This window comes from Paenarthrobacter nicotinovorans (genome assembly GCF_007670255.1).
GTDB lineage: Bacteria > Actinomycetota > Actinomycetes > Actinomycetales > Micrococcaceae > Arthrobacter > Arthrobacter nicotinovorans_B.
Window position 1 is genome coordinate 1 of record NZ_SZVS01000013.1, and the last position, 54365, is coordinate 54365.

General features: G+C 63.3%; 63 protein-coding genes and 1 pseudogene (1 of these 64 running past the window's edge). 23 read left to right on the top strand and 41 right to left on the bottom strand.

Going from position 1 to position 54365, the window contains the following annotated elements; all coding sequences use genetic code 11:
• Window positions 1–295: 295 nt before the first annotated feature.
• From FDP28_RS17360 to FDP28_RS17370, 3 genes are all read left to right on the top strand, one after another.
• A complete protein-coding gene (locus tag FDP28_RS17360; protein WP_144662863.1) occupies window positions 296–547 on the top strand; it encodes a helix-turn-helix transcriptional regulator in 252 nt (83 codons plus the stop codon).
• Window positions 548–616: 69 nt separating this feature from the next.
• Window positions 617–1225, top strand: a complete 609-nt coding sequence (locus FDP28_RS17365) for a hypothetical protein (RefSeq protein ID WP_144662864.1) — start codon at window positions 617–619, stop codon at window positions 1223–1225.
• A gap of 153 nt (window positions 1226–1378) precedes the next feature.
• Window positions 1379–1744 (top strand): hypothetical protein, encoded by a 366-nt coding sequence (locus tag FDP28_RS17370; RefSeq protein ID WP_260842520.1) that lies wholly within the window; start codon window positions 1379–1381, stop codon window positions 1742–1744.
• Between the two features lie 68 nt (window positions 1745–1812).
• On the opposite strand, the gene FDP28_RS17375 is transcribed toward FDP28_RS17370, so the two are convergent.
• The 8 genes from FDP28_RS17375 to FDP28_RS17410 form a co-directional block, all read right to left on the bottom strand.
• Complete coding sequence (locus FDP28_RS17375) at window positions 1813–2436, bottom strand: RES family NAD+ phosphorylase (protein ID WP_144662865.1); 624 nt, start codon at window positions 2434–2436, stop codon at window positions 1813–1815.
• Window positions 2430–3116 (bottom strand): hypothetical protein, encoded by a 687-nt coding sequence (locus tag FDP28_RS17380; RefSeq protein WP_144662866.1) that lies wholly within the window; start codon window positions 3114–3116, stop codon window positions 2430–2432. The genes FDP28_RS17375 and FDP28_RS17380 overlap by 7 nt, the downstream gene beginning before the upstream one ends.
• 105 nt (window positions 3117–3221) lie before the next feature.
• Window positions 3222–3782: a hypothetical protein gene (locus FDP28_RS17385; protein ID WP_144662867.1), complete on the bottom strand. Its 561-nt coding sequence runs from the start codon at window positions 3780–3782 to the stop codon at window positions 3222–3224.
• 9 nt (window positions 3783–3791) lie between these two features.
• A complete protein-coding gene (locus tag FDP28_RS17390; protein ID WP_144662868.1) occupies window positions 3792–8975 on the bottom strand; it encodes a CHC2 zinc finger domain-containing protein in 5184 nt (1727 codons plus the stop codon).
• Between the two features lie 1078 nt (window positions 8976–10053).
• Entirely contained in the window at window positions 10054–10881 is an 828-nt protein-coding gene (locus FDP28_RS17395; RefSeq protein WP_144662869.1) for a hypothetical protein, read from the bottom strand.
• The gene (locus FDP28_RS17400; protein WP_144662870.1) at window positions 10878–11147 is read right to left on the bottom strand and encodes a hypothetical protein; all 270 of its coding nucleotides are present in this window, start codon (window positions 11145–11147) and stop codon (window positions 10878–10880) included. Before FDP28_RS17400 ends, FDP28_RS17395 begins: the two co-directional genes overlap by 4 nt.
• Before the next feature lie 52 nt (window positions 11148–11199).
• Window positions 11200–12252, bottom strand: a complete 1053-nt coding sequence (locus FDP28_RS17405) for a hypothetical protein (RefSeq protein ID WP_144662871.1) — start codon at window positions 12250–12252, stop codon at window positions 11200–11202.
• A 2-nt stretch (window positions 12253–12254) separates the two neighbouring features.
• Complete coding sequence (locus tag FDP28_RS17410) at window positions 12255–12788, bottom strand: 3'-5' exonuclease (protein ID WP_186313684.1); 534 nt, start codon at window positions 12786–12788, stop codon at window positions 12255–12257.
• A 347-nt stretch (window positions 12789–13135) separates the two neighbouring features.
• On the opposite strand from FDP28_RS17410, the gene FDP28_RS17415 reads away from it, so the two are divergent.
• Together FDP28_RS17415 and FDP28_RS20595 are read left to right on the top strand one after the other, a co-directional pair.
• Entirely contained in the window at window positions 13136–13795 is a 660-nt protein-coding gene (locus FDP28_RS17415) for a helix-turn-helix domain-containing protein (protein ID WP_144662873.1), read from the top strand.
• The gene (locus tag FDP28_RS20595) at window positions 13792–14457 is read left to right on the top strand and encodes a DUF6036 family nucleotidyltransferase (protein ID WP_186313685.1); all 666 of its coding nucleotides are present in this window, start codon (window positions 13792–13794) and stop codon (window positions 14455–14457) included. Before FDP28_RS17415 ends, FDP28_RS20595 begins: the two co-directional genes overlap by 4 nt.
• 146 nt (window positions 14458–14603) lie before the next feature.
• Here the strand turns inward: FDP28_RS20595 and FDP28_RS17425 are convergent, their stop codons facing one another.
• The 22 genes from FDP28_RS17425 to FDP28_RS17530 all read right to left on the bottom strand — a co-directional run bounded on the left by FDP28_RS17425 (window position 14604) and on the right by FDP28_RS17530 (window position 33743).
• Window positions 14604–16076 carry a ThiF family adenylyltransferase gene (locus tag FDP28_RS17425; RefSeq protein ID WP_144662874.1) on the bottom strand — a complete coding sequence of 491 codons (1473 nt, stop codon included), beginning with the start codon at window positions 16074–16076 and terminating at the stop codon, window positions 14604–14606.
• Window positions 16073–16423: a hypothetical protein gene (locus tag FDP28_RS17430; protein WP_144662875.1), complete on the bottom strand. Its 351-nt coding sequence runs from the start codon at window positions 16421–16423 to the stop codon at window positions 16073–16075. Before FDP28_RS17430 ends, FDP28_RS17425 begins: the two co-directional genes overlap by 4 nt.
• An 11-nt stretch (window positions 16424–16434) precedes the next feature.
• Window positions 16435–16674 (bottom strand): hypothetical protein, encoded by a 240-nt coding sequence (locus FDP28_RS17435; protein ID WP_144662876.1) that lies wholly within the window; start codon window positions 16672–16674, stop codon window positions 16435–16437.
• An 83-nt stretch (window positions 16675–16757) separates the two neighbouring features.
• Window positions 16758–17786, bottom strand: a complete 1029-nt coding sequence (locus tag FDP28_RS17440) for an ImmA/IrrE family metallo-endopeptidase (protein ID WP_186313687.1) — start codon at window positions 17784–17786, stop codon at window positions 16758–16760.
• Window positions 17773–18441, bottom strand: coding sequence for a hypothetical protein (locus FDP28_RS17445; RefSeq protein WP_144662878.1), 669 nt, complete (start codon window positions 18439–18441; stop codon window positions 17773–17775). Before FDP28_RS17445 ends, FDP28_RS17440 begins: the two co-directional genes overlap by 14 nt.
• Window positions 18438–19034: an RNA polymerase sigma factor gene (locus FDP28_RS17450; protein ID WP_144662879.1), complete on the bottom strand. Its 597-nt coding sequence runs from the start codon at window positions 19032–19034 to the stop codon at window positions 18438–18440. The genes FDP28_RS17445 and FDP28_RS17450 overlap by 4 nt, the downstream gene beginning before the upstream one ends.
• A 288-nt stretch (window positions 19035–19322) precedes the next feature.
• Window positions 19323–19805: a prepilin peptidase gene (locus FDP28_RS17455; RefSeq protein ID WP_186313689.1), complete on the bottom strand. Its 483-nt coding sequence runs from the start codon at window positions 19803–19805 to the stop codon at window positions 19323–19325.
• Window positions 19806–19816: 11 nt separating this feature from the next.
• Entirely contained in the window at window positions 19817–20527 is a 711-nt protein-coding gene (locus tag FDP28_RS20870; RefSeq protein ID WP_186313691.1) for an ATP/GTP-binding protein, read from the bottom strand.
• 245 nt (window positions 20528–20772) lie between these two features.
• Entirely contained in the window at window positions 20773–21408 is a 636-nt protein-coding gene (locus tag FDP28_RS17465; RefSeq protein WP_144662881.1) for a hypothetical protein, read from the bottom strand.
• A 45-nt stretch (window positions 21409–21453) separates the two neighbouring features.
• A complete protein-coding gene (locus FDP28_RS17470) occupies window positions 21454–24456 on the bottom strand; it encodes a LysM peptidoglycan-binding domain-containing protein (RefSeq protein WP_144662882.1) in 3003 nt (1000 codons plus the stop codon).
• Window positions 24457–24464: 8 nt separating this feature from the next.
• Window positions 24465–24866 carry a pilus assembly protein TadG-related protein gene (locus tag FDP28_RS17475; protein ID WP_144662883.1) on the bottom strand — a complete coding sequence of 134 codons (402 nt, stop codon included), beginning with the start codon at window positions 24864–24866 and terminating at the stop codon, window positions 24465–24467.
• A gap of 3 nt (window positions 24867–24869) precedes the next feature.
• Window positions 24870–25313, bottom strand: coding sequence for a pilus assembly protein TadE (locus FDP28_RS17480; protein WP_144662884.1), 444 nt, complete (start codon window positions 25311–25313; stop codon window positions 24870–24872).
• Window positions 25310–25705 carry a TadE/TadG family type IV pilus assembly protein gene (locus FDP28_RS17485; RefSeq protein WP_186313693.1) on the bottom strand — a complete coding sequence of 132 codons (396 nt, stop codon included), beginning with the start codon at window positions 25703–25705 and terminating at the stop codon, window positions 25310–25312. Before FDP28_RS17485 ends, FDP28_RS17480 begins: the two co-directional genes overlap by 4 nt.
• A 26-nt stretch (window positions 25706–25731) precedes the next feature.
• Entirely contained in the window at window positions 25732–25959 is a 228-nt protein-coding gene (locus FDP28_RS17490; protein WP_144662886.1) for a hypothetical protein, read from the bottom strand.
• Window positions 25960–26047: 88 nt separating this feature from the next.
• The gene (locus tag FDP28_RS17495; RefSeq protein ID WP_144662887.1) at window positions 26048–26929 is read right to left on the bottom strand and encodes a TadC protein; all 882 of its coding nucleotides are present in this window, start codon (window positions 26927–26929) and stop codon (window positions 26048–26050) included.
• A complete protein-coding gene (locus FDP28_RS17500) occupies window positions 26926–27789 on the bottom strand; it encodes a type II secretion system F family protein (protein ID WP_144662888.1) in 864 nt (287 codons plus the stop codon). Before FDP28_RS17500 ends, FDP28_RS17495 begins: the two co-directional genes overlap by 4 nt.
• Window positions 27786–29408, bottom strand: a complete 1623-nt coding sequence (locus FDP28_RS17505; RefSeq protein ID WP_144662889.1) for a CpaF family protein — start codon at window positions 29406–29408, stop codon at window positions 27786–27788. Before FDP28_RS17505 ends, FDP28_RS17500 begins: the two co-directional genes overlap by 4 nt.
• The gene (locus FDP28_RS17510) at window positions 29405–30223 is read right to left on the bottom strand and encodes a hypothetical protein (protein ID WP_144662890.1); all 819 of its coding nucleotides are present in this window, start codon (window positions 30221–30223) and stop codon (window positions 29405–29407) included. Before FDP28_RS17510 ends, FDP28_RS17505 begins: the two co-directional genes overlap by 4 nt.
• Before the next feature lies 1 nt (window position 30224).
• Entirely contained in the window at window positions 30225–30914 is a 690-nt protein-coding gene (locus tag FDP28_RS17515) for an SAF domain-containing protein (RefSeq protein ID WP_144662891.1), read from the bottom strand.
• 26 nt (window positions 30915–30940) lie between these two features.
• Entirely contained in the window at window positions 30941–31522 is a 582-nt protein-coding gene (locus tag FDP28_RS17520) for a hypothetical protein (protein WP_144662892.1), read from the bottom strand.
• 2 nt (window positions 31523–31524) lie between these two features.
• Window positions 31525–32400, bottom strand: a complete 876-nt coding sequence (locus FDP28_RS17525; RefSeq protein ID WP_144662893.1) for a ParA family protein — start codon at window positions 32398–32400, stop codon at window positions 31525–31527.
• A 581-nt stretch (window positions 32401–32981) separates the two neighbouring features.
• Entirely contained in the window at window positions 32982–33743 is a 762-nt protein-coding gene (locus FDP28_RS17530; RefSeq protein ID WP_144662894.1) for a hypothetical protein, read from the bottom strand.
• Window positions 33744–34021: 278 nt separating this feature from the next.
• Here FDP28_RS17530 and FDP28_RS17535 point away from each other — a divergent pair, with 278 nt between their 5' ends.
• The 12 genes from FDP28_RS17535 to FDP28_RS20600 all read left to right on the top strand — a co-directional run bounded on the left by FDP28_RS17535 (window position 34022) and on the right by FDP28_RS20600 (window position 46825).
• Entirely contained in the window at window positions 34022–34255 is a 234-nt protein-coding gene (locus FDP28_RS17535; protein WP_144662895.1) for a hypothetical protein, read from the top strand.
• Window positions 34252–35214, top strand: a complete 963-nt coding sequence (locus FDP28_RS17540) for a conjugal transfer protein (protein WP_144662896.1) — start codon at window positions 34252–34254, stop codon at window positions 35212–35214. The genes FDP28_RS17535 and FDP28_RS17540 overlap by 4 nt, the downstream gene beginning before the upstream one ends.
• 9 nt (window positions 35215–35223) lie before the next feature.
• The gene (locus FDP28_RS17545; RefSeq protein WP_144662897.1) at window positions 35224–35580 is read left to right on the top strand and encodes a hypothetical protein; all 357 of its coding nucleotides are present in this window, start codon (window positions 35224–35226) and stop codon (window positions 35578–35580) included.
• A complete protein-coding gene (locus FDP28_RS17550) occupies window positions 35567–36100 on the top strand; it encodes a hypothetical protein (RefSeq protein ID WP_144662898.1) in 534 nt (177 codons plus the stop codon). Before FDP28_RS17545 ends, FDP28_RS17550 begins: the two co-directional genes overlap by 14 nt.
• 4 nt (window positions 36101–36104) lie before the next feature.
• Entirely contained in the window at window positions 36105–38651 is a 2547-nt protein-coding gene (locus FDP28_RS17555; RefSeq protein ID WP_186313695.1) for an ATP-binding protein, read from the top strand.
• 3 nt (window positions 38652–38654) lie between these two features.
• Window positions 38655–40559 carry a hypothetical protein gene (locus tag FDP28_RS17560; RefSeq protein WP_144662900.1) on the top strand — a complete coding sequence of 635 codons (1905 nt, stop codon included), beginning with the start codon at window positions 38655–38657 and terminating at the stop codon, window positions 40557–40559.
• A complete protein-coding gene (locus tag FDP28_RS17565; RefSeq protein ID WP_144662901.1) occupies window positions 40556–42121 on the top strand; it encodes a peptidoglycan DD-metalloendopeptidase family protein in 1566 nt (521 codons plus the stop codon). The genes FDP28_RS17560 and FDP28_RS17565 overlap by 4 nt, the downstream gene beginning before the upstream one ends.
• Window positions 42122–42133: 12 nt before the next feature.
• On the top strand, window positions 42134–42784 hold the full coding sequence (locus FDP28_RS17570) for a hypothetical protein (RefSeq protein WP_144662902.1): 651 nt from the start codon (window positions 42134–42136) through the stop codon (window positions 42782–42784).
• Window positions 42785–43627: 843 nt separating this feature from the next.
• Window positions 43628–45709 carry a type IV secretory system conjugative DNA transfer family protein gene (locus FDP28_RS17575; protein WP_144662903.1) on the top strand — a complete coding sequence of 694 codons (2082 nt, stop codon included), beginning with the start codon at window positions 43628–43630 and terminating at the stop codon, window positions 45707–45709.
• Window positions 45709–46044, top strand: coding sequence for a hypothetical protein (locus FDP28_RS17580; RefSeq protein ID WP_144662904.1), 336 nt, complete (start codon window positions 45709–45711; stop codon window positions 46042–46044). The genes FDP28_RS17575 and FDP28_RS17580 overlap by 1 nt, the downstream gene beginning before the upstream one ends.
• 141 nt (window positions 46045–46185) lie before the next feature.
• On the top strand, window positions 46186–46542 hold the full coding sequence (locus FDP28_RS17585; protein WP_144662905.1) for a helix-turn-helix transcriptional regulator: 357 nt from the start codon (window positions 46186–46188) through the stop codon (window positions 46540–46542).
• Between the two features lie 46 nt (window positions 46543–46588).
• Window positions 46589–46825, top strand: coding sequence for a hypothetical protein (locus tag FDP28_RS20600; RefSeq protein WP_186313697.1), 237 nt, complete (start codon window positions 46589–46591; stop codon window positions 46823–46825).
• Window positions 46826–46892: 67 nt separating this feature from the next.
• Here FDP28_RS20600 and FDP28_RS17595 read toward each other — a convergent pair whose 3' ends face one another.
• From FDP28_RS17595 to FDP28_RS17630, 10 genes are all read right to left on the bottom strand, one after another.
• Window positions 46893–47552 (bottom strand): hypothetical protein, encoded by a 660-nt coding sequence (locus FDP28_RS17595; RefSeq protein ID WP_144662907.1) that lies wholly within the window; start codon window positions 47550–47552, stop codon window positions 46893–46895.
• A gap of 64 nt (window positions 47553–47616) precedes the next feature.
• Window positions 47617–47913 carry a hypothetical protein gene (locus FDP28_RS17600; RefSeq protein ID WP_144662908.1) on the bottom strand — a complete coding sequence of 99 codons (297 nt, stop codon included), beginning with the start codon at window positions 47911–47913 and terminating at the stop codon, window positions 47617–47619.
• Between the two features lie 112 nt (window positions 47914–48025).
• A complete protein-coding gene (locus FDP28_RS17605; RefSeq protein ID WP_144662909.1) occupies window positions 48026–48241 on the bottom strand; it encodes a hypothetical protein in 216 nt (71 codons plus the stop codon).
• Window positions 48242–48247: 6 nt separating this feature from the next.
• Window positions 48248–48787, bottom strand: a complete 540-nt coding sequence (locus FDP28_RS17610) for a hypothetical protein (RefSeq protein WP_144662910.1) — start codon at window positions 48785–48787, stop codon at window positions 48248–48250.
• Window positions 48784–49008: a hypothetical protein gene (locus FDP28_RS17615; RefSeq protein WP_144662911.1), complete on the bottom strand. Its 225-nt coding sequence runs from the start codon at window positions 49006–49008 to the stop codon at window positions 48784–48786. The genes FDP28_RS17610 and FDP28_RS17615 overlap by 4 nt, the downstream gene beginning before the upstream one ends.
• The gene (locus FDP28_RS17620; protein WP_397321064.1) at window positions 48992–49390 is read right to left on the bottom strand and encodes an HNH endonuclease family protein; all 399 of its coding nucleotides are present in this window, start codon (window positions 49388–49390) and stop codon (window positions 48992–48994) included. Before FDP28_RS17620 ends, FDP28_RS17615 begins: the two co-directional genes overlap by 17 nt.
• Window positions 49391–49419: 29 nt before the next feature.
• Complete coding sequence (locus FDP28_RS21000) at window positions 49420–49704, bottom strand: hypothetical protein (protein ID WP_397321065.1); 285 nt, start codon at window positions 49702–49704, stop codon at window positions 49420–49422.
• Entirely contained in the window at window positions 49701–49859 is a 159-nt protein-coding gene (locus FDP28_RS20605) for a hypothetical protein (RefSeq protein ID WP_186313699.1), read from the bottom strand. Before FDP28_RS20605 ends, FDP28_RS21000 begins: the two co-directional genes overlap by 4 nt.
• Window positions 49856–50170, bottom strand: a complete 315-nt coding sequence (locus FDP28_RS17625) for an acetolactate decarboxylase (RefSeq protein WP_144662912.1) — start codon at window positions 50168–50170, stop codon at window positions 49856–49858. Before FDP28_RS17625 ends, FDP28_RS20605 begins: the two co-directional genes overlap by 4 nt.
• 466 nt (window positions 50171–50636) lie before the next feature.
• Window positions 50637–51026 (bottom strand): hypothetical protein, encoded by a 390-nt coding sequence (locus FDP28_RS17630; RefSeq protein WP_144662913.1) that lies wholly within the window; start codon window positions 51024–51026, stop codon window positions 50637–50639.
• A 99-nt stretch (window positions 51027–51125) separates the two neighbouring features.
• Here FDP28_RS17630 and FDP28_RS17635 point away from each other — a divergent pair, with 99 nt between their 5' ends.
• From FDP28_RS17635 to FDP28_RS21010, 6 genes and pseudogenes are all read left to right on the top strand, one after another.
• Window positions 51126–51467, top strand: a complete 342-nt coding sequence (locus FDP28_RS17635; RefSeq protein WP_144662914.1) for a hypothetical protein — start codon at window positions 51126–51128, stop codon at window positions 51465–51467.
• Window positions 51468–51493: 26 nt separating this feature from the next.
• Window positions 51494–51895, top strand: a complete 402-nt coding sequence (locus tag FDP28_RS17640; protein ID WP_144662915.1) for a DUF6573 family protein — start codon at window positions 51494–51496, stop codon at window positions 51893–51895.
• 38 nt (window positions 51896–51933) lie between these two features.
• On the top strand, window positions 51934–52245 hold the full coding sequence (locus FDP28_RS17645) for a hypothetical protein (protein ID WP_144662916.1): 312 nt from the start codon (window positions 51934–51936) through the stop codon (window positions 52243–52245).
• Between the two features lie 247 nt (window positions 52246–52492).
• Window positions 52493–53125 (top strand): RNA polymerase sigma factor sigma-70 region 4 domain-containing protein, encoded by a 633-nt coding sequence (locus FDP28_RS17650; protein WP_144662917.1) that lies wholly within the window; start codon window positions 52493–52495, stop codon window positions 53123–53125.
• Window positions 53126–53184: 59 nt separating this feature from the next.
• Window positions 53185–53451 (top strand): annotated as a pseudogene (locus tag FDP28_RS21005) (TY-Chap2 family putative peptide chaperone); the annotation flags it as partial.
• Window positions 53441–53881, top strand: coding sequence for a TY-Chap2 family putative peptide chaperone (locus tag FDP28_RS21010; RefSeq protein ID WP_397321066.1), 441 nt, complete (start codon window positions 53441–53443; stop codon window positions 53879–53881). The pseudogene FDP28_RS21005 and the gene FDP28_RS21010, both read left to right, overlap by 11 nt.
• Before the next feature lie 101 nt (window positions 53882–53982).
• Here the strand turns inward: FDP28_RS21010 and FDP28_RS17660 are convergent, their stop codons facing one another.
• Window positions 53983–54365: the 3' portion of an aminotransferase class V-fold PLP-dependent enzyme gene (locus FDP28_RS17660; protein WP_222120654.1), read on the bottom strand. 208 nt of this gene lie beyond the right edge of the window; only the last 383 of its 591 coding nucleotides appear in the window; its start codon lies off the right edge, out of view — the gene reads right to left on this strand; it ends in the stop codon at window positions 53983–53985.

Here is a 54365-nt window from a genome sequence, read left to right on the forward strand (position 1 = left end):
CATCCCACGCTGCCCCGGACGCGCCCGGGTCATCCGTCGCGGATGCCCCTGGCTCCGGGTTGGTGCCGGCGGTGCCGGGGTTGGCGCCGTGCGCCAACAGCTTGGCAGGACGGTAAACCGCCCTTAATCCGTGCGAACCTTGGGTTCTTCATGGTTTCCGGAACGCTCGTGCCGGATATTGCAACTGAGTAATTTTGGGGACTGTTGGCTGATTCGTGATCTGCCGGTTTGCGGCCGCGCCGGATATAATCAAGTTGGGGTTGATTGAAATTCGTCCTTGAGATGGGAGTTGGCTGTGGGGTCGGAACTGCGTGGCAAGGTCAGTGCGGCCGAGTTCGCGGAGCGTCTTGGGGTCAAGATTGCGTCCTTGTATGCCTACCGTTCCCAGGATCCCCAGTTCCCCGCCGGTCAGGTCATCGGGCGGATGAGCTACTGGACTCCCCGTGAGGTGGATAAGTACGTGGAGTACCGCAAGACCCGCAGGCGCGGCCGGCGCAAGGGATCTCTGAACAAGCCCAAGCCGCCCACGGACGGACAGGACAGCTAAGCGATGGGTGCGGGCCACTCCCCCGAGCCGCCGGCCTGGTCCCGGGATGAGCTTTTCGATGCTCTTGGGGTGAAATTCGGACGGACCAGGGCCGGCCGCCCCCATGCCGGAAGGATCGCGGCCGCGGTCGGAGTGAGTCCTCGGACCGTGCAGCGCTGGCTGCAGGGCAGCGGGGATCTGCATGTCCCAGACGCCCGTTTTGCGGAGCTCCTGGCAGCGTTCAGGCCCGAGCAGCGGATCCTTGAGGAAGAGCGGCGGGCGCGGGACTACGCAGCTGAGGCGCTGGCCAGGCTGAATGTGCCCCCTCAGCGCCGCAAAGTGGAGTATGTGTGGAGGCGGGACGGGTGGCTGGAGCCGCACTTTGTCTCCATCGTGCGGGTCAAGCGGTTCCCGTCGCTGGTCCGGCCGGTTGTTTCCATCGATACCGACAAGGCGCTGGCCAGGCTCCGTGCGGCCGGCCTTGTCCTGGACACCAGGCTGATGGCCAATAGGTTCGTGGCGCAGCTGCTGAAATTTGATGTGCTTGAGGCGATGGACGGGTGGAGGATTCGCTTGGACGGATCACAGCTGCCCAAGGGTGCCACAGAAACATGGCTGGAGCGGGCTCCAAGGCCTCCTCTGCATGAGTTTCCGGCCGCGGCGTACAAGTACAGCAAGATCGGTAATTCGGACTCCTAGGAGCCGTTCCCGGATTCGACCAGGTTGGCAGGAAAGGCAGGAACGGATGTCATCGCAGAGATATGCGCAGTCCACCACCGTTGACAGCGCTGCGTCGAGGGCGGAGATCGAACGGACGCTCACCAGGTACGGCGCGACCAGTTTCATGTACGGATGGATCGAGGACCGGGCCATGATCGGATTCGTGGCCAGAGGGCGCCAGGTGCGGTTCGTGCTGCCCATGCCGGGGACAAGGCCGATCGACGCTTCACGCACACGCCGGCTAAAGGCCAGCTGCGCGCCCCCGAGGCAGCGGCCAAGGAATACGAGCAGGCGGTACGGCAGAGCTGGCGGGCGCTTGCCCTGGTCGTAAAAGCCAAACTTGAGGCCGTGGAAGCGGGAATCGTGGGGTTCGAGGAAGAATTCTTCGCGCATCTGGTCCTGCCCAACGGCAAGACTGTCTTTGAAGAGGCAGGAGCCGCGGTGGCCAAAGCCTACGAGACCGGCCAGGTGAAGCCACTGCTGCAGCTGGGCCCCTGAACCAGCAGGGACATACCACCGAAAGGCATAAGTCCCCTGGTTGGCCCGTCATCCTGCCGGGCGGCTCCTTAGGTCATGAGGATCTCGAGTTTGATGCTGGCCAGATAGTCGGCGAGCCAGTCGTAGCCAGGGCCTGCGGCAAATGCGTGGGCCAACCCCGGCACCGGCACCAGATCCTTGGGCAGGACCCGGTCACCAAAGAACACGTAGGCACGATCAGTCTCACGCCTGTGACTCATCCAGACCACCCCGTCGTAGCCGGCACCATGTGCAGCCCGCGCCCAGCGGACCGTCCTCGGGTACTGCGAAGCCATAGTGGCCGTCACGTATTTCGGCTCGGTCCCCAAGGCCCGGAGACCGTCCCCCATGAAGGCGGCCAGTTTCAGGTCGCGGGTCGGGGCGAGCTTGGCGCATACACGCCCCTTGAAGCTGTCGTACAGGACCGTCCCTGGCCCCGGCGGTACGTCGTGGAGGATGGACTCGCACACGGCGGCCTCTTCTGTCTGAGCGGCATAGAGGACGGACACGGGCGGTGTCCCGAAAAAAGCGAAGCGGGTTGGTTTGCCGAAGCCGGGGTTGAAGGCTATCACCGACCGACCGGGACTATTCTCAAACACCCGGTAGAGACCGGTATTGGCTTCAAGGATCCAGTCATGCGGCTTGAAGGGTTTCGGCGGGGTCCGCCTCACCATTGGACGTTGAAGGACTGCCGGGCCGCTTCCACCACCGTTTCGGGCTCGTCAAGCAGGTCTACGGGGCGGGCACCGTCCAGGTAGCCCGTCGGGGAGATTATCCACAGTGCCAGTCCGGCCTCCGAACGGCCAGCTTCTGCGGCCAGCTCGAGCAGATCCTTTATCACCGGTCGAAGGGCATGTTCGGGGGGGTCGATCTGAAAACCCGGGTATTTGAAGCCCCCGGGGCGTTTGATGGCAAGGAGCTTTCCGGCTGCGCGCTGGTCCGAGGCGTAGCTCCTGTTTGGGAACTTTGAGCCAACTGCCTTGGATACCTCAATGCTGGTCAGCAAGCCGAACTCGGTCTCCATTTCGCGCCAGGCGTTTTCGGTGGCCTGCATGCTTCGAGCGAGTTGGGGAGAGGTTTCACCGTGGATATCCGCCAGGGCTGGGCCGAGTGCCTCGACGCTGCGCTCCATATTGAGCGCGGCCAGGATGAGCTTGCCTTCTGCTGTCAGAGGTTGATGCAGATGATGCTCCAAAACCGCGTTTAGGCGAGCCTTCGTTTGTTGAGGGCTTAACGCTGGTTCCCTGGAGCCGGGTTTCTTCTCCACGAGCGCCACAACATCCCCTATTTCAGCCACGGTGAGTGACTTGAAGAGGGAGGAAAGTAGGGTTTCAACCTTTTCTTCGTGGGGCATTTCAACTCCTGACGCCTGCTACATCAATGCTACTCGTCGGCAGCGTCGGGAGGCAGTGGGTTTTGGTACTAGCCGCACTTTGCGGGTTCGCTTCGGGCGGAAGTGTCAGAGTCGGGGGTCCTGGAAGCTGATGGAATCGATGGATTTGAAGCCCCATTCGTCCAGGTAGCCGGTGCTGAAAGCGTTCTGCAGCCAGTCGAGGGCAGCGTCTTCGCCGCCTTCGGCCCAGACGTCGATGAAGTCGTTGATGTCGTTCTGGGACAGGTTCTGCCAGAGGTTGGTGATGCGGTGGCGCAGGTACTCGTTCTGGGCGTTCCGGGGCCCTTGCAGGCCCATGACATAGATCTGGGGAGCCTTGTTCTTAGCGGCCGGCTGCTTGCGGGCGAAGTCGGCAAGCCGCTGGCGGCCGCGTTTTGTTGTGGCCGCTTGGCGGGACTTGGTCGCGATAGTTTTGCGGTGGTCCGTGTTCGGCTTGTATCTGCCCTGGAGCCAGTAGTTCACCGCGCGCTGTGAAACACCCAGGGACTTAGCGGCCTTGGCCGTGTCCACGCCGCCGCGCTTGTTGGTGCCGTAGGCGGCGACGAGCTGGGCTTTCAGATCGCCGTCGGCCCGGCCGGAGGTGTCGCCCTCGCGGCCGGTGAAGAACTTGAAGAAGGCATTACGCATGGTCCGTCCTTAGGCGCTTTCCCGGGAGTGGTCGAGGACGATCTCGATGCCGCTCTTGAGGTGTTCCAGGCCGCCGTTGTAGCCGTGGCCGGTGAGGAATTTGCTGTGTTCGCTCAGGAGGTGGGATCCGACGTGGTGGTACCGGCCAAGCTTGGTACCGAGCCACTCGGGCTGGCCGGGCCAGGCCTTGATCGGATCGGCCTCGTTGGAGACGTAGACGATCGAGTCGGTACCGATGGCCACCGGCCACTGGCCGGAGCGTTCACCGTTGGCGATGACCCGGCGGAGCAGGTTGGCCTTGGAGCGGCCGATGATCGTGTCGCGCCTCTCGGGCGCGTAGCCCTCGCCGTTGCGCTTGCGGAGGTGGTCCGAGACCATCATGCCGATGGATTCGGTGTAGACCCGCTTGACCTGCTTCAGCGGAAGCGCGGCCTCCGGATCCTCGGATTCGGCCAGCGAGGTCCTGGCACGGTTGAGCCGGTCCGCCCAGGAATCCAGGATCCGCCCGCCTTCCCAGGTGTAGGCCTGGTGAATCGTGGGGGACATACCGCGTTCGATGGCCAGGGCCAGGGTCGGGGTGGTCACCCAGATCGTTTCCGGGATCTGCCCTTGGACAGGAAAGACCGGGTTGGGCAGGCGCCAGTCTTCGGAGTCGACGACGTCGATCTGCCAGTATCCGGGGGTCTTGGCATCGAAATCGGTGCCCTCGGGGTGGTGGACGGGTTCCCCGATCGGCAGGATGGTGCTCTGCGTGCCGGCCAGGTAAGACCCGGAGCGGTCGTAGGCGTGGACGTAGAGCATCTTGGATTCGTCCGCGTTGGGTTTGCGGGACCAGTTGATTTCAATTTCCGGCATGCGGCCGGCGTAGACGTCCTCGAGCAGCTTGCTGGGCTGGAAGTACTTCTGGCGGTGCTCCTTGGTGGGCAGGGCGAACATCAGGTCCATCCCGGTGCTGGAGGATCCCATCAGCAGGGGGTGGCCCAGGGCGTTGGTGAAGATCTGCAGGCGGCGTGCCAAGACCCCGGCGGTGGGGGCATCGGAGAGGATCGGATAGTCGCGCATGTCCGGGCTCATGGCCGGGATCATGGCGATCACTGCACCTTCGTGGCCGCGGTAGATCCTGGTCCAGGAGGTGTAGGCGGTCTTCGATCCGCCCACGGTCCAGCCGTCGGCGATGGCATCGGTCAGGGTCGGGTGGTTCTCGGTGAGCTTGGTGATCTCACTGCGCCACAGGGCCGGCATATCGGAGCGTTCGTCCACGGGGAGACCCATCTTCAGCGCAGCGTCGTATGTCAGCCAGATGGATCCGCGGGCCGTGCGCCACTTCGTGGTCGACCCGGAACGGTACGAGGTGATCCGGGCTCCAAGGTTGAAATCGCCAGCGAGCTTGGCCACGTCGCCGGCGTGACGCGGGAACGGGTCAAGTTCGTGGAGGACGCCGTCAGGAGTCCAGAGCCCGTCAGCGTCTAGGACGGCCGCGGCAAAGGCGTAGTCACCGCGGGGTGCGGTGGTGGCCTGCGCGGGCATTTCGGCAGAGGGCATCACTGCGGTTCCGGGCTGCTGGGATCCAGGCTGCACCGGGGCCTCCGCAGTGCTGCCAGCTGCCAGGGCGAAGGCCCGGGTTTCGGCCGTAGAGCTCTTCCAATCCGGCCAGCAGACAGGGTCGCCGCAGATGGTCTGGTGTACCGGGCGGGCGCAGAAAATGCAGGCCCGGGGTGAATCCAGGGATGCGGTGATTCCCACGGCTCCCTCGGCGTCCTGCCGGCGGGTATCGACTGCTACGGCCGCGGGCAGCTCGGCCGGCGGTATGTCCCCTTCTGCAGGTCCCTGGGAGGGTGCCGGCTGCATCGGCCGGGTCGGGGACTCGGGGGCTGGCTGGAAGGGGTTGACCGGGTTCATCGGCAAGGGATCCTGGCCGTTGTCATCGCCCAGGAGGACTGAGAGCGGGATGTCCCAGACGCGCTGCTTGACGCCGTTGATGCGCCGGGAAACACACCTTGCCCCGGAGCCGTCGGGCGTGATCCAGCCGTGGGCGAGGAAGGAGGAACTGATCGTGGTGCTTGTCTCGGAGAACGAGATGTCGGCGCCCATGGCCAGCTGCCGGGCAATCCGGATGCAGACGTTGGGCAGCAGGTAGACGCGGTCTTCCTTGATGATGCCGATCTTCGCTCCCATCGGCAGGTGGATGGCCTCGGGGCCGCTGCCGCGCCTGGTCCAGCCGCAGCCGATGGGGTCCAGGGGCAAGCCGCCCTCGGTATCGGTGAGGTGGCCGGACTGCGAGCTCATCGCTTCGCGCAGGTAGAACAGCAGCTGCTCGCCGGCGTCGCCGGTGCTGGAGTCCTGGGACCGGATGGCCTCGAAGATGCCTTCGTTGGCCCAGGCGATGAACTGCTCGGCTTCCTCGGCCGTGGCTGCTCCGTAGTCGCGCAGCATGGACATCATCAGCCGGATCCCGGCGGAAGCGTCCGCTGCGGCCTCGACCATGCGGCCCTTGGCGCCTTCGGTGTGGGGAAGGGCCGCTGCGCGCTTGGTCCAGAACGCAAAGAGGTTCTCCGGGTGGTCCGGGTCCTCCAGGTGTGTCTCTTCGGCTTCGAGCATCTTGGTACGGCGCTCAGCCAACCAGGCCACGAGCGTGGAGCCGACGATGTTGCGTGCCTGGCGCCGGTTGGGCCGTTCGATCTGCTGGAACACCTGGCCGGTGTTTGGGATGTCTCCGGCGTTCAGGGCCAGGGTCAGGGTGCGTGTGCCGGCGGATCCGGAGGCGGTGAATTCCGCCGTGGTGATCAGGGTTGCCAGCGAGGGTCGGCTGGACTTCACGCCGCCTTCGCGGGTGGAGACCACGCGGCCGGAAGCGTTGTAGTGGGCCCGGGCGAGTTCGTCCAGCTTCTGCTGGGCTTTCTTCAGGTCGCCGTCGGGGGTGAAATCGTCAATGAGTACGGGCAGGTAGGACAAGGATTCCAGGGCGCGCATGAGGCCCAGGGCTGTACCGCCCTTGTTGGATCCGGAGAGGATGTCTCGGTCAGAGCCGAGGTAGGACAGGGTCGGAGCCGCGTAGTGCATGACGGCGCGGCCGAGGGCCGTCTTACCTGTGCCGGCGCCGCCGGCGAGGTGGGTGACGACGCGGACGCTCTTCATGAAGGAGCGCCAGACGGTGCCCAGGAGGGGGGCGACGATCCTGGCGGGCAGATCCAGCAAGGGGGCGGTGCCCTCCTCGAAGGCGTCCCGCAGCGCCATGGCTTCGGTGCAGGGTTCGGTGAAGCGGTAGACGCGGAACGGGGCGGGCAGTTCGGTCTGGACGGAGATGTTCCCGTGTTTGGCGAGGGCGCCGTCGGCGTGCACGAAGAAGTCCCCGGTATCGGCGGTACGCCAGCCGGTGGCGGTGTAGATCGGCGTGCGCTGGGTGGGTGCTGGCTTGGCGCGCAGGAGCGCTTGCACCGCGGTGTCTTTCCCCCGGGAGGTGGTGGATTCCAGCAGGCCTGGCCAGGGCAGGTTGTTGACCCAGTTGCCGTTCTTTAGTTCATCCGGGCCCCAGGCGAAGGGTTCGGATTCAATTTTCGGACGGCTGTTTTCATCGCGTTTGATCGTTCCGTCATCTTCGCGTGCCCAGCGGAAGAAGTTACCGATCCACTTGGTGTCTGCGGGGGTGGTGCCGTCTTCGTGGCCGTTGTCGGCGACGAGGATCTGGTCGATTTCGGCCCAGCCGTGGATGACGGTGTGGAAGCGGGGGACGTATTCTTCGCCGTCTTTGACGTATTTGACCTGGACGGTTTCGCCGTTGCGCACGATGTAGGTGCTGCCGATGTTCGGGCGGCCGTCGTCCCCGGCGATGATGGTGTGTCCCGGGATGGCCGGGGGATTGTCGGATTCCTGGTCGTCATCGGCAGCCGCGGGGGACATACCAACAACGATGGGCCGGGGCGCCGGCGCCGGGGTTTCCTCGAGCTCTTTGGGAAGTTTGATGTGCGCGGCCGCGTGGCACAGACGCGCCATGTCTCCGGCTTGGGCCAGGGAAGTAGTGACGATTTCTTCCGCGTCCCTGGCTGAGGGTGAGGCTACGGTGGAGGCCGTCATGAGGGTATCGCGGGCTGCTTCGGCGACCTTGATCCACCGGAGGTACGATTCCTCGGCCCAGCGCGCGGAGTCCTTGAGCTGCGCGACCGTGGGATTCTGGCCGGATTTGCCGGAGCGAAGGGTCGCCCCGATCTCCTTTTCGCATTCGATGACCTTGCCCGTCAGAGCCTTCACGGACTCTGTCATGGCCCAAACGCGCATTTCCTCGAACGTTGCCTGGACGAAGTCTGCGACCCCGAAGCCGGCTTCGAAGTGATCGGTCAGGTCCGACTTGGCTGCTGCGGTGGCCGGGACGTAGAGGGTGACGCTCCTGGCCGAGTGTTCACCGAGCAGCTGCGCGAGATCGTGACCGCGCTGGTAGCCGGCCTGGTCGCGGTCCACGACGACGACGACGTCGGCGCCGGTGAAGAGTGCCCCGAGCTCGGCCGGGAAATTCCCGCCGCCCTGGGCGTTGGTGGTGGCCACGAGGCCGTGCGCGACGGCGGTATCGGCGTCCTTTTCGCCCTCGACGATCCAGACCGGGCGGTCCTCCTGGATTGCCTCAGCAACTGCAGGCCAGTTGTAGACGACTGGCTGGAAACCTTCGGGCTTGCGCTTGACGAACTTGCCCGTGGAAGTGTTCATGAACCGCTGGGTGAAGCGCTTCTCCTTGCCGTCCGGGGTCTGGGCCTCTTCGCGGACAACCTGCTGGACGACGGCGCCGTCCAGGTCGCAGTAGCTGTAGACGGCCGTCTCGTCGAACTGCAGCGGAGTCCGGGACTTGGCCGGCAAGGTGTTGCGGGCCGGTAGGGGATCCAGTTTCGGCCGTCGCCTAGTCGATGACTTTCGGTTCACGATCCAGGACTTGTCAGGGCTGAATGGGCGGGGGTTGTCGAACAGATCCGAGAGCGTCAGGCCCAGTGCCTCGGCAAGATCCCGCTGGGATGCCTGGCAGCCGAAGCAGTGCAGGAGGGTGAAGCCCTCATCGTCGGGCTTCCAAGTCACGTGCAGGGAAGGAGTCCGGTCACCATGCAGGGGGCAAACGATATGAAAATCATTGGAACGTTTGGTCGGCTGCAGACCGAGACGGTCGGCGGCTTCCCATACCCGGTCCACCGAAGCGCGCGTCGAAAACTCAGTCATCTACACCGCCTCCCGCTCGGGAGACAGCAAGAGAGGCGCGATCGTCAGGAGGCACGCCGGTGTGCAACCTAGACGAAAAAAATCCCGATGCTGTAAAGTCATGACCAAACCTGAATTAGGGGATAGGAAACAAAACCCTGAACTGGAACTGCTGGCAAGGCAGATCTGAAAACTGAATCCAGAGATCGAAACTCGCGTCCAAACGAAAGATCTCTTGAACCAAATCGAATGAGCGCCCTCTGGTCGGCAAACCGGAGAGGCGCTTTTTCGTTGCTAGATAGCCACCGCTCCCCCTCCATGTGGTTGAGGTCGGGCCGAGTTGATGTCGATGACATCAGCGATGTAACCAGGGATCGGCAGACCCTCTGACTGAGCCATCCGGAGTGCGACATAGTCGGCCTGGGAGAGACCAAGTTCCTTACGTCGGGCTTCGTAGATCGCGCCATGCTCTTTCGGAACGCGTCCGAGAAGCTGGTCGCGTTCGCCCTTGCTGGGTTTACGCCCTCGTCGGGGCTGAGTAGAAGCTGCCATGAACCTTTTCTAGCATGGGCTCCCATTAATGAATCAGTAATTGCCGATCCCCGCGTGTCGTGTGTCGTGAGCCTCATGTCCTTTGTGAGTACTCGGGAATCGAGCCGAGTCTGGGATGTGCCCGAACTTTTTCCAATGTTTTCCGCTGGCCCGGGCCAAGCCCGCTGGGCGTTGGTGTTCTCTTTTGCGTTGCCCTCGATGCATGACATGTACGTATGCAGGGACCTTACACACACCTTATGTTCCGAAATCCTGTTCCGGAGGCTCCGTTTCGGATGCTGGGCTGGGCCGAATCCCTTGTGTTTGCAGGGATTATTGGCCGGAACAGGTGGAACAGGTGCCCGGAACAGGACCTGTTCCACCTGTTCCGGCATCTTTACGCGGGGCAGTCCAACGATGGGCTACTTCCCTGCGGTTGCAAGGGTCCTAGGGCCGGAACAAGTGGAACAGGTGCCCGGAACAGGATTAATCAGTACCCCTCATTTTTTGGTGAGTTGGGTGCATTTGTGTTGTTCCGCACGGAGGTGTGGCCGGCGTGGACCAGACCCTAGGTGCGGCTGTCGCCGGCAGCGATGGCGACTGCAGCTGCTTCAAGTACTGGTGCGCTCTCGCCGGCCAGGAGCAGTTCGCGGGGTATGTCTCTGAGGTTTGGACGTGCTCTCTGAAGTGCTGTGCTTGGTTGCCGCAGCCAGAAAAGAGGATTCGAATGTCCGGCCAGGAGGAATCCTGAGGTGATGGCATACATGGTGTCTGCAAGTTTGGTGATTCGATCTGGGACTGGGCGGCTCATGTAGATCCAGTACTCGATAGTGCTGAGTCCAACGTCAAAGAGTCTGGCTGTTTCCCGGACAGTAAAGACACGGCAGAGTGCCCGGAGAGTCTGGGCGGGGGTAGCCGGCGTGTGGGTAGGGATGGCTTTGGCGTGTGTATAGACGTAGGCGGGTATTTCCCAAGCGGTCCGCCTCTTGCGGCCCTCGACGATGCTGACAGTCGCCTCCATGCCTGGGTTGGGGCATCGCCAGCCGGCCGCAAGGAGAGAGTTTTCAACGCGTTGTGCCGATGCTGAGAGGAAGCCGTCGTTGCTTCTGGCGTTGGATTTTGCCGTGTGGAGGCTTTGCCTGGGGTAAAGGTAGATCCGGTTCCCCCGGACAAACCCGGTTCCCGTCTTACGCAGGTAAGTATCGGTCGCATCCAGGCCTTTCCCGGGTGTCCGGGGAGGCAAGGGAAGGAAGAGGGCGTGAAGGAATGCGGTCGCGGTATCGGCCGTTCTCAACGCATCAACGACGTCGGGCAGCGGCGATCGGTACTTGGTTGGTTGGCTCATGAATTCGGCCAGGGTGGGCAGTTCGCGGCCGGGGTCCTCGCGGCTGGTCATCGGGCCGTCGAGGTGTCCTGGATGATTTCGGGCACCACGTAGGGGGTGCGGAACGCGCGGCCGCACAGCTGGGCCCAGGCGTAGGGATCTTCGGCGAACTTGAGCTGGCCGCCGGGCCGGCCCGGGTCCAGGATGTGAACTTCGGTCAGTTCCTGGGCTTCGCTTCCTTCGAAGGTGTAGGTGCCGTCGTCAGCGACCTTCACGGTTGCGAAGACGTCGTAGTCCTTCAGGTCAGGGGTGGGTCGTTTGAAGCGAACTTCGATCATTGGGATGCACCTCCTCGTGATGAATGCATAAACGTTATGTTGATTAATTCTATCAGTAGCGTCCAACGGCCGGTAGGCGGCCTGTGGAGAGCATGTCCTCGGCGCGTTGTTTCAAGGCCTGGGCACGTTCCGGGGTCAGAACATCGGCGAGTCCGTGAAGGTTCGGGCTGGCCAGGAGCTTCTTGAGAGCAGCGGTTTCGAAGGCCTTGAGCCGGGTGGCATTTCTACGGGTGCGTTCCTCCAGGAAGTGTGAGCGGTTGATGGCGTCTCCCGTGGTCGCGAAAGTGAATCCGTGGTCGATGAGGTGGATGTTGTCCCCTTCGGTGAAGAAGTTGTATCGGTGCCGGTCCTGTTGGCCGATCAGGGCGTCGAAGAAGGCGGCGTCCTCTGCGATCGCACGCCGCGGTTTGCTGGGTGAGCCCTGCATTCCGGTGACGCCTTTGGCTAGGGAGCCGATTTCGCCGTCCACCTCACGCAGAACGCAGGGGGGTACGAGTTTCCTGAAGCGCGCACCCAGGCAGTTGGCCAGGTGCCAGGCGGCTGCTTCGTGGATGGGTTGGAGCGGGTCTTGCTGGCCGTAGGCGGATGCGCATGAGTCGTTGAGTCCACTGAAGGGTTTGTGGAACCCGACGGTGCCGTCGGTGAACACCACCCGGTTGGTGGTGTTCACTCCCCCGCCAATGAATCCGATTTCGGAGACCTCCTTGGACAGCAGCTGGCCTTCGTCCGGGTGGGTGCCTTGGAGGGCCATCAGGGCTGCAGCCTGTTCGCGTACTTCAGGCGGTGCCCCGGCGGCCGGCCCGGAGGGAACGGGTTCCGGAGCCTGGGCAGCTGCGGCGGCCGCGGCCTGTGGCTTTGGTGCTATGTCCCCTCCGGTGTTGCCAGGGGCGAGTCCGTTTTCCAGGGCCCATTGCTTGGCGTGCCCTGGCGGGAGTTGTTTGAGGATGGCGATCTTCGTCGATGGCAGTCCGGCGGCCTGGGCGCGTTCAAGGGCTTCGGCTTTGATCGCCCGGTTGAGGCGGCGGCGGAAGTTGTGGGCGTCCCGGGCTGCCGTGGCCTGGCAGCCTTTGCAGCGCCGGCCGCCTTGGGAGTTGGCGCGGCACATGTTCAGTCCTTCGCTGGATCTCGCAGGGAAAGGGCCAGCCAGAGGCGGCGGGCGCATTCAGCGTCGTAGGCTGCGCGATGGAAAGATCCGGTCGAGGGTTTCTGTATGCCGAATCGCTCGAGTGCCTCGTGGAGACGCAACCGCCGGGAAGATCCGGCGGCAGCCATTGCCATGCCCATGGTGCATTCGAGCCCAGCCGGGGCCGGCGCGGTCTCCGCGGAATGCAGTGTGTAGGCGCGAAGGATCAGTTCCAGGTCGTAGTCGACGTTGTGGGCAACCGGGACCGCGCCGTCAAGGAGTGTGGAGATCTCCGCTTCAACCTCGGGGAAAGGGGGTGCTGAGGCCAGTTGCGAGGCGGTGATGCCGTGGATGTGTTCGGCGTGTGAAGCGTGGGATCCGGCGGGACGTACCAGGGAGTCGAAAAGGATCCGCTCGTCTTCGGAGATGATCGCCAGTTCAACGAGCTCATCGGTGGCATCCAGGCCCGTGGATTCGACGTCAATGAAGGCCAGGCGTGTTCCCTGCAGCTGTGGCATGAGGCTTCCCTTCTGGTTCAGTGCGGCTTCAACTAGAAGGAGTACCCCCGAACCGCCCGAAGGCTGGACCGGCGGGCAACTTTTTTTCCACTGGGTTTCCGGCGGTTTTCCTGCTCGGGACGGATCCATGGGGAGGCCTGTCCTGCCTGAGCTGCACCTAGTCCTTGACGGTAGCCTCACCCTCCGACAATTCCCCTGACGCCCTCCCCTCGGGAAGCAGGGATAGGGAAACACCTGTGCAAGGGTCTTGCAATGGTCAAGCAAGGTTCGTGCAGTTGGATGGACACTTTCCCGTGTAACCGTTCGGTGGCATGATATAGGTGAGCAACTTTTACCAGGGAGGCAGCATGTCCACGACCACGCTGGAACTGACCACGCCGGAGGGCACCGGCCGCGCGATTCAGGCACGTCGCAAAGCGCTGGGTCTTACACAGCAGCAGGTTGCCGACACGGCCCACGTTTCCCGGAAACTTCTTGCGGAGATCGAGGCGGGCCACCCTCGGGCCGAGTTCGGCAAGCTTCTTCAGATCTTCGCTGCTTTGAAGATGGGTCTGGCCGCCATCCAGGAGACAACGCCGCCTGACCGGGTCCGCCTCGAGCTGGGTCTCGCCCAGGAGGGCCGCAGCCTGGATCCCCGGACACGGAACTACCAGCAGCTCTTTGCGGAGTTGCTGCGCCACAAGGACTACGAGTTTGCTCTCAAGCAACTCTCCGAATATGTCACGGCGTCCTTGGCGGAGGGACGGCCCCTGCTTGAGCAGGAGCCCAGCCTGGCAAGCAAGGAATGGACGGCGGCGTTGGCCGCGGCCACCGCGCTCATTGCACGCAGGCTTGGCCAGGAACGGCCCGCCTGGACCAGGTTCCCACGGCTTGCCTTCCCTTGGTTCCCGGCTGAGACGTACCGTCCTGTCGCGGAGAAAATGAAGGAACTGACCAAGCAGCAGACACCGGAGGAGTTCGCGGAACTGAACGTCTTCATCCGGGAACGTAGCCTGGTCAACGCATGAGCCGGGCGGAACTGAGCGGTGATCAGGTCAGGGCGTTGCTGCACGAGCTCTCCCGCAGGTTGGAAGACCAAGGGATCAGTGGTGACATCCGGCTGGTTGGCGGAGCCGCCCTCATCCTCCAGGGAATAGCTGCCCGCACGACGACCGACATCGATGCCAGCTACGCAGACAAGGAGGCCGTCGAGGGCATCGTGGCACAGATGGCTGGCGAGTACGGGTTGGCCGGCGACTGGCTCAATTCCAACTCGGCCGCGTTCGTTCCGGACGGCGCGAGCTGGGTAGATCTGGAGTCACTGGGCGGATTGACCGTCCGGGCAGCCGACACTAGGACCTTGCTGGCCATGAAGATCGCCGCTGAACGGGAGAAGGACATTCCCGACATCGCGCGTCTCCTGAACGAACTCGGGATCACCGACCCGGAGGACGCCGTCGATCTGGCGTATGAGAAGTACGGCGAGGACTCGATCCCACTGGCCGCCGGCCGGGAAAATTACTTGATCGTCGTGGAAGACGCGATGGCCGCCAGGCCGATCGTGGCGGCCGCCGGTGCCGGGGACAGTGACAGCACCCTGGGGGACGTATGGGTCGCCCCGCACGTCAGGGACGGCCGTCATGTCGAAGGACATTTCCGGCGCCGCCCAGGCACAGCAGAGGGAACCTGAAACAGCACTCCTCCACCCTAGCGAGCGCTGCAGGGGACATCGGACCGCCAGTAACGCCACATGTTTTGGTTGGTAGCGCGTTTGGGGCTTGCGCGGAGCCGAAAGTACGCTAGGCGGTTCCACGATGCAAGCCACGCGCTCTAGCTCTAGCGAAGATGCTCCCGCTTGACGAGGCCAACCAGGAAGTGCGCTACTTGGCCGAGCAGCGTCCGGATCGGTCCTGATCCCGTGGCAGGTGATGTAGCCGCAGTCTGTGCTAGAGGGACTCGCTGGTCTCCTCGGGCTATGAGGTGCTCGTAGATGCAGGCAGGGTTTGTGATGGCTTCGACGTGCTCGAGTCGGTGGGTGGTGAGGCTGAAGCGCAGTGGCCCGGGTTCGCCGAACTTGGACGGGGCCGCAAGGAGCGAGACGAATAGTGCCAGCTGCGAGGCCATAACCGAGGCTGACAGCATCGTTACGTTCTGCTTGCCGGCTTCGGGTTGGCCGGCCTTCTCGATGTAGGCGGGGTCGTCGAAGAGTCCGAGGCGGTCACGTGAGACCTGAGCCGGATCGAGCTGGCCGTTGCATTGTAGGCAGGGGCGGCCAGGTCGAAGGACGTGTGTACGGTAAGTGGCGTTTCTCATTTCGCCGGTTTCGAATGTGTCGATGCCGATTCCGCCGTCGATCAGCGGAATGAGGTCCGTGTAGGCGATCTGGTTGAGAACGGATCTAGGCGAGGGCCGATCAACACAGGAGAAGATCACGTCGTAGTCGAGGGCCACGCTTTGCCCCTCGGGGGTCGTGACGTTGAGGTGGTGGCGCTGGAACTCGAAGGCGGATGCGGTCGCGGCGTTGATACAAGCGCGTTGGGCGACGTCGACCTTGGGGATTTCGTGCCTGGCGTCGCGGCGCGTGGCGGCGACGAGTCGGTCCCGGTTAACCTCCTTCACCACGTCGAAGTCCATTACTCCGACCTTCTGGATCCCCGTGGCTGCGAGCCGGATGGCAACGTCCATGCCCACGCTTCCGGAACCGACGACCAGGACGCGTAACCGTGCGATGCTGGCCTGGGTCGGGTCGCCCCATGCAGAGACGGTGCGGAGCTGGCTGGGCATTGCGGGGGGTGCCGGCACGAGCTGTTCGTTCCAGCTGACTTGGAGTCGGTTGCCCACGACCCGCACACTCTCAGCCGCGGAGTGGTTCCCCTCAGCGCTCCACTGGCGTGCAGACCACTTCTCATCGATGCCCGCGAGCGTCATGCCGATCAGCGGCAGTCCGGTGACCTGCGCGATCATGTGCGCGTAAGACGCCTCGGCGTCGGCATCGGGGTCGCTGAGGTCTTGCCATCCTCCGCCACCGGGGTGGGAATGGAGTATCGCGACTCCCAGACCAAGGTTGCGGGCTTCCCTCGCGACGCGCAGGACGTACCGGCCGGTGATCGTTGCGTTGCCGTGGACTTTGCGCTCACCATTGAGTGGCAGACAGGCCTCGCGGATGAGCGCGCTATCGCGACGGGCACCGGTCGAAGGTGCGTACATGGCCAAGCAGAGGTCCTCGTCGCCATCCTCGCGGATGAGGTGCCGTTTCAGGGTCTCGTGAATGTCGGCGGTCATCGCGACCGACAGGCGTCGGGCCCTCATGAGACGGCTCCGGCCAACACGCTGCGTACGTGGGAGAGCCAGGCCATGCCGTGGTTGACCTCCTGGGCCCAGCCTTGGATATCGCGGGAATGGCCGAGCCAGCCGGGATGCGTGGAGGGTTGTGTATTTGACCCAGGGATCATGACATCTTCTGGGATGTGCACCCAGTGAGGCGGAGTTGCGGGCCAGAGCTGTGCTTCAGCCTCGGCGATCCCGGCCTGAACCTGCTGGCCCGCTCGGGCCCCATGGGTGGGTGTGACTGTGTAGGTGAGGAGCCCGTGACGGAGCACGGGCATGGCGCCGAGCGCTTCGAGACACCTCATCATGGCGTTGATCCCGTACTCCATCGCTCGCCTCCTCAGGCAACCGGGGCGCTGGTGCGCACGGTTACGAAAGCGTCACCTTCGTGGACGATGACCTGCTGGTCCGCCTTGTACGCTGCGCCGTCTCCGTGCAGTTTGGCCAGCTCGTACATCGCCGCGTCCAGCCCGGCGAGGGCGAGGATCGCTCCAGCGGTCTGGTGCTTGTCGCTTACCTTGAGCTCGACGTTGTCGACCGTGAATGTGATTGTTTCGCTCGGGTTCTTGTGGTCGGTCATGACTATTCTCCTTGCCGTTGATCGAGTCGCCGGGCCTGTCCCGACGTCCTCTCAGCAAGTAGACGAGGTAGCGGCTTGAAGTGTTAGCGGCACTCCTCGCACAGGCCGTTGGTGAGCAGGTTCGGCCGGAATTTCAAGAAGCAGCTGCCGGCGCACAGGATCAGCTCGTCAGTCTGGCGGTCGCAGCGGCACCCGCAATTCGGGCAGGGCACTTGGTTGCACTTCGGGCAGGGGTACCCGCGGACCGTCCGTGTCAGGCCGCAGCAGCTGACCTCTTGTTCGAGTCGCTGATCGAATTCGCGGTGAGCGTTGGGGTGGAACTTCTCGGCACCCCACAGGTCGGTGTCGGCCATCACTACAATCCAGCGGCCGTCTGCCTCGACAGCGTCGAGGTAGAAGTCGACTTGTCCGCCCCAAGGCATCGCCCAGAAGCTGCGCTGCCGAATAGAGCCTCCCGTGCGTATGGCCCGGAGGGGGTGGCCAGGCGGGACAACCTGACCAGGCCACGGGTAGATCTTCGGCCAGCCCTTCTCTGGATCTGGACGGACGCTCGCGTAGCGCACTACGGTCGAGTTGGGATCGGGGTCGGATTCGATGATCAGCACTGCGCCGAGTCCGGGAAGCCTCGAGGCCAGAGCGATGGCACATGCCGGCATGCTGGCGTTACTTCGTTCATAGAGGGCTAGGACGTGCCGGGCCTGAACCTGGGCGCCCCCCAGAATGTGGTCGATGTCGGATTCGGCAAGCAGGAGCCGTTGGGCAATGCGGTCGCAGATCGTTTCGAGTTCCCGGTTCGGGTCAGTTTGCTCGACGAGCCAGTCATAAACAGCAGGGGTGTGGTCAATTAGCCAATGGCCGAGTTCATGGGCCAAGGTGAAGTTCTCCCGTCGGCTCCAGGGAGTCGGCGCATAGAGAATTACCCCGTCCTTGAGGAAGGAGACCCCGTCGCATGCTCCGCCATCGCCGCGTTTTTCGCTGAGGTGCTCGGCGTGCCCGACTTTCAGGCCGAGACCGTCGCGAAGAGCCGCTTTCGGATCGGTGGCGAAATCCATGCGAACCTTATGGTTAAGTCCTTCCAGCGCTGCTTCTACGCACTCTTCAAGCGTCTTCATCTGTCTCCAGCGCATGAATGAGTGACTCCAGGGAGGCCAGCATCTGCTCCTTATCGGGCATGTCTCCACGATGAACTGTGGCAAGCATCCGTGACTTCATGGCCGATTCCGCCATGTGAGCCGAGATTCTCTGTACCTTGGCAAACCGCTGAACGAGCTCGCGGAAGAGCTGTGTTGCGGCAACCTCCTCGACCACTCCGAGGAGCGTGGTCCGCTGTTGCAGCGGCTGAGCAACAAGACGTTCCGGGTCGATGCGCACCTCCTCTGCGATCGCCTTGATCAGCGCTGGAGGAACGTCTGGAGCGGGACGTGTTTGCCAACGGAAGATATCGGACGGGTCCACCTTCCACCCCCGGGCATTCAGCCGGGCCGCCAGAGCGGTGGGCTTGACGCGGCTAGCCTGGCAGGCTCGTGCAAGTGCCTTCGAGTCGAGTTGGAAGTTGGGATCTGGAACCACGCCCAGGATTGCAGCCACCGGATCATTCTCAAGCGGAGGCGCAGTATGTGCCGCCTCCCACACCAGGTCTGCGGCATTAAGCATCTTCAGAACTTCCTCGCGTCGGTCGCTGTCGAATTGCGCAAGCATCTGCTCACGCTGCGGGCCTGGCGGTTCCTCCAGCAGTCGTTCCAAGAGCTGGTCGGTCTCCTCGTTCATAGTTCCACCTCCTTGGCCTCTAAGAGGCTTGTCAATTTCTTTCTCGCCTTCGACGCGATTTGCCGGACCCGCGAGCTCGACACGCCGAGCTCGTCGGCGACCTGTTGGGATGTTCTTTCCAGCCCTGTGCACTGCCACAGCACATAGGCCGCCTGAGGATCCCAGATTTCCATCTCGGCCATTGCGTCGCGCACTGACTGCACGGTCTGCTGACGGCCGATTTGTTCCACGACCTCGGAGGCCGGGTCGTCTTCGAATTCGTTGCCGCCTAGGCGGTCGCCTTCAAGCGGTGTGGCTTCGGCGAGCTGGAGTTGCTCGCGACGGTGCGCGGCGGACTTCCACAAGTCCCGAATCTTGTTCTGGACCGCGCGGACCAGGTAAGCCTCCCAGTTCCGGATGTGGCCGGGCGGATTATTGAGGATTGAGACCATCACCTCGCCTATCACGTCGTCCGCCTGGTTGTCGCCGTCGGTGCGCAGCATGGCGTAGGCGACGCGGTACATCACATCGCGGTGTTCCAGGTATATCGCACCGATGTCCTGTGGGACGGTGGATACCTCCGCCTCCGAAACCACGTCTTGTTGTGGGTCCATGCTCCCCGCCGCTAGGTCAGATTTCCACGAAATGAAGCCTATTCAGAATGCTACTTGTGTGAGGTAGTCGAGGTTGCAACGTCATGTGTTAGCAGAGGGCTGAATCTTCTTTGTCGTCATGGCGCGTTGGGGCAGGTCAGAGCGGTAGGCAGCATCCCCGTTCCGGACAAGCTGCCCGGAAGAATGGCGCTAGGGACCACTGGTGGTGGTCGATGGCGCCCGCCTTTCCCTGTGGCCCCGGCAAAGGAACGACCGCGGCCAGTAAGATGCTCGGCCGCATTTCGGCCTTCAGCCCAGTGCGGATAGCGCAATGGATCCCGCCGCGCCGATGACGAGGCACGGGCCAAGCGGGATGGCGGTAGTCAACGTGGCCTTGTTTCTGGCGAGCAAGACGACGGCCGCTGCGGCACCGACCAGGAATGCTAGTGCAATGCCCCAGAACAGCAGGCTCCAGTGAATGTAACCAAGGAACATTCCCAGAAAGCCGGCGAGCTTGACGTCGCCGAAGCCGAGGTGTCCGGGCCGGATGGCCCCGATTAGGTAGAAGAGAACCCATAGGGCGGCCATGCCGGCAACCGCACCCAGGAAGGCTGTCCAGCGGCCGGAGGAGGCGCTGGCTAGGCAGAGAAGGGCCAGACCTGCCGGGTAGGCGGGAAGGAGGACTTTGTCAGGTATCCGCTTCTCACAAAGATCCGTGATGGAGACCCAGACGCCGACGGCAGCGGCGCCCACAAAGGCCACTGTGAGCGCGGTTGCAGTCAGCCAGTCCATGGGACTCCTCGTTACTTGATGATCGTCTGGATCTCGCCGATGCGGATCTGAGTCTGGGACGTGGCCTGCAGCGGGATCTGGCCACTCTGCCCGGCACCGGACCAATCGACCGTCCATTGGCTATTGGCCGTTACTGTGTAGGCATCACCAGGCTGACCGGCGGATTGCTTGTTGTAGCGGTAGCCGCAATCGGGAGAAGGGTCCACTGTGTGGTTCCAAGGTGTTCCTGGGCCGGCACACGTGACGGTGTTTCCATCACCCATGCCCCAGCTGATCTGGGTGACTTTGGCCGTCGCGGTGACGGTCACTCCACCCAGTGTGGCTGTTTCCGTGTAGGGGCCGTATGTCAGGGGCTGCGGGTTGTTCACCCATAGCCAGACCGGCAGACCCACGGTGCCGGCATAGCCAGGCGCATCATGGGGAACGATGCCGATCTCGATGCCTTTGAGCCTGAAGGTCTTCACCAGGGCGGCTGCTGCCTGGGCGGGGGTGTAGCGGTTGAAGCCCGGCGGAGGGGTATCGAGCCAGAAGCTGACTCGAACCTTTGGTGTGCAGCCAAGAACAGGATCGACAGGGGGTAGGCAGTCATCCCAGGACTTGCAGACATACCGGGCACCGACTGATCCGTCCTTCCCAGCAGGCGCAGTCCCCTGAGGCTCCTGGAGACCGAGATAGCAATTCTTCGGCGCGTACCAAGGGTTGCCGTTCTCGGAGCAAGGCACTTCGACATCCTTGGTCCCGTCACCAGACTTCGTACTGCATGTAGACGGCCCAGGTGTGAAGCTGCCTGGCGCAGTAGCATTGCCATTTCCGTTACCACCCCCGCCACCAGGCTGGTTAACGGAGATGTCGCAGATGGGGGAAGTGGGGTCACAGGACACTCCATCTGCCTGCGCCGGGCTACCTCCGAAGGTGACCAGCGCGGTGACTGTGATGAAGAGTGCCACGAGGCAGCGGCCAATGCGGTTTAGCATGCGACTGGAGCCCCCGACGTATCAACAACCTTCCACGTTTTGTCGGCGGGGTTGTAGCCGACGGTCACGTTCACTACACGGCGAGGAAGATTGTCCTTATCGGGAACCGCATTCCCACTGCCGTCGAGGAACTTGGCCGTTGAGATATCTACGCACGTATTGAGGATGACTTCCCCGAACCGCACTGCCGTACCGTTTTGCTGGGCGAGATCTGATGCCGTGCTCTGGTCATGGCTCACAGTGACGTTGTAGAAACCGATCATCTTGAACTGCTGCGTTGCATAGTTCTTGGCTTGGGCGTTGGCGACCTCCAGGGCCCTGTCGGTAGCGAAGGGTGCGATGCGTTGAGGGTTTGCACCGCTTTCCTGGGCGATGATGTTGCCCATTTTGAAATAGGCGATCGCGGCTTGGCCGGCTGTCTCAATGGCTTGTTCTGAGCTCGCGGGTGCGTTGCTGGTGACCGGTGTGGGAGGAGCCACGGTGCTAGGGGTTGGCGTGGGGCTGGTGCTGGCCGTGGTGGTGCCTGTTGTTGATGTGGTGGGGTTCGGCTTGGGGTCCGTGGTGCAGGCGCTGAGCGCGGTCAGGGCGATGATGGCCAGTACTGCGCTTGCTGTCTTCGTCTTCATCATGGGGTCTCCCTCGTCGTTTTCGTTCGTAGCAGGTAGCTGTGACACTCAGGCGAGCCGGAGTGCGGTGATCAGGTCTTTGGTTTCGCGGTCGGGTTCGGCGTCTTCGTCGGCTGAGGAAAGCAGGGTTGTGAGCTGGTTGACGAGGGCTGAGGCCTTCTTGGTGTCGCCGGTGGCCGCTGCAACACGGAGTGCTTTCCGGTGGAGCTCTTCGTTGTAGGGCTCGGCTTTGATGCCGGCTGCTGCTGCCTTGGCAGCTGTGTCGAAGTCACTGGCATTGAAGGCCCGTTCCCAGAGGACGGTGGCTGCATCGGCGATGGTGGCGGACATTTTCATTTTGAGGAGATGGGACCACCCGTAGCCGCGGCCCGGGTCATTGAAGGGTTCTGCTTTGACCAGGGCAAGGGCCTTTGCCAGGTTCTCTGTGGAAACGGCGGCGGGTGCACCTGGTACGAGTGCTTTCCAGTGGTGCCAGTCGGTCTTGACGTCTTCGTGCAGGTTGTAGACATCGACGCCCGGGACGACCTTCGGGAACCATTCGGTGTCCGGGTCGGCTTTGCCGATTAGACGCCGTGCGCGGGAGCAGGCTGAGTTCCTGGTCTGGAACTTCTCTTCGGGGCTGGTCCCTGGCCACATGGCGGCGTGGAAGGTCCGGAAGTCGACGCCCGGGTGCAGTGCCAGGTAAGCGATGATTTCGACGGAGCGTGAATGGTGGGATCCACCGGTGCTGCGCTCCCCTGCTGCGTTGTGGAGGCGTACGGGGCCCAGCAGGGTGATGAACGGTGCCTCATTGTTGAAAGCGGCCAGCGGATCCGGTTCCGGTTCGGAGGGCACTTCAGCGAGCTGGTTGACGAGGGCTGAAGCATCGTCGGGGACGGTGACTTCCTCGACCTGTTCGGCTTTGGCGGCCGGGGCTTTGTCGGCGGTTCGCATGGCTGCCACGATCCGGGCGTATTCCTCATCGGAGATGACCTGGGGCATGAGCTGGATGCCGTCGGGGGCCAGGGTTGCGGCTTCACGGCTGTGGAGTTTGAGTTCCCAGGGCCCGCTGATGTGGCTGCCGGAGACGGCGGCGATCCCGACGCGGGGGACTTGTTTGACGAGCTCGGCGAGCTGCTCGCGGACTTCCGGGCTGGGTTCTTCTGCCAGTACGACGATTTCCGGGATCCAGTTTTCGCTGTAGGTGCCGAGGCTGCGGGCGTGGGAGAGGTCTTCTGCACCGACGGTCTTAAGCAGTTCGTCGAGTTGCCGGGCGCGGCCTTGAAGGTCGGCCACGAGCTCGTCGAGGTCCTCCAGGTGGCGGATCCGGCCGGTGTCCATGACGTCGGGCAGCTGCCGGTCGCAGCCGACCATGGTGACTTGCAGGTCATCGGCCCAGGGGCTGACTGCGAGTTCGATGGCCATTGCCATCATGGCTCCGCGGGTGAGTTCCTCGTCGCCGGTGACGGTCATGGCGGCGATGGATTCAAGGTCGGCCAGCAGGAGACCGCCGTTGTTGTCCCGGCCGAGGGTGACCAGGGCAGGGTAAGGGGCGCTGTGCGGGGTGAGGAGGTCGGGGACCTCTGCGGCGGCGATCTTCCAGGCGGTGTTGTCCGTGGCGATGGAGATGAAGGGGGCGGGGAGTTCCTGGGCGGTGTTCAGATACAGCTCAATGGAATCATTGGCCAGGCGTGCGGCGAAGAGGCTGGGGAGCCGGCGCTCGGTCTGCGCAGCCCATGAGGCGAGCCAGCGCAGGGCCTGGTCCACGGCGGAGCGGAGGTCGGTTGCCTCGACGGCGACGAGTTCCTGCTCGGTGACGAATTCATCGCTGCCCGGCACGGGAATGGCTTGTCCGGGCTTCCGGGACCGGCTCTGGCGGAACCGCTTCAGGCCGAGGGTGGCAAGGATCCCGGCGGCAAGGATGCCAAGGATGCCACCGGTGGTTGCCAGCAGGCTCAGATCTTCGCCGGACTCCGTTTCGTCGGCGGCTTCCGGAACCGCGGCTGTTGCCGCTTCCGGGGCGGGGCTGGTGGTGAAGCGTGCAGGTGCCGGCGGGGTTTCTGCTGGTGGTGCTGCGGGTGCCTGGGCTGCGGCCGGTGCGGGGGTTTCCTTGACCGGTGTTGCAGGAGCTGGAGGTTCCGTGATGGCCGGGGCGATGGTTTCTGCGGCGGGAGCGGGGGTAGCCGGGGTTACAGCTACGGGGGCTGGGGCCGTCGCCGCAGCGGCGGCGGGAATGGCCAGGGTCCAGCCGGGAAGGAGCAGGTCCGGATCGGTGAGCTTCGCTCCCCCGGGCTGTTCGATGTCTGTGGAGGCGTTGAAGATCTCCATGTACCGGTCTGCATTGCCGAGTTTGGCCTGGGCGAGCGCGGCGAGGGTTTCGCCTTCCTGGACGACGTGGTTGCCGGCGGCCGCGGGAGCTTGGGTTTCCGGAAGGTTGAGGATCCAGCCTGGGCGGATCACGCCGTCGTAGCCGAGGGACATACCATCGGGCTGGGTGATGCTGCGGCTGAGGTCGGAGATCTCCGTGTATCGGAGGCCGTCTCCGAGATGTGTCTCGGCCAGGGACCACAGGGTGTCGCCGGCCTTTACTGTGACCTGGGCATGCCGGACAGCCGCCGGGGCTTCGTGCTGGACCGGTGTTGTGGTTTCGGCGTGGAGCGCGGCGGTAATGGTGGTGGGTGCAGCTGCAGGTGGTTTCTGGGCCGCCATGGCCGGGGAGGCGGTGCTGACGGCGGCGAACATGAGGAGGATGGCGCCGATGAGGGCGGCCGCGGTCTGCTGCTGCAGCCCGAAGCCTGGAAGACGGACCGCCGGGGCCCGGCGGATGAGGGCGCCTGCCTCGAGGATGAAGCTGAGGGCAAAGCTGGCCCACAGGATCCACGCGATGCAGGGAAGGATTGTTCCGGTGAGGTACCGGCCGCCGTAGTCAGGCACGCTCAGGGCATCGCCGAGGTTGAGCAGACCGGCGAAGGGGTTGCCGGCGATCAGGATTAGGCCGGCGGGGATGCCGATGAGGATGATGGCCGTCGCGGCCAGGGCGGCGGTGCCGGTGAGAGTTTTCTTGAGTGACATGGGTCCTCCTAGTTCCCGACCCGGTGTTCGGGTTCAACGGTGGCGGTTCCGGTGACGGTGGCCGGGCCGGGGAAGAAGATGAAGTCGATCTTCTTGGTGGCCGTGACGGTGATGGTGTTTCCGGTGACGCTGACGGTCCCGGTTGCGCCCTGGGCGCTGAGGTATTGGAGTGCTGCGTTGCGGGCGGCGTACGGGTCGACTGCGGGGCGGTTTCCGTACAGGGTGTCCGGATTGATCCTTCCGGCGCCGACGCGGGCCGCTTCCCCGGCGATGAATTGTGCGCTTTCCTGGCCGCTGACTTTCCGTCCGCCGTCCACGACGAGCAGGACCGCGGCAAGCACGACAACGACCATGACGATGAACGTCAGGGTCGTCTCACCTTGCTCACTGCGAGTGGGCTGGGCGCTCATTGCTCACCTTTCCCGGTAGGGGTCGATGGGGCTGGTGCCCGATTTGTGGACGGTCGCTGCGCCGGGGAGCCCGGTGAGGATCGTGTCGGAGAAGCTGACGTCGCAGCTGACGTTGACGGTGACGTAGCCGGTCTGTCCGAGCGGGACCCTGTAGCCGGAGGTGTCGACCTCGACGCGCAGGTTGTTGCAGGGGAGCTTCTGCGCCTGCGCCCAGGCATTGGCCGATTCGAGCCCCCGGCGGTAGGCATCTTCCGGGGTGCGGGTCAGGGAGGCGTCCCGGGCGGCGTATTGGGCAACCTGGGCGGTGGTGACTGTGGTGTTGTTCCACCGGACACCGGCAATGAGCCCGCCGATGATGGCCACGCAGACGGGCGCGAGAATGACGGCTTTGAGTGTTTCGGAGCCCTTCTCGGCGGGTCCGTCCAGATGCCAGAGCAGCTTCCTCATTGGCGTGGCACCCATCGTTCCACCGGCCCGGAAATGGTCTCGGTCACGGGGATTCCGTTCATCCAGGGGACGAAGGACACGGCCTTTCCGCTGACCGTCACGGAGGTTGTCTGGGCGTTCCGGGTGATGGACACCTGGTACCCCTGGAGCAGGACATCGGCTCCGGATTGGCGCAGCAGTTCCTGTGCTCGTGTTTCGCCGCCTGCTGCGGTGCCGGTGGACCGCCGGGATTCGGCGACGGCCGCCGTAGCGGCCTGGTGGGCGAGGTTGGAGGCGTGGGCGACCAGGGCGAATTGGAGGACCACAAGGAAAAAGCCCAGGATCAAGGGCAGGATGATGATCGACTCCAAGGTCGTCGTTCCTGCTTCTTTGTCGCCAGGCTCTGCTGTCACGCCGTCTCCCCCCTCCCGGTGGTTCTCTACTGAGGAATCTTGGCGAACCAGGAATCCATGGCGCCAGTCAATTTCCCGGCGATTGCCACGACGACGACCAGGACGATGGCCGCGAGGATGACGATTTCAAGGGTGCTGAGGCCGCCTCGTTCCTGGTTGCCGGGGAACGCCTTGCGGTGGGCTTTGGTGGCTGTGCCGGTGAGCAGGTTCAGTACTCCAAGCAGAAGAGTGGTGGTCTTGATGTAGAGGTTCACGATGTGCTCCTTCAGGCGTAGCGGTCGGTCGTTGAGTTAAGTGCGTCTGTCGTCTGTATAAGTACGGTGTTTTGGTGGCGCGGCTGAACTAGAGGGAAAAAAGTTTGATCAGAGCCGGCGTGGCCAGAATCGCGATGAAGCTCACGGCCATGGCGACCAGCGGCAGCGTCATCCTGACGGTTTTCTTGTTGGCCCCGGTTTTTTCGTCCGTCAGTTGGGCAGTGCGCAGGGCCTTGCCTCTGGCACGAAGTGTTGCGTAGATAGTGACCTCCTTTTCCCCCGAAAGGCGCATGATGTCGGCCAGGTCCCCCAGTTCCGGGACGCCGATTTCACGACTTAAGTGTGACAGGCCGTCCCAGGGCTGTTCCCCGGCCAGCCTGGAACGGATGAGTTCCTGGCGGATCCGGACGAACACCCAGGACCGCCCCACTTCGGCGGCGTTGGCCAGGGCAGCGGCGGGGTGCTTCCCGCCGTAGCCGGACATGGCCACCATTTCGAAGTAGGCGCCGATGGCCCTGGAGAAGTCCTGGCGGGCGTGGACTGCCAGGCGTTTGATCCTGGCGTCCGGGAGTATCCAGCAGGCCAGTGCCAGCGGAACGCACAGCAGCAGGGGCATGGAAGCGAACTCACCGCTGATGACATCGGTCAGACCGAGCAGGAAGAACAGGGTGAAGCCGACGACGGCGTAGGTGGCTTTGCGGGCCAGGTGAGCGTGGGTGCTTTCGCCGGTGACAGCGAGATCGCTGTCGGATGCGCGGCCGAGCCTGGCAAGGCTGAAGCGGCTTTCGATCCAGGCACCGAGCCTTTCACCCCGGCTGCGTGTCCGGTCTGCGTCGAGGTGGCGGACGGATCCGAGGCGCTCAAACGCGGCGGCCAGCTTGGGTGAGGAAGGCATGAATTCCCGGACCAGCAGGGCAACGCCAAGGCCTGCGACGGCGCCCCAGAAGAGTGCTGAGAGCCACATGCTCATTCCCCCTTTCCGGGGAGGAGAATCCGTGCCGGCGTCTTGCCGGTCACGACCTGGCGCATCCAGAGCAGGCTGCCGGCGAAGACCGCGATGAGCAGGGCCAGGAGGATCTGCCCGAACGGGGTGTTGTACGGGGCCATGTAGGTGCCGTTGAAGAACATGCCGATGATTACGATCGTGGCCACGACGAAGATGCTCCGGGAGACCAGGCGCGGGGTGGCCCGCTGTGCTTCGACCTCGCGGCGTGCAGCGACTTCGTCGTTGATCGTGTCGGCCAGGGCCTGCAGCGCATCGCCCAGGGCTCCGGTGCGGAACTTGGCGGTGAGCTTCAGGTTGGCCACGAGCACATCGGCGGTAGCGTCATGGAGCTCGTCAGCGAACCTGTCCAATGCGTCTGCGGTGTTCCACTGGCTGTTCAGCCGGGCAACGAGCATCCGGACGGGTGCCTGGATCCTCTCCGGTGTGCTGGGCAGGGAGAGGCGGATGGCGCTTTCGAGGTCCTGGCCGGCGGACGTCAGGCCTGAGACGTTCCGGGCCCAGGACTCGACGGCCTCCAACAGGGCGATGTCCGTGGCGGCCGTCGGTGCCGAGAGCAGAAAACGGCCGAACAGCAGAGCGCAGGGAACGATGGCGATGGCCAGCAGGGATCCGCTGGCAGCTGCGGCCACGATGCCCAGGAGAAGCCCCACCAGGAGGAGAACGCGGCTCATGCGGCTCATCCGCCCCACAGTTGCCCGGGTCCTGTTCCACAGAGAGTTGCCGGGGCGGCTGCTGCTGGGCGGTGCCGGGAGGAATGCTACGACAAGGGCCAGGACACCGGTCAGTGCCGTTGCTACGGCTGCGCCGGCCAGCAGGCCGTTCACAGGACCATTCCTTCGGGCTGGAGCCAGCGCTGCGCGTCGAAGCCATGCTCGGCGAGCAATTCACGGGTGTCTTCACGGAGGGCGTCAGCTGGTGCGGCGTGAAAGGATCCGCGGGCTGCTTTGAAGATGGTCCGGGACACCGGCCAACGTCGGCCTTGCATCTCCCCCATGTGGACTTCGGCGATCTCCGTGACGTAGCGGTGCATGTTGCCCTCGACCCGTTTGTTGGCCAGATGCACGATCAGGTCGACGTTCTCCCCGACTTCGGTATAGGCGATGTCCGGAGGTGTCCCAAGGACAGCCTGCTGGTAGAGGGTGGCCAGACGATCGATCGCTTCGGCGCAGCTGGAGGCATGGACCGTGGACAGCGAGCCCGTTCCGGCCCTGGACGCCTCGAACATGGGCACGATTTCGCGTGACCGCACTTCACCGACGAGGATCCGGGACACGGAATGGCGCAGGGACTGGTAGAGCAGATCGCTGAGATAGATGTCTCCGGTACGCCGGCCGTCGGGGTTACGGCTTCCGGAGCCCTCCACCGACTGCCAGGGCATGATGATGCGGTGGCGGTCCGCCATGAGATCCAGGTGCAGTTCGCGGACGTCCTCAATGGTGACGATCGGCTCATCGGGATCCAGGACGTTGCAGAGGGCGCGGAGGAAAGTGGTCTTGCCCGCGGCGGGCTTCCCGGCGACCACAATGTTCAGTCCGGCCTTCACGGCCGCGGTGAGCAGCTCCATGTGCGCTTCAGTGAGGGTCCTGGACCGCTGCAGATCCTCCAAGGTGACGTCGATCAGGTTGTGCTTGCGGATATTGATCGAGACTGACTTGTCGATGGGTGGCATGACCGCGGCCAGGCGTTCACCGCCGGGGAGGGTCATGTTCATCATCGGGTCGGTATCGGCGATGGTCCGGGAGCCGCCAACATTGTTGCCGCTGCCGATGCGTTGAAGCATGCTGATCAGTTCTTCATCACTCGAGGCGATCGGCGGACGTTCCTCGATGTGTCCGCCCGAGCGCCTGAGGAAGACCCTGCCGTCGTTGATGATGATGATGTCTTCGACGCCGTCGACGTCCAGGAGCAGCTGCAGCTGGCCGACGCGGAACTGCTCGATGAAGACACCTTCGCGCAGCAGCTCCTGGTACTCGATGGACCAGTCGACGCCCCCGGTTTCGAATCCCGCCTTGGCTTGCTGAAGGACCTCTTCTGCCACAATGGCCCGGCCGTGCTGTTCCTGGGCTTCGGCGTTGACGTCCTGGTTCTTGTCGGTGAAGTTGGCGATCCTCTCGGCAACAACCGACTGGATGGCCTTGACGTCTTTCCAGTCCAGAAGTTCCCATCGCATTTCGCGCCGGCGCCGCTGCTCTTCCTGGTACTGCAGGAATCGTGCCCGCGGCGGGGACGTGCGGGCAGGTACAGCTGCAGATGCCGCGGCCCTGGGAATGGCAGCTGCGCGGCGGGGGGCTGGTGCCGGGGTACGTGGAGGCATTGCCGAGGTGTTGGCTGCAAGGTGGGGATTGCGGCGTGAGCCCGTCGGGATCTCCGCGGCGGACGGTTCGGCAAAGAGCGGCAGGGAGCCAAGGTTCAGGGCCGAGGGGTCGGCGGACGGTCCGGTCATGATCGGGTCTCGCTTTCGTCGAAGGCCTGGCTGGTGCTGCGCTCCCCAAGCTCGCTGCGGCGGGCGGTGATGCCGTTTGTGATGGTGTTCGCCAAGGAGACCAGCGTGCGCTGGAATGCCGACTTGGAGAGTTTCCGGCCCCCGTCCTCCCCGGCGCTGTAGACCGAGGCCATGTCGCCATCGTGGGGAATAGTCCCCAGATGGGGCAAAGCGATGGCGGAACGGACGTCGCGGTCGGAGTACCCGGGCCGGCCTTTACGGGCCCTCAGTATCAGCCCGAGCGCTGCCGGCGAGGAGTCCTGCTCAAATTGGGAGTGGAAGTCATCAAGCCGCATTCTCAGGGCATAGAGGCTGGGGAGGTCTGCCACGGCCATAAGGAGAGCCGCGTCGGATCTGGTGAACAGCGGCCGCCTGGCGTCATTGACAGCCAAGCGGCCAAGGTCTGCGATGACGTCGATTCCTGCTGATTCGAGACCGCGGAAGAGTTCCGCCAGGGCAGGCCAGGCCGAGGTGGCGCTGATGGCTGCCACCGGGGAATGGAAACCCGGCAGGACCCACTTGTTGGACCCGATCGAGATGACCTGGCTGAAGAGGTCTTCATCGGTCACGGGGCCTTCCTTGAGCCGTGCGGCGAGTTCCAGGATGCCGGCCCCGTGAGGGCGTTCCCCGCGGAAGTATCCGGGAAGGAAGCTGGTGGCGCGGCCGGAATCCGCTTCGACGACGACGACAGGCCGAGGCCAGATGTGGCCCAGGCCCAAGGCCGTGGTGGTCACCCCGGGCGCGTCACTGGAGCTGGCAAGGGAGATCAGGGCCATGTCAGCTCCCGCTGCCGGTGTTGTGGTCAACGACGATCGCCGCATTGCCCTTGGACGCCCGCACCGCAACATCGGAAGCCTGGGAGCTCTTTACGGTGATGTCGACCAAGGTCGCGCCCGTGACACTGTCCACCTTGGTGGTCAGGATTCTGCCGCTGATGTCCTGCCCCCGGGCGGCGTTCGCGTTCTGGGCGGTGGTGTCGATGATCCTGACGGGATCCCCGGGAACCAGCGGCCTCGCCGGTGCCTGCTCGGGCTTGAGGGTGATTCCCACAATGCTGAAGCCCTCCCCCGGCTGCAGCGAATCGGCGACCGCTCCGGAAGTAATCAGTGACCCTGGCGGCAGATCAACGGTGGATACCTTGCCGAAAACCGTACGGGCCTGATCGGCCGTGATCCCTTTGAGGCCCGGCTGGCCGGCTGCGACATCGATGGTCGTGAAGGAACTGTCCGTGAAGGTCTCACCGCGGTTGATGGGCTTGCTTGCGACCAGGACGGAGACAGTGTTTCCGGCTGACTGGACCAAACTGACGGTGATCAAGGAAGCAGTGATGATCAGCGCCAGGGCCGCAATGATCCAGGCCGGCCGGGCGCGGCGCTTCACCGGAGGCAGGGACTGATGCTCAGCCTTTGCCGCGGGTTCCTTCGGCTTACCCCGCAGGCTACGGGTTTTGGTGGTTGTGGTGGTCATGGTCTTTCCCCCAATACGGTGGTTTGTCAGGAAGACAGGAAGTGCTTCACGCAGACAAATACGAGCTGGTTGCGGCTGGAAGCCTTGAACTGTTCCTTGATCCCGTCGATGACTTTCAGGTTCTTCCCACGCATCTTCATCGTGATCGGGGCATCCCTCAGTCCGTCTTCGTCGTGCGAGACCTGGGCTTTGGGAAAATCGAAAAGCTGGATGTCATCCGGTCCGGCGTAAGAGACCGCAGGCCCCAGGAGCGCGGGGATCTCCTTGTAGGAGGCCTGGATGGCCAGCATCACCAGCGTCGGCTGGGATACCTTCAGTTCCCTGGCCTTGGCTTTGAACGCTTCGCGGATGCTTTCGGTGAAAAAGAACTGCACAGGTACCGGCTTCGAGTCCGATTCGTCCATGGCCGGGGCAGGCAAGACAGGCGCTACCGGAGCAGGAACGGACGGGGCTCCGGCATCCGGGGCCGGCGTGGCCTTGGACGGCAGCTCAGCAGACGGAACGTCGGCGAGATCATCCTCAACGACGGTGGTTTTGGCCAGTCCCTTTCCCAGCTTGCCGAAGACGGCGTTGGGAGCAGGTCGTACGGGATTCCGCTTGGTCGCCATTGTTACTTCACTTCCTGCTGGAGACCGGCTTCAATCTCTTCGAACCTGCGGACGAACTCGGCAGCAATTGAGGCGTAGTCCCAGGCCAGACCGTCCATGGACGTCTTGGGCCCCTCCGGGTCCTGGGTCAAGTAGGCCTTACTCAGCTCCACTGCGAGCTGCCCGACGTCGCGGGTGACCTTCGCCGCCTTCTCCACGTGCCGGACAGTTCCCTGGAATGTCGGTGCCGCGTCACCGAGCACAGCACGGATGTAGTCCAGGGCTTCCTCCCTGATGGACGTCGACGTGGACCCCACACCGGTCAGAATGGCGCCCAGGATTTCCAGGTTGGGGTTCCTGTCAAGAATCGGCTCAATGAGCGCGGCCGTCTTCCCCAGGCCTTCCAGCGACGCACGATCGGACTTGGAGACGAACAGCACCCACTTCGCGGCAATCAGTGCTTCCTGCTGCAGCAGGGCATCCCCCGGAGGGCAGTCGATGATGACAAAGTCGTAGCGCGGGAGAACAGGTTCCAGCACCCGGCGCAGCGCGCCCTGGGCTTTCGGACCCACCTTGCCCAGCTGGCTTGCGATATGGCCGGCCGCCGAAGAGGTGTGTGTACCTCCTGTGATGACGTCCAGGTTGGGACGGACGTTCTTCAGGGGCGTAAGCGGAGAGCCGAAAATGATCGCCTGGGCCAGTCCCTGCCCGCTGTCGCCCTCCCCGCGGTCCTCGTATCCAAGATCCAACCCAAGGTTGCCCTGGGGATCAAGATCGATCAGAAGGACCCGGAAGTCGTTCTGCGCCAGGATCGCCCCGGTGTTGGCGGCAACGGACGTCTTCAGAACTCCGCCTTTGCCGTTCGCAACCGCAATGACCCTCTCATGGTCAAGGTCCATGTCTTCCTCATTTCAGAATCAACGACTCCCCCAAGAGTCATGGGTGCTACATGCTTCATGCTCACCCTAGTGCAATCAGGATTAATTAATCAATACTTCATTCATCCACATATACAGCAGGTAGCTGTCAGTGTGCATCATCTTTGATGCAAGTATAAAGTAGGGATACATTTCCCTTTGATCATGGATTTTGAATGCCTGAATCATTAGTTGTAAAAGCAGGCTTCAAGTCTGTAACACCCAAGGCGGAAGGTCTCAGTTGACTTAGTACATCCATGATGCACCCTTGCAGCAATGGAGTAACTAAGGGAGAGCAGGGATAATGCAATGGTATTGCAATGAGTCATCCTTGATGCTGCGGTTGTTGAGTCAGGGTACAGCCGTTGTTCAGTCAGGGTATAGCCCCCTGGCCAGCCGGCTCCAGGGGGGGTAGAAGCCTCCCCAGATGTCCTTCAAGCTGGTGGGGAGGGGGCCCCTATGCTCACGGGACAAAGGAAAGGGGGGTGCCATGAGAAGGCCCTTCAGCGGCTTCTCATGGCCCCCCCGATGGGGCCTTCCTGGAGTGGGGAGTAGGTGGCTGGCTACCAGCTGCCCCATTCTGCGATGTGGCTCTGGACGGCCTTCCTGAGCTTGGTGCGGATGACTTCGGCGCGGTACATCAGGGTCTTGTACTTGATGCCCAGTTCCTCGGCCAAGGGATGCAGGGACGTCCCGTTGTGGGCCAGATGGACCTTGGCAAGGAGGCTGACCTCATCGGATGTCAGGGATCCGCTGTCCAGAGCCCAGGCAAGGAGTTCGGTGATCTCGGTTGCGGTGTCCGGCACGCCGGCAGCGGAGACCCGGGGCTGTTCGAGCCAGATGTCTTCAACGGGGAACTCCTCGCCTCCGCGTGCTGCGTCGCGACGGGTCTTTGCGCTCAGGACGTGGAGGGTGTTGAGGACGAGGGAGTAGAAGACCTTGTTGCGGGTTGCGATCGTGTGTTTGTGGATGGCCGTCCACAGGGCTTCCAGAACGGTGTCCTGGCAGGTGGCGTAGTCCATTCCCCGGAGACTCTTGGCTGTCAGAAGCCTGTCCGTGACTGAGCGCAGTACGAGGGTGCAGACGGCCAGTTCAGAGAGCTGGTCATCGGCCCGGGCAAGCGCAATGAGATCCATCAATGCCCCATTGCGGTCTTCGCGTGCCAGACGCCGGTAACGGTCCAGCAGGTCCACCGTCGAAATGGCGGCAAGGACGGGGGAGCCGGCCCAGGGGCGGTATGTCCCTTGATGCGCGGAAGCGGCGATATTCCATTCGAGGTTGAGCCGCCGTGAGGTTGTCGGGTGGCTGGCCGGTGCTGCGGTCATGAGGAGCTCCTTCACTGGGTATCTGCCTGTCAGCGAAGCGAAAGGGCCTTGCCCGGTTTGTGCCTGCAGTCATGCCCGGCGCGGCCTTTCCTGGCGGTTTCCGCGGCATGAGCAGTGCGGGCAAGGGTCCGGGATCCCCGGAAAACCTGGGGATCCGCCCTGTCAGTGGCCGGGCAAGGGTCTTGCCCAAAAAAATCGCTGGAGAACTAGCCGGAGGCCGAAAAAGGCGTACTTCCTATGGGTGACACGAGCTGGTCAACCACCTGAAAGGACCCGAGATGGCACCGAAAGAAGAAGCGGACGGCGATGCCCTGATGGCCGATTCGGCCGCTGCCCTGGCTGCGCGCCGCCGCCTCGGCGAGCACTTCGTGGAGCTGGAATCTGCCCCATTCGAGGAAGGCAAGCGGCTACGGTTTCTTGAATTCCTGCAGGGGGACTACCTCCGCGGCCAGGCGGCCTGGAACCGGCTGTGTGTTGAGGCGGCTCCCATGCCCGAAAGGGCGGAGCAGTGAAAGCGTTCTGGAAGAAACGCGCTGCAGAAGACAGCGGGACGCCGTCGACGGGGACGGCCACCCACCCTTGGACCAACGGCGCCCACTGGACAACCAGGCTGACCACCGCAGGTGTCATAGCCTGCCTTGCGGCGGGTCCAGTTGCCCTTGCCGCCGCCATGCTTCAACCACGCACCGACGCTCCCGCGGCCGCCGTCGTGAAGGACCCCGGAAGCAGCCCCGATGCCCAGCGGGCTGGGGCTTTCGGTCAGCAATATGTCCTGGCCTGGCTGCGGGCAAGCCGCTCAGACAACCAGGCCCTCAAACAATTCGTACCGTTCGCTGTCGACGGGCTGCCGGACTCGCCTTCGCCGGTGGCAGACCCTGTGGTCAGTTCCGTGGAACCGGGCACCGATGGGGTTTACAGCGTGGTCGTTGGTGTCCGGATCCAGGAACCCAACACGAAGGCCAAGGAACCCGCGAGCCTGTGGCAGCGCAGGTTCTTCCGCGTCGCTGTGGCCTCCACGGGTGCTGGGCTGACCGCGGGGACGCTGCCGGCCCAGGTGGCTGCGCCTGCCCAGGCCCAGGCCTTTCCCGGACTGGCTTACCAGCAGAACGTCGGAACCACGGGGTCCGTTGCCGACTCGGCCAAGGCCTTCCTCGATGCCTATCTCACAGGCCAGGGGGAACTGGGCAGGTACTTGAGTCCAGGGGTGCAGATGGACGCAGTCCACCCGGCCCCCTACAAGACTTTGGCCTTGCAGAACGTTGTCGCCACGGCTGAAGTCCCCACGACGATCCAGGACGGGGACCGTCTGGACATCATCGCCACCGTCAACCTCACCGAGCTAACCGGCCAGGGACGTACCAGCGACTACCCGCTCACCCTCAAGGCCCGTGCAGGCCGCTGGGAAGTCACGGCAATGCCGTCCCTGCCGCAACTTTCACCCAAACCCAAACCCAGCAATTCCACGAAATAGGAGAACACCATGTCAGTCACCCTGCAGCTCTTCGCAGAAACCGCCACCACGATTCAAGCCGCCATGCCGGCAGCCGTGCCGGCGGCCGGCAGCCTCACGGACCAGGCCAACAGCCTCCTCACCAACATCTCCTCGCTGGTCAAGATCGGGGTGCCGCTCATCGGCGGCATCGTCGTCCTGATTCTGGGCATCAGGGCGGGGTTCAAGTTTGGCAAGATCATCGGCCTGGGCCTGGTGGCCGCCCTCGTGTTGTACCTCTCGATCGGTGGAGGCCTGGTGGACATCAGCAACATGCTGAAGGCCGAAACCACGGCCGGAGCCTCCCAGGTGCCTGCGACGGTAGGGGATCCTGATGGCGTCGGCTAGGGAGACCGTCCGGTTCTTCACGATGAGCCGGAAGTTCCCCAAGCTCATCGGCCGGATGTATGACGGTTCGAAAATCTGGGGAGGGCCCTACACGACGGTGCAGTTCACCGTGATGGGCATCGTCGCGGTTGCCGGCTTTTCCTCCAAAAGTCTCTGGAGCACCGGCTTTGGGCTGATCGACCTCGCTCTCAGCGTGATCGTGGCCTGGCTCGTCGGATTCCTGGCAGGAATGCTTCCGATCGGGGCCCGAAGCCCCGCCATCCTCGGGCTCGGTCTTCTCAACAGATTGATGGCTCCGGCGGCCGGCACGTGGGACGGATCCGCGCGGCGGCCTGTCAAGCCGCGGATCGTGGCCGGCGCAGGCTTTGGTGTGCCGGAACGGCAGGAGCCAGCGACCAACCCGGAGGTCCCGGTTCCACGACCGGATCACGCTTCCCTGTCCGAGGAACGGTATGTCCCCGAACCTGCCGGGCCGGCAACCGGCCTTGAACGCCTTCTCGCGCAAACAGGAAGCAAATAGCCGCATGCGCAATCCAGTCCTCGACCTCAGAAACAACCTGGTATTCGGCCGCTCAGGGACCGTATGGGCGACATGGCAGCTGCAGGCCATGCCGTACGCCTACAAGTCAGTGGACGAAAAACGGGAAGTCCGGGACCTGCACAAGCAACTGTTCCAGGCCCTCCGCGGCGAAGCCCTCCTGCTGGGGCTGTGCACTGAAATGGACCCGGCTTCCATCGTGTTGCGCATGGTCGAAGGACTTGACCCGGAGAACCACCCGGCCTGGATGGAGGAAGTCCAGGCACGCTATGACGCCCTTCAGGACCAGGTCCTGCCGGGGGAACGGACCTACTGGCTGGCCGTCCCGTTGGCTGTGAACCCGCTGGAACAACTGAAGATCTCGGCCGTTGCCGCCCTCGCCCGAGTCCGGGAATGGGCTGCGCTGCCGAAATGGCATGCACCGGCTGAGGTTGTCCAGGAGGCCTTGGGCAAAGCGGACCGCATTCTCGAAAGCATCCCTGCCGAGTTCCATGCCCGGCCGGTCACCCCCGCTGAAAACATCTGGATCCATCTTCACGCCCAGCAACGCGGCGCCGAGCTGCCCACCGTGCCGCCTGCGAAACGTGGCGAGCAGGGGATCCTGGTCGCTCCCGAAGCGGACGTGGTCAGCGGCACCAGCATCCCCAAGGTGCACTTGGATGAATCCGGCCAGTTTGACGGTACGTCCCTGGTCAAAAAACTCACGCCCTGGAGCAACAGATACCTGCGCGTCCAGTCAGAAGACATGGATTCTGCGAGCTACCAGGTCCTCCAGACTGTGGCGGGAGTACCGACCGGAGGATACGAATTCCCGGGCGTGGAATGGGTCCAGCTGGTCAGCAGCATGAGTGACCAGGCGGATTTCGCTCTCAGGCTTCAGATCAGCACCGCGGCCGAGGCGCGAAGGAAGAACCGGAAGGCGGAAAAGAACCTCGAGGACCAGTCCGAACAGCGCTCCGATGCCGGCAGCATCACGGGCCATCATGGGGAACTGGACGCCCACGCCGAAAACCTGGGCAGGTTCGTGCACGAGATGGGCGCCTCCGAGCAGGAAGTCGAAGTCCAGGCAACCGCGATCTTCGCCGTCGGGGGACCTACCGCGAGGGACGCCCGGCTGCAGGCAGAACACATCCGAAAGCAATACAAGAACTTGGACTTCCGCACCGTCGCCCCCATCGGATACCAGGAAGAACTCTGGTGGGCTATGCTGCCAGGAACCCCGACGACGTCCGTGGTCCGCGAGTACGCCCAGATCCAGACCGGCACCGGCTTTGCCTCGGCCGTCCCCATGGGCAACGCCGAGGTCGGCGACGACTCGGGCATCCTTGTTGCCAAGAACATCACCACAGCCCACCGGTCCCTGGTCTTCCTGGACCCGGCCTCACCGATGGCCTCGGACGCTTCAGGGTCCATCGCCGTCTGCGGGTCCCTGGGCTCAGGGAAAAGCCACCTCCTGAAGCTGCTGGGCGGAAGCGTCTATGACCGGGGTGGGCTGGTGACGGTCATAGACCGCTCCCAGAACGGCGAATGGGAGGCCTTCGCCGCTTCCGTCGCGGATCCGACTGTCGTCGGGATCCTGAACCCCAAATACAGCCTGGACCCGATCCGCCTCTTCTCCCCGGCCCGCGCAGCCCGGGCAGCACAAATGTTCTTCGGCACTCTCCTGAACATCGAACCCATGTCGGCAGAGGGCGCAGCCCTGTCCGCTGTGCTCAGCCCCGAGTATCTGGAAAAGCACCACCTGGCCTCCTCGGGTGAGCTGCTGCGGCACTTGAAGTCCGCAGCATGCACGGTCCCGAAAAAGGAAAGCATTTCCGGGCTCATGGACGTCGTGGCCACGAAGGACTACGGGGCAGTGATCTTCGACCCGGACCTGCCGGCCATGCCAACCGACAGCCGCTTCATCGTGTTCCGCACCATCGGTGTCGAGCTTCCCCGCCACGAAGAACTGGCCAGCGACCACCGCTTCAGGAACCTCCCGGTCGACAAGAAGTTCGGCTCATCGGTCTACGGCCTCATTCTCGAAATCAGCCGGGAGCTGTGCCTGGCAGACCCCACACAACTGGCTGTGTTCATCGGCGACGAAGCCCACCACCTCACCGGATTCCCGGCGGGAGAGGAAGCGGTCGCGGACTTCCTGCGTGTTGCCCGAAAAGATCTGGCGTTCCTCATCCTGGGCAGCCATGACCCCTCGGCTGACTTCGGGTCCGAGACGCTGCGGGGATTGATCAACATCAGGATCCTCATGCGCCAGGAATCAAAGATTCTCGCAGCCAGGGGCCTGGAATTCCTCGAGCTCGACGCCACGGACCAGCAGCTGATGGACCTGGTCCGCAAGGATCTCTCGCCCCGCAACTGGAAAAACCCCGCAACGAGCCGCATGGAGGTTCACCCGGAACGCCGTGGCGAGGCCATCATTCGCGACAGCGCCCTGCGCTACGCCAAAATCCGTGTCCTCCCGGCGGCCCGGGCCGACCGGGCCAAGGCCGCGCTCACCTCCCCGCCGATGCCCAACGAGACGAAGGCAGCCTGAGCCATGACCAACTTCGCAGCAGCACACGCAGCCAGCAAATGGATGCAGCTCCCGGCCTGGCTTCGCCTGTCCTTGGCTGCCGTCCTGGTGACCTGCTGCGTGCTGCTGCTCTCGGCTGCCCCTTCGTTTGCCGAGGACGGCGGGAAGAACGACCAGACCCAGCCCCTCACCGACTCCTCAGGTGTCCCGGTAGGCGCCTACAAGTCCCTTCCCATCGACCGGGGATCCCTGGTCTACAACCAGGACAAGGCCTTCTGGTCCAAACCGGTGGACTTCCTCTGGACCGCAACGTTCAGCAACACCACCCTGACCGTGATGTTCAACAAGTTCCTCATGAGCTTCGGATGGGTTAATTGGATCAAGGGCCCGGCCGTGCTCCTGGCCAGCGGCTTCGAGCAACTCATCGCCGGAGTGCAGTGGCTGCCTTTCGTCGCGATGATGGCCGGCCTTTTTGTCGGCTGGCTCTGGATGAGGGGACGTACCGGCGCCGGCTGGGCAGAGCTGGCCATGTCCGCGATCGTCGTCGCCCTCGTCACGACCGTGCTGGCCAACCCCGTGGCCTCCATTGCGGGCCCGAACGGCGCCCTCGTGAAAGCACAGGAATACGGCAAGACCGTCGGGGCGGATCTGCTCAGCTCAACGAAGAACTCCGAGGGCACACAGCCGGAGGAGGTCATCAACAAGGAAGCCTCTCAGCCCATCGTGGACGCTTTCCTCCGTTATCCCTATCAGGTGGCGGCCTTCGGAAAGGTCATCGACAACAACGAGGCCTGCAAAAAGGCCTTCAACGAGGTCATGAAGACCATCAAACTCAGCAGCGACTCCGACGGGGAAAAGATCCGCAAGGCCGTCGAGGGCTGCGACAAGCAGGCATCCGATACCGCACTCAACCCCGATGCCACCATGGTGTGGAATCTCTGGATCGGCAGCAGCGCCACCGGTCTGCTGCAGCTGTTCCTGAACGTCCTGGCCGCTCTCATGATCATCGCCGTCGGCTTCCTGCTCTACGAGAGCATCAAGATGGTGTGGAGCGCCAAAGCGGCAGTGATCCCAGGCATGAGCCGCTCCAGCCTGTCCCGCAGCGTCGCCATGTGCGCCTTCTACCTCTTCGCCGTCGGCGGAGCCTTCGTCTTCCTGACCCTCTACATGATCTTCATCAAGATGGTCTTCGCCCAGAACTGGACCCAGAACCCCCTCATTCTTTGGAACGTCGTCGACGCTCTCCTGATCCTGGGCATCATCATCATGATCAGGATGTGGATCCGCGGGAAAAAGGTCGGCGAATCCATCGCCGAAAAGCTCCGCAAAATAGGCTTTGGCAACCCCGAATACAAAGTGCGCACCATCAGCGCCGACGACGTCCGCCGCGGCCTGGACCGGGCCTCCACCTACGCCTGGCGGCGGCGCATGATCAAAAAGGATGACACCAAAGAGGACACCAAGGACCCGTCACCAGAGGACGACGACACTCCGCCAACCCGCTCCACGAAACCCAGCACCCCGCAGGGCGCCCTGGGACCAGGCAGCACCCGCAAGCAGCTCCCGCCACCTCCTGCAGGCTCCAAGGTCCCTGCGCTGCCCCCGGGACCGTCATTGCCACCAGGAGCAGCCACAGCGTCCCGGAACGCCCCCGGAGCAGCCGGAACCATCCAGGGCATCGTGCTCTCAGCACGTGAGGCAGCCACCGCCCAGGATCCCAAAGACCGGCGCCGGGCAGCGGCCGGCGGGATCATCCGCGCGGCAGCCCAGCTGCACCCGTACAGCCGGGCCGCGGTCCTCGCCGGTGACGGCGCGAAGGCCCTGAGGAACCGCGGCCAGCTGACAAGGCCGCCAACAGCGGCCCAGCGCGCCCTGCAGGAAAAACTTCGCGCCCATAAGCCCCTGACGGCCAGCCCCGTGAAGCGATGAACAAGAAACTCTGGATACTCCTCGGCACTGCAATCACCCTCTGCCTTGGCCTCGTCGCAGCGGGATCGATCACCTTCCTGCTGATGTTCACAGCCCTTGCCCCCAGGAGCGAGGCCGATACCGGCGCCTCCACCTGCACCATCGGTTCGGCAGCCACCGGACCGTGGAGCAACCCTCTTACCGGCCCGGTCACCAGCCCGTTCGGCCAGCGGAGTCTCGAACTCGGGGCCGAGCACCACGACGGCACCGACATCGACGGTGGCGACGAGGGTGTCCCGTTCTACTCCGCGTCAGCCGGCAAGGTCACGGCGGCGTTCGGGACTGGCGGTCCGGAAGGCGACGGAGACGGAGGCCACGGCATCATCATCGACGCCGGGGGAGGGATCAAGATCTGGTACTGGCATGCCCAGGCCGGTTCCACCGTCGTCAAAACAGGCGACACCGTCCGCCCTGGTCAGATGCTTGCCCGCATGGGCAACACCGGCCGTTCCTTCGGCGCACACCTCCACTTCCAGGTCAACATCAACGGCGTCGCCGTCGACCCGGTCCCGTTCATGAAAGCCCGGGGCGTGACCCTCGGTCAGGGAGCACCCGCGGCCGCGGCCCAACCCGCAGGGCAACAACAAAGCGGCACCCAGACTGGACAATCCGGCGGCGCCTACTCGGGTACACGCTCCGACGGCCAGAACGTGAGCCTGCAGCCGACCCAGGTGAAGAACATCAACAAAGTCATCGCCGAAGGCCAACGGCTGCAGCTACCGGAGAAAGCCATCGTGGTTGCCGTCGTGACGGTGCTGCAGGAATCCTCAGGGTGGATGTACGCGAACGCCGGCAACCCGTCATCACTGTCGATGCCGCACGACAAAGTCGGCAGCGACCACGACTCCGTGGGACTCTTCCAACAACGGCCAGCGGCAGGCTGGGGCAGAACGGAAGACCTGATGAACGCGGAACGGTCGACCCGCAAATTCTGGGGGAAGGACACTGCCGGCCCACGAGGCCTGCTGGATGTGCCGGGCTGGGAGCAGATGAGCGTCGCAGACGCCGCCCAGACCGTCCAGGTATCCGCCTTCCCGGACGCCTACGGGCGCTGGGAACCGGTGGCGAGGGAACTCATTTCCCGGGCCGGCGGATCGCCGGTGGTGAACTGCACGGGCAACAACGATTTCGGCGCAGGGGCACCCTTGCCCGCAGGCACGAATTCCGCGGAAACACGGGCCAAAATCATTGATGCCGCCAAATCCGGGCTCGGCCACCCCTACGTCTGGGGCGGCACCACTCCACAAGGCTGGGACTGCTCGGGCTACGTGCAGTGGGCAATGACAAAAGCAGGCATCAAAGGCGTCCCGCGCACGGAGCAATGGGCCTTCGGACGCAAGACCACCAACCCGCAGCCCGGAGACCTCGTCGTGCAGATCCCCGATGGAAAGAACCACTGGACCCACGTCGGGATCTACGCCGGCAACGGCCAAATGTACAGCGCCCTCAACCCGGACCAAGGCACGCTGCTTCACCCCGTGGACTGGAACCCGGGCAGCGAATACTTCACCATGACCGATTGACGAGGACACGACATGACACCCAAGAGAATCATCGCGCTGGCCGCCCTGGCCGTCGTCATCATCGTGATCGTGGTCCTCGCCCTGACCAGGCAAACCAGCCGGCCCACCGCTCCCGCGTGGGATCCCGGGAGCCAGCCAGCCACAGTGCAGCCGTCTCCAGCCACAACGAATCCGCAGGCGACCCCGCCGGCCACGGGGGCAGCTGACGGGGACGCCGACAAGATTCAGGACACGGGCGAGAGCTTCGTGAAGATGTACGCCAGCCAACGATGGGACGACCCCACACCCGGAGCCTGGACCGGCCGTGCCGCGGCCTACATGACCACGGACTATGCACGGCAGACCCAGGAAGCTTACGGGCGGGCCGGCGGCGCCGCCTGGGCGGAATTCGTCCAGCAGCGACAGATCCGCAAACCGGTCATCCGCAACACCGCCATCAGCGCCTCCTCGCCGGAGAAAGCCACTGTCGTGGTCAGCTACACCGTCACGACTTCCAGCCAGCCCGACCCGGCCGGAACCAGCCAGGACTTCACGAAGCTGCTAAGCCTGCGCACAGAAAACGGGCACTGGAAGGTCTCGGGCATCACCGACCTCGTCAGCGGATATGCCCCGCCCACCGTTGAACAGCAGGCGCCCGAAGTTGCGCCCACAGTCGGTCACTGACACCTTGCCCGCACCTCTCGGTGACGGTGCAGCACGGACTGCCTACAACAAGGGGCATGCAAGGGTCCATCACCTAGACCGCCGTTGGGGATCACCCATGCAGCAAGGACGATGCAACGTGACTTCATCCGCCCAGCCACAAGGCGGACACCTGACATCACCGCTTACGGAAAGGGAGCTGCCAGTGGGCAGGAAGGATGCGGACAGCAGTAAGCCCGCAAGAGTGCAAAGGACAGAGACGGGCGGGACAATGTCCCGTCTCACCTAACTCGAGGCAGACGGTGGCGATTTGGTGCGGTTACTTCAACTTGGATGAGACAGAACGCCGGGGTTTGTCTCACTTTAGTTGAGGCAAATCGGAGAATCGCAGCATGGCTGATGGTCCAAGAACCTTGGAATCATGCGGGATCTGCCCCCGGTGCCTTAACTGTAGTGAGAAAAAATGGCCTAATGCCTCGACTTAAATGAGATTGCCTCACCTTAGGTGAGACAGGACATGAGAAAAAATGGCCTAATGCCTCGACTTAAATGAGATTGCCTCACCTTAGGTGAGACAGGACAGACAAGAAGGATGAAAGGTGCGGGCAACAGTGAAGATATAGGGAGGCTCGCTCGTCATCCGCTTGCACTTCGTACGCTGCGACGAGCGTAACACCCGTGTCAAGCGAACCCTGGGATTTTCGAGGACGCAGCCGGGCTGAGGCCGGCGGCTTCCGCACTAGGGGACATACCTGCCCCGGTTGCCGGCGGAAGGATCCCCATCAAGAAAAACTCCCTTGGCCTCGCCTGAGATGGGAATCCCGGTACTTCCCTTTAACGAATACACGTGAAGGGAGAACGAACATGTCCAGGATTCTTGACGGGCCCCCACGGGCCATGGGTAGCGAACCGGCCTACGGACTCACACCGCGGCCGCCATCCTGGCCCCGCCTCGCGTTCCTCTCGGCGGCCGCCACTGTGGTGGTCGGGATCAGCCTCGTCCTGACCAAACAGGAGAACTGGGTCGCAGCCGCGATGATCGCCGGTCTGCTGGTGACGGGTGTGGCTACGGCTATTGGTTTCCGGACCGACTCCAGGAGAGCCCTGGCCGACAGGTTCACCGAGGCGGTATGCCCCCGTCTGGGCAGCGCCCGCCCGATCCGTGACATGGTCAGGCTTTCAAGGTGGAAGGGCTGGTGGACGGGGGCACCGGAGCGGATCAGTTTGCGGTACGACAGCGCCATCAACCAGGACGACCCCCAGTGGCGCCAGCAGATCGCCGAGCTCACGAAGCTGAGGCTCGGGGGGACCTACCAGATGCACAAGGTCTCCATGGTCAAAGGACGGGTGCATTTGCGCCTGGTACCTGACGTTCCTGAGGCAGAGGAGTCGCTGATTCCGGAGGTTGTCGTCCGTGCCGAGGCTATCGTCCAGAAAGCCTTCAGTGCCGGGGCAAAGGCGAAAGTGGAGCTGGGCCCTGACGGATCCGTAGCACGGGTGGATGTCGCTTTCCAGATCGACAAGCGCTTCGCGAGGGAATTCAACCGGTACGACACCGACTCGACCGTCATGTCCATGCTTCCGGGCCGATGGCGCTCACGCTGGGATCTTGAATCTGACCAGGTTGTCTACGAGCTGCGAAAACCGCTCCCAGAGGCAGTGCCCCACCCGCCGATCACGGTCCTCCCCGGCAGCGCGATCGAGAACTACGACAAGGTCAGGGTTCCTTTTGCGATAGACGAAGACGGCAGGACGCACTTCTGGGAACCGGCAATCAACCCGCACTTCCTTGTGGTGGGCACATCCGGTTCAGGCAAGACCGTTTGCATGCACGGGATCGTTGCAGAGTTCACGGCCCAGGGTTGGCCCGTCTGGGTTGTTGACGGCAAGGCAACCGAGTTCATCGGATTCAGGCGCTGGGAAAACGTGCAGCTGGTCGGAACTTACATTTCCGAGCAGGTCCGCGTGATCCACATGGTCCATACGAAGATGGAGGAGCGCATCAGGGCAATCACCGAGGAACGGGCAACGGAGGACGACTTTGAACCTCTGCTTCTTGTGATCGATGAGTTCAAGGCGTTCAAGTTCCTGCTGACCATGCTCTACAAGAAGATTCGTGTGAAGGGCGATCCAACTGAGCCTGAGGCCCTGGGTCTGGTCTCGGATATTGCCTCCCGCGGCCGTAGCATCCGCATCCACCTTCTGCTTGGAACGCAACGGCCGGATGCAGCCTTCCTCACCGGCGAGATGCGGGACAACTTCGGCGCCAGGCTCTCCATGGGCAGGTTGAACCGCGAAGGTGCCCAAATGATGTGGGGCAACCCGCGGACCGGCGTCGCGCTGCCCAGGAAGGCCCGCGGCCGCGGCGTGACCAGCGATGAGAACAGTAACCCTGTCGAGGTCCAGGTTTACTGGACCCCGGATCCCAGGAAGGCCACGGCGGAGAAGAAGCCCAAGGACTACGCCTTGCTGGAGACGTTGCGTCCGGAGAAGGTGACCCACCCGCGAATGCAGGTCATCGACCCGGAGGAACTTCCTGATTTGGACGGAGACAGCGAGACGATCCCCGTCACCTACCAGGACTGGGCGTCCGCCAGGATCACGGTATGGACGGGGGACCAGGCGGAGCGCCCGCGCTCTCTCGCGGCCCTCCCTGTTGCTGAGGCTGCAGCCGGCAGCGCAGACGAGGGAGAGTTCGTCGATTGGGAGATCGAATACGCGGATCTGGGGGACATACCGGTGACCGACGTCGAGGACGGGGACCTGCTGTGCCTGGATGAAACCACCGATGTCTGGGTAGCCGTGGAAAGCGTCTTCACTGACCCGGAGGACGAATCGAACATCTGCGTCGACTGGCGCAGTGATGATGACGAAACGGGGAGTGAAAGCTTCCCGGATGACGCCATGGTGACGGTTCGCCGTGCCATCAACAACATGGGGGAATAGTGGCAGATTCAGCAATTACCGACGATGACCTCGATTGGATCTGGGGCGTACTGGCCGTGGTCCTGCTGATCGGTGGAGGTTTCGGGGCCGGTTTCCTGTCGAAGGCGTTTCCCGCCTTCCAGGCGTGGCTCCTGAACGCCGGCCTTCTGGTGTCAGGGGATTCGGTGGCCTGGGAACTGGCCGTTACTCCATCGGGGATCCCCGCTGGATTGGATGTGGCCCGGATCGCCGTCCTGGTCGCGATTGCCGCCCTGGCGATTATGACGCTGCTGTGGTGGATTCATTCGCGCAGCGTTGCTCCTGCCCGGCGGGGAGGGGACCGCCAAGCCCGGTAAAGGGAGGCCTTAGGACAGTCATACCGCCCGACAGGGGCGGCATGACTGTCTAACGGGGGTAGGGAAATTGCTTTGACGGGTGACTGTCGAGCTATTAAATTAATCAAAGTCACGTTGATTAATTTAATAGGAGGGGGCGTCATGCTCACGCAGAACGAAGGCTTGCCGGCCACGGGGCCCATTACCGGAAACCAGCTAAGGGACTACCGGCTTCGCCATGGATTGCTCCAGGCGGACATTGCCGACCGCACCGAAACCACGCCCCGGACCGTCAGCGGGTGGGAGCGGCGGGGGGATGACCCCTTGCCGGTCGGGGCGTTGAAGAAACTCCGCGCTGCCGCTTCCGCTTCCGGCCACGCGTCCCGTGCCGCCCAGGCAGCCAGGCTGTTGGATCGTGCAAGCGATGGAGACAGCGAGCTGGAAGTCATTAGCCGCTCCCTGCGTGCCATTGGTCTGCTGCTTCTTGGGCGTGAGGAATCCCGTCATGGCGATCGTTGAGCGGCATAGAATGGGGCAGCAGCCAGCCGCCGGCCGATTGATCAACGTGACAATTGCTCTCTCCTTGGTACGTCCCCTTCGGGGGGCTGTACGGTGGCGGTTGGTTGCGCCATCGACGGCGGCTAGGGATCACTGGCAGATCTTTTTCGCCTGGTCCATGCTTCCCCTGGCGGGGTGGTTGGCGTCGGACTTTCGCGTGATCAACGGACGCCACCTCCTGGCATCGATCCTGCTGGCTGTCTGGGTTGTCCTTCTGCGGCGCCGGCGCTGCGGCCAGGAGTAACTTCAAACACGAAGGGGTCCGCGGGCATATGCCTGCGGACCCCTTCGTGTTCCCTTTTGGGGTCTCGTCACCCGAGCAAGGCTCCGGCCGCAGTTGGTGTTGCCATCGCCAACGTCCCGTCGAGCTGCTCCAGGCCGCAACGCCGGTAGAGCGGAACCAGGGCTTCGGCTTCCGCGGTGCAGCCGAGCCTTGAATCCCGGGGGATACCGGTGGACATGACCCAGAGCAGCAGCTGCAGTCCGCTGCCGGCGGGGGCGGTCAGCCTCCGGGACAGGTGGGTGAAGATCCACATGGGCTCAGAGGATGACGCCAGCTCGGTCGTGAGCCTGCGTGCGGCCTGGCGTGCGCCCGGTCTCATCGACCGGGTGGCCGGCGGGGCGAAGGCCAGAAGGGGAATCAACATTGCGAGCGAGGCTGCAGCGAACGTCCTGGTCAGCAGTGCCGTTGCGACAAACGCGAGGAGCATTTGGGCCGCAACGACCACTGCGGAGCACAGGGCAGAGAGCCTGCCGCCGTCAAGGGATTGGCTGATTGAGACGAGGCTGCGGCGGCCATCAGTGAAGGCTCGGCCGACGATGGTATGTCCCGCCACGAGAGCGAGGTGCGCAGGCCATTCCAGGACTGCGTGCAACTTCCGGTCGCGACCGTCTTTTCTGGTGAAGGCGAGGGCAGCGGTCCAGGACAAGGGGACGATGTCGGCGATGCCGGCAAGTCGTGGCGTTTGCATGTGGTCCATTCTTCAACGGTTGCAACAAGAGCTGGCTGAATTGCGAAGTTACCTCTCGGCCCCGCTAGGAATGGGGACGGCCGAAAATGGTGTCCCGGAACTGCTCCGCTTTTCGCGAGACTTGCGCAGATGCGGCAGGTAGCTGGCGAATCGCGCGGCGCTGGAGTGCTTGGGCTGCGGCGGCTGCGGCGTCTGCCGTGCTGGAGAATCCTCTGCCTTCTTCCAAGGACGTCCATCCTGTAGACGATTCCTGCTGCAGGGTGAAGCGGTAGCTGGGGTCGTTGTCCCAGGGGCTCCTGTCGGGCGTTCCCCACTCGGCTTCGATGCTGAGGCGAAGCGTTGGAGCGGCGTGAGTGCACACGGCGGACGCCTAGATTTCCGTTGGCTGGATGTCGAGCATCAGGAGTTCGATGCGGGTTCCTGCTGTGATGTGGTCGGTGGTTTTCATGTGTTTGGTCCTTTTGGTGTTGTGTTCAAGCTGCGGAGCGTTGGACTCCTTTGACAGGCTCGAGCAGCTCATCGGTGAGAACCTCGGCCGTGATGTACAGGGGCGCTCCTGGTTCGACTTGCCGCAGGGCTGCTGCGATGGTGCCGTGCAGCCACTCCCATGTGATGGCGGGGCCGTCCGGGATGGCCTGCGGGCTGCTGTTGCCGGCAGGTGTCGTTTGCGTGACTGGAATGGGTTCCATTACTTCCTACTTTCGGCGTCCGAAGATGTTGTCCTGAAGTTCCTGCCAGCGGCTGGCGGGGATGGTGGGGTCGTCTTCCAGGCGGAGTGTTAGCAGTGCCAGGAGCGCGGAGAAACTGATGTGTTCGAGGGCCGTGGCGTTTTCGAGTTTGTGGAGGGTGACGGTGAATGTCCGGAAGTACAGGCTGGCCCAGACGGTGCCGCCGTCGCCTTTGAGCAGCTTCGCGACGGTATCGCCGAGGCCGAGCTTGAGTGCCTGGGTGATGTTGCCTTCGGCGCACTGGGCTTCTGCTACGTTCGAGGCCGCGGCTTGGGCTCCGGATGTGATCAGGTCTGCCAGCAGGTCGGGTGCAACCTGGCACGATTCCGTGGCACGGACTTGGTTGGTGGTGGCCCGTACGAGGCGGACTTCCGGTGCCATGCGGCCAATGACCACGTCATGGCCAGCTTTGGCGGAGCGGATGTATCCCTCCAGGTTTCGACGGAAGGCCTTCGGGGGAATGATGGCCGGTGCGGTTTTGGGGTCGTTGGCTGGGATGGCGGTCATGCTGTCGGAACCTCCTGATAGGTGATGGTGATCCTGTCCCCGTTCTTGGCGGTGAAGCTAAGGCTCATGCCTTTGCGGACGAACTTCGTGCCCGTCGTCCGGAATCGGGCCATGCGCTGCTTGATGGCCTGCTCCGGCGTCAGGAAACGGTCGTAATGAACGCAGGCTGATTCGGTCGTCATGGTCGCCATGTGCTTTGCCCCGCTAATCCTGGTGTTCATAAGTGTTCCTTCCTGGTTGGGTGCAGTTGCTGAGGATCTGATGGGCCGTGGCTTGTTCACCTGCTGTCATCCAGAGCCCGTATTTCGATTTGATGTGCACGGTGTTGGCCGCGTAGGTGCATCTGAATGCCGTGTTCGGCGGCAGCCATGTGGCGAGATCTCCAGCGCCTTTCTGGCTGTTGGCCGGGCCATCAGCAGCAAGAAGGTTCTCGGGATCATTTGCAAAGCTCCGGCGCTTGTCCGCATCCCATTCCTGGGCACCCTTTTGCCAGGCGTCGGCCAGGGCCACGATGTGGTCAATTTCGACGGCATCGGATTTCGGGCCTCGCCGAAACTCAATGTCCCGCCCGGTGTACGGGTCTGTCAGCGTTCCGGCAGTCACGACGCACTCGCTTGTGCCGGGCTTGAAGGTCAGGCTTTGAGGTCGCGGCGCAGGATGTCATTGCGGGTGTCGCACCCGTTCCGATCGACGTCGGCCCAGCGGGGGCCGAACTGTTCCCGGCTGTAGCCGGCCTTGGGTGCCCTGCCTTTGATCGGGATGGACTGTAAGTCAGTCAGTGCCGCTTTGCCGGCCTTCCCGGGCGCCGGAGCCTCCCCGGCAAGCTCCTGGCTCATGACGCTGCAGCCGCCGGCCGGGATCAGGGTGAGGCAGGCCACGAGGGCGAACAGGAGCGGGCGGAACGTACGGGTGCTCATGGTGCCGGAAGTTCAATGCTCTCAGCGACCATCGATTCGGCCGTGTCCCAGATGTCCTCGATTTCCCGCGTGCTCAGATCTGGGCTCACGCCCAGGGTCTGGGCCGCGTCCTCGATAAGCGGGGCCAGATCAGCGGTCGTATCGTGGCGTTTCATGCGGCGTTCTCCGTCCTGGGCAGCTGCGGGCCAAGCCCATGCCCGGCCAGGTCTCTGATCAGGTGGTGATAGCCCGCAATGGCGAGTTCCGGCAACTGGCGAAAGGCCTCCATTGTGGTGCGCGGGTGGTCTACGTTGTAGAGACTGAGCAGCGTTTGGTCTTCCTCGGCGTCGCTTAGCGGCCGGTAAGGTCCTAGGCAGTCGTGTTCAAGGGCGGAGGCGTAGCGCTTGAGATGCTCGGGGTTCGGCCCCGTTGAGGCTTTCACCCATATCTGGCATGCGGCTTCGGTGCTGATTTGTGCGGTGTACATTGCTCCTCCTAGTTCCTTTGCCCTGTATGAGTACGGTCTTTTTGCTTGGAGTCGGACAGCGTCCGAAGAATGTTTTCGACGATTTCGGACGGCGTGAGGTGGAGGGCTCTGGGCTCGGAGTGTGGGCCGGGGCAGTTCAAGGCCCATGAAAGACCGGTTGAAGTGTCGATCAGCATGATTGGCCCGGCCGGCGCCTGGGAGCTGATATCCAGGCTGAGTGTCCCTGAGGAGACGTCGCAGTCGGATCATCGATGCGCGTGCGACCGGAAGGGCTGACACGGAGACCTGGAGGCCTTGTCTGGCTGCCGCACGCTCAAGCAAGTCGGCTATGTGTGCCCCTGCCGGCGACGGGCGGGGTGCTGCGCTGGCAACCGGGGTCGGCCGCCGGCGCATGCGCGTTGATGAGCTTCCGTCGTTTCTGTTGCGATTCAGCGGTGTCATGACGGCTCCTGCAGATCCTTCTTGCTCAGCTGTTCTGGGTTGAGACATTGCAGCCCAGGAGCCTGGCCTTCCTGGCGGCCATCGCTAGGCGTCGTTCGTGCTGTTCCCTGGTGAATGGGCGGTTGTGCCGCTGGCGGTAGATGTTGGCCCAGCGGACCCGCCGCTCTCCCGCCTCCGTCCGCCACTCCCAGGGCACTGTGTAGGAGCCGTCAGCCAGGATGATCGGGCCGAAGGGCCGGCCGGCGGACAGTCGTGTGCCAGCGATGCGGGTGGTTGCCTGGTCGACCAGGTGCGCGAAGGCCGCGTGCAGGCGCCGATACTCCGATGGATTTGCCCGCATGGCCGCTGCCAGGATCAGTGGCTCGAAGACGTACCCTTCGGCGTTGATCCTCGCGGCTTCATCCAAATGCTTCATGGTTTCCCCCTGATTGTTTCGTTCTTCAATGCTAGGACTACTTGCATTGAATATGCAATAGCACCTAGCATTGAATCATGCTGGAGGAAAGGAAGAGTCATGAAGACCTTGAATGAACGGATCGACGAACTGACTGGACTGCCGGGATTCGACTTGGAGGAGTTTCTCGGGTTCACGGAGGTTTCGCCTCTGACTCCCCGCGAGGAAAAGCCGCAGCACTTCCTCAGGAAGGCCGTTGACCATCAGCTCGCCGCCGAGGGGTTGGCCCACGAGGCTGGCCTGCGCCTGGAGGACGTCGATGCAGATGATGACGCGCTCCTGATCGAGTCGCTGCTGGCCGGGGCAAGAATCCGACTGTCTGCCTCCGAGTACTGCCGGGGCATGGCGCGCGTGCATGAGCAGCTGCTTCGACACCACCGATCCACCACATCCTGCCGCTGAACAGCAGCCCTCACCCAGGAGGAATCATGGAAGATTTTCGGAAAGACGCACCAGTCATTTCCGCGTACAGCCGCCGGCAGGCGATCACCGACGGCGTCCTGAAAGACATCACTGAATACGCGGCCCAACTCGGATTCAGCATTCCCGTGGCCATCACCAGCGAAGCCTGGGGGGAGAGCGTCTCCTGGCCGGAAGCGGCCGGATTCCACCAAAACGAACCTGACCGGATCCGGGATCTCCTTCGAGCAGCCCACCGCGCTGTCATCGCAGCGTGCCACAGCGATGTCACGCGCATTCCGGTCAAGACCTGGCGGATACCCGTGGCAGAGCCGAAGGCTGAACCCCAGGCCATCGAGCTCCACCTTCAGATCGGCCCTGGCGACACGATTCTGCCCGTGGTGACGATCTTGCTTCCGGAGCAGGACTGATGCCCGCCCCGGGCACGGGCATGCAGGAAAAGGCCCAAGTGTCGACGCTAACCGGACCCATTCGGGGATCCTGGTCACTGGCACCTACAGGGCTCTTGACCGTCAACGGGGCCGCAGTCGCGGTCATCGGTGAATCGCTTCCTGACGGCTCTAATACCACCAGGATCCGGCTGGCGGAGAACTCCGCGGCGGGGCCCAACCGCATGGCCGTTGTTGTCAAGGCCGCCTGGGATGAGCCGGCAGAAGGAACCGAAGAGGCTTGTGCCGGCCCCTTGGACGACTTCGGCCGACCGAACGCCGGCTGCACCTACATCACGTGGGAGGACCATCCCGAATGGGACATCGGATAGGAATCAGCCAGTAGTCTCGAGGAAGGAGGAATGATGGCAGTGCAAGTCATGGCAACCAGGGTTCCAGGCCATGCCGTGGCGGTATGTCCCCTGTGTTTCTGGATCGCCGGCCCAGATTTGGAGGCACGGATCTTCTTGGCAGCCGACGCGCATGACTGCCCCGGAGAGCCGCCGTCGGGCCTCGCCAAATCGGCCATCACCCGGGCTCGCCGGCTACTTGCCGGAGACTACTGACCAAGGACCACGAGTGAAATTTGAAACTGCCGCAGCGGAGGAAACCAACCTCCCGCTGGACGTCGACCAGGCCGCCCACCGGGCAGGAATCACTGTGCCGTCGTTCCGGACCCTCATGAGCAAAATCAACGGCACGCCGGCAGACCTTCGGACGCCCGCCAAGACGGGGGAGCGGGCACGCAAGTACGATTTGGACAAACTCGATGCGTGGATCCGGGCTGGACGTCCGGTCGGCGATTCCGCGGCCCAGGAACCGCAAGGTCCTCCCGTGCACGTGGCAGCGACAGCAACCTGGACAGGTACCCGGTGGAATATCGCTGCCGAAGATCCCCAGACATCCGTGGCCGCCGGGGATCTCAAAACCGCAATGAGGACAGTCGCTGAAGAGGCTGCCTCGCTGATGGGGATCCCAGGAAGGGTCGTGCTGGATCTTTCCTTCGACGTCGATGCCGCCGCCAGGAGGAAGTGGTCTGAGGCCGCGGATTTGAGGGCCCGCGGCGAGGAGCTCCAACGCCAGGCCGCGCAAAAGCGCCGTGAGGTTGTGCGGGCGCTCGTCGAAACCGGTATGTCCCTGCCGGACATCGGCCAAGTCCTGGGAATCTCGTACTCACGCGTCCAGCAAATCAACACCGGAGACAATCCCTAGCGAAGAAATCCCGGGCCCCGTTCCGGTTGAATCAGCTTGAACTAGTCAAAGGTGCGCCAATGGACTTTCGTATTCAGGAACGTTTTGTGACCGCACAGCCGTGGTGGATTGCCACGGAACTTGTTCGACGGAACACCCAGTTGCGCATCTTGGAATGGCATCCGGGTGGGGGACAATACGACGCGTTGGGCATACTTGACCTCTCGCTTGAGAAAGTGACCATTTCTCTGAACCGGAGGGGCGGAAGCATTCACTTGGTGGAATCCCCGGATTTCGAACCTATTGAATGGTCGGAAGTATTTTCCAGCTCCCCGCATGCCATCGTGGAACGTATCGAAAAGGGGGGGCCGCCTCACGCCTCCTGCTCAAACACCGCCGACTGCGCGACATACGCTGACGTACAGAATCATCGCGACGATTCTGGCGCAGATGGTGAACTCCAAGACCATGTGGGACGCGAGGAGTGCGTTCGTGGATACCTCCGGTTATGGGAGCGGACCCATCGAAGGCATCTTCGAGCACTTCCCCAGTGCTGCGAGGCAACGAGAGGCGGTAGGAAGAGTTGAAGTTCTGGGCGACGCATCGTATGCGTTCTGGTCGCTTAACCGAAACGATGAAGTTGTTGCCGTCCTCGACCAGTTGGGTACGCTCCACCTACAAAAGGGTGAGCCAGCCGATCTGATGAGAATTTTTACAGCGAGCAGACGCAGCCTGGCGGCAACTATCGGCCAGGCTCTTGGAGTAATCCTGAAATGATACTTCCTGCCAAGAATCGTAGTGGACGCTCCGCGTATCAAGACCGTGCGTTGTCAGCGGGTTCGTGACCGGAGTTGGGGGGCGGCATGGACCATGTGCTTTCAGAGAGAAGTCGGCACGCACCTGCGCATGAGGCTCGCCAGGCGCTCGGCAATGGCGTTGATTGGGACCTCTTTGGTTGACGGGCCCCACGAGAGTCGTAGCGCGCCCTCGACGCGTTCCTTGGGCAGACCCGCTGCCAGCAGCACGTGGCTGGGCTCGTAGCTCTGCGATGTGCACGCTGACCCATTTGAAAGTGCGACGATGTCCTTAAGCGCCACGATCGCTGCTTCGGAATCGACGCCAGGGATTGACACATTCAGGGTGCTCGCGACTGTGCGTCCGGCGTCTCCGTTCAACTCGGCACCGAGTGGCTCTAGCGCCTTGAGCAGCTGCTCTTTTATTGCTGCTGCCGCGAGGGTGTGCGCCTCGGCTTCCTTCAGAG

What these genes read in the sequence shown, in the direction of transcription:
- FDP28_RS17370 (WP_260842520.1), top strand. Translation starts at nt 1,379, where the DNA reads ATGGATCGAGGACCGGGCCATGATCGGATTCGTGGCCAGAGGGCGCCA.
- FDP28_RS17375 (WP_144662865.1), bottom strand. Translation starts at nt 2,436, where the DNA reads ATGGTGAGGCGGACCCCGCCGAAACCCTTCAAGCCGCATGACTGGATC.
- FDP28_RS17380 (WP_144662866.1), bottom strand. Translation starts at nt 3,116, where the DNA reads ATGCCCCACGAAGAAAAGGTTGAAACCCTACTTTCCTCCCTCTTCAAG.
- FDP28_RS17385 (WP_144662867.1), bottom strand. Translation starts at nt 3,782, where the DNA reads ATGCGTAATGCCTTCTTCAAGTTCTTCACCGGCCGCGAGGGCGACACC.
- FDP28_RS17390 (WP_144662868.1), bottom strand. Translation starts at nt 8,975, where the DNA reads ATGACTGAGTTTTCGACGCGCGCTTCGGTGGACCGGGTATGGGAAGCC.
- FDP28_RS17395 (WP_144662869.1), bottom strand. Translation starts at nt 10,881, where the DNA reads ATGACCAGCCGCGAGGACCCCGGCCGCGAACTGCCCACCCTGGCCGAA.
- FDP28_RS17400 (WP_144662870.1), bottom strand. Translation starts at nt 11,147, where the DNA reads ATGATCGAAGTTCGCTTCAAACGACCCACCCCTGACCTGAAGGACTAC.
- FDP28_RS17405 (WP_144662871.1), bottom strand. Translation starts at nt 12,252, where the DNA reads ATGTGCCGCGCCAACTCCCAAGGCGGCCGGCGCTGCAAAGGCTGCCAG.
- FDP28_RS17410 (WP_186313684.1), bottom strand. Translation starts at nt 12,788, where the DNA reads ATGCCACAGCTGCAGGGAACACGCCTGGCCTTCATTGACGTCGAATCC.
- FDP28_RS17415 (WP_144662873.1), top strand. Translation starts at nt 13,136, where the DNA reads ATGTCCACGACCACGCTGGAACTGACCACGCCGGAGGGCACCGGCCGC.
- FDP28_RS20595 (WP_186313685.1), top strand. Translation starts at nt 13,792, where the DNA reads ATGAGCCGGGCGGAACTGAGCGGTGATCAGGTCAGGGCGTTGCTGCAC.
- FDP28_RS17425 (WP_144662874.1), bottom strand. Translation starts at nt 16,076, where the DNA reads ATGAGGGCCCGACGCCTGTCGGTCGCGATGACCGCCGACATTCACGAG.
- FDP28_RS17430 (WP_144662875.1), bottom strand. Translation starts at nt 16,423, where the DNA reads ATGGAGTACGGGATCAACGCCATGATGAGGTGTCTCGAAGCGCTCGGC.
- FDP28_RS17435 (WP_144662876.1), bottom strand. Translation starts at nt 16,674, where the DNA reads ATGACCGACCACAAGAACCCGAGCGAAACAATCACATTCACGGTCGAC.
- FDP28_RS17440 (WP_186313687.1), bottom strand. Translation starts at nt 17,786, where the DNA reads ATGAAGACGCTTGAAGAGTGCGTAGAAGCAGCGCTGGAAGGACTTAAC.
- FDP28_RS17445 (WP_144662878.1), bottom strand. Translation starts at nt 18,441, where the DNA reads ATGAACGAGGAGACCGACCAGCTCTTGGAACGACTGCTGGAGGAACCG.
- FDP28_RS17450 (WP_144662879.1), bottom strand. Translation starts at nt 19,034, where the DNA reads ATGGACCCACAACAAGACGTGGTTTCGGAGGCGGAGGTATCCACCGTC.
- FDP28_RS17455 (WP_186313689.1), bottom strand. Translation starts at nt 19,805, where the DNA reads ATGGACTGGCTGACTGCAACCGCGCTCACAGTGGCCTTTGTGGGCGCC.
- FDP28_RS17465 (WP_144662881.1), bottom strand. Translation starts at nt 21,408, where the DNA reads ATGATGAAGACGAAGACAGCAAGCGCAGTACTGGCCATCATCGCCCTG.
- FDP28_RS17470 (WP_144662882.1), bottom strand. Translation starts at nt 24,456, where the DNA reads ATGTCACTCAAGAAAACTCTCACCGGCACCGCCGCCCTGGCCGCGACG.
- FDP28_RS17475 (WP_144662883.1), bottom strand. Translation starts at nt 24,866, where the DNA reads ATGAGCGCCCAGCCCACTCGCAGTGAGCAAGGTGAGACGACCCTGACG.
- FDP28_RS17480 (WP_144662884.1), bottom strand. Translation starts at nt 25,313, where the DNA reads ATGAGGAAGCTGCTCTGGCATCTGGACGGACCCGCCGAGAAGGGCTCC.
- FDP28_RS17495 (WP_144662887.1), bottom strand. Translation starts at nt 26,929, where the DNA reads ATGAGCATGTGGCTCTCAGCACTCTTCTGGGGCGCCGTCGCAGGCCTT.
- FDP28_RS17505 (WP_144662889.1), bottom strand. Translation starts at nt 29,408, where the DNA reads ATGACCGGACCGTCCGCCGACCCCTCGGCCCTGAACCTTGGCTCCCTG.
- FDP28_RS17510 (WP_144662890.1), bottom strand. Translation starts at nt 30,223, where the DNA reads ATGGCCCTGATCTCCCTTGCCAGCTCCAGTGACGCGCCCGGGGTGACC.
- FDP28_RS17515 (WP_144662891.1), bottom strand. Translation starts at nt 30,914, where the DNA reads ATGACCACCACAACCACCAAAACCCGTAGCCTGCGGGGTAAGCCGAAG.
- FDP28_RS17520 (WP_144662892.1), bottom strand. Translation starts at nt 31,522, where the DNA reads ATGGCGACCAAGCGGAATCCCGTACGACCTGCTCCCAACGCCGTCTTC.
- FDP28_RS17525 (WP_144662893.1), bottom strand. Translation starts at nt 32,400, where the DNA reads ATGGACCTTGACCATGAGAGGGTCATTGCGGTTGCGAACGGCAAAGGC.
- FDP28_RS17530 (WP_144662894.1), bottom strand. Translation starts at nt 33,743, where the DNA reads ATGACCGCAGCACCGGCCAGCCACCCGACAACCTCACGGCGGCTCAAC.
- FDP28_RS17535 (WP_144662895.1), top strand. Translation starts at nt 34,022, where the DNA reads ATGGCACCGAAAGAAGAAGCGGACGGCGATGCCCTGATGGCCGATTCG.
- FDP28_RS17545 (WP_144662897.1), top strand. Translation starts at nt 35,224, where the DNA reads ATGTCAGTCACCCTGCAGCTCTTCGCAGAAACCGCCACCACGATTCAA.
- FDP28_RS17550 (WP_144662898.1), top strand. Translation starts at nt 35,567, where the DNA reads ATGGCGTCGGCTAGGGAGACCGTCCGGTTCTTCACGATGAGCCGGAAG.
- FDP28_RS17555 (WP_186313695.1), top strand. Translation starts at nt 36,105, where the DNA reads ATGCGCAATCCAGTCCTCGACCTCAGAAACAACCTGGTATTCGGCCGC.
- FDP28_RS17560 (WP_144662900.1), top strand. Translation starts at nt 38,655, where the DNA reads ATGACCAACTTCGCAGCAGCACACGCAGCCAGCAAATGGATGCAGCTC.
- FDP28_RS17565 (WP_144662901.1), top strand. Translation starts at nt 40,556, where the DNA reads ATGAACAAGAAACTCTGGATACTCCTCGGCACTGCAATCACCCTCTGC.
- FDP28_RS17570 (WP_144662902.1), top strand. Translation starts at nt 42,134, where the DNA reads ATGACACCCAAGAGAATCATCGCGCTGGCCGCCCTGGCCGTCGTCATC.
- FDP28_RS17575 (WP_144662903.1), top strand. Translation starts at nt 43,628, where the DNA reads ATGTCCAGGATTCTTGACGGGCCCCCACGGGCCATGGGTAGCGAACCG.
- FDP28_RS17585 (WP_144662905.1), top strand. Translation starts at nt 46,186, where the DNA reads ATGCTCACGCAGAACGAAGGCTTGCCGGCCACGGGGCCCATTACCGGA.
- FDP28_RS17595 (WP_144662907.1), bottom strand. Translation starts at nt 47,552, where the DNA reads ATGCAAACGCCACGACTTGCCGGCATCGCCGACATCGTCCCCTTGTCC.
- FDP28_RS17605 (WP_144662909.1), bottom strand. Translation starts at nt 48,241, where the DNA reads ATGGAACCCATTCCAGTCACGCAAACGACACCTGCCGGCAACAGCAGC.
- FDP28_RS17610 (WP_144662910.1), bottom strand. Translation starts at nt 48,787, where the DNA reads ATGACCGCCATCCCAGCCAACGACCCCAAAACCGCACCGGCCATCATT.
- FDP28_RS17615 (WP_144662911.1), bottom strand. Translation starts at nt 49,008, where the DNA reads ATGAACACCAGGATTAGCGGGGCAAAGCACATGGCGACCATGACGACC.
- FDP28_RS21000 (WP_397321065.1), bottom strand. Translation starts at nt 49,704, where the DNA reads ATGAGCACCCGTACGTTCCGCCCGCTCCTGTTCGCCCTCGTGGCCTGC.
- FDP28_RS20605 (WP_186313699.1), bottom strand. Translation starts at nt 49,859, where the DNA reads ATGAAACGCCACGATACGACCGCTGATCTGGCCCCGCTTATCGAGGAC.
- FDP28_RS17625 (WP_144662912.1), bottom strand. Translation starts at nt 50,170, where the DNA reads ATGTACACCGCACAAATCAGCACCGAAGCCGCATGCCAGATATGGGTG.
- FDP28_RS17630 (WP_144662913.1), bottom strand. Translation starts at nt 51,026, where the DNA reads ATGAAGCATTTGGATGAAGCCGCGAGGATCAACGCCGAAGGGTACGTC.
- FDP28_RS17635 (WP_144662914.1), top strand. Translation starts at nt 51,126, where the DNA reads ATGAAGACCTTGAATGAACGGATCGACGAACTGACTGGACTGCCGGGA.
- FDP28_RS17640 (WP_144662915.1), top strand. Translation starts at nt 51,494, where the DNA reads ATGGAAGATTTTCGGAAAGACGCACCAGTCATTTCCGCGTACAGCCGC.
- FDP28_RS21010 (WP_397321066.1), top strand. Translation starts at nt 53,441, where the DNA reads ATGCCATCGTGGAACGTATCGAAAAGGGGGGGCCGCCTCACGCCTCCT.